We start from the raw sequence: 51,808 nt of genomic DNA, 5'->3' as shown, positions 1-51,808 counted from the left end.
GCCGAACAGACCAACCTGCTGGCCCTCAACGCCGCCATCGAAGCCGCCCGGGCCGGTGAGCAGGGGCGCGGTTTTGCCGTGGTCGCCGACGAGGTGCGGACCCTGGCCAAGCGCACTCAGCAATCCACCGAAGAGATCGAACAGATGATCGCCAAGCTCCACGGCGGGGTGAGCGCGGCGGTCAAGGCCATGGGCAGCAGCCATGAGATGGCCAGCGGCACGGTCGGGCAGTCGGAGAAGGTCCAGCAGGCGCTGGAAAACATCCTTGGCGCGGTGGGCATGATCGTCGACCAGAACCAGCAGATTGCCGCGGCCGTGGAGCAACAGACGGCGGTGGCCCACGACATCGATCAGAACATCGTCGAAATCAACCGTGCCGGCGAGCGCACGGCGGAAGGCGCCCACCAGACCGAGGACGCCAGTCGCCAGTTGTCGGTCCAGGTGTTGCAGTTGAAGCAGCTGATCGGCGCTTTTCGCGTCTGAGTTCAGGCCGTTGTGGCTGGCCAGCCGAACAGCGCGCAGGCATTCGCGGTGCTGGCGGCGGCCAATTGCTCGGGGGCGATGCCCATGAGGTCGGCCAGGGCGGCGCAGATGGCCGGCAGGTGCTGGGGGCTGTTGCGCAGCCCGGCGAACATGACGGGCGCCATGTCCGGCGAGTCGGTTTCCAGGACCACCGAATCCAGCGGCAGTTCGGCGATCACCTTGCGCAGGCGCAGGGCCTGGGGCCAGGTGGCGGCGCCGCCCAGGCCCAGCTTGAACCCCAGCTTGAGGTATTCCCGGGCTTCTTCACGGCTGCCGGCAAAGGCGTGGATGATCCCCGCACGTTTGAGCTTGAAGCGCTTGAGGGTGGCGATCACTGCCGCGTGGCTGCGCCGCACATGGAGCAGGGCGGGCAATTGAAAGTCTGCGGCCAGCTGTAATTGGGTCTCAAACAGCTGTTGCTGGCGCTCCCGGTCCAGGTGCGGCAGAAAGTAGTCCAGGCCGATTTCGCCCACCGCGCATAGCTGGCGATGGCCCGCCAACCGGGCCAGCCAGTCGCCCAGCGCCTTGATATCGGCCGGTTGGTGCTGGTCCAGATACACCGGGTGCAGGCCAAAGGCGGCGTATAACTGAGGATCGCTTTGCACCAGATCCCAGACCCGCTGCCAGTTGTCCTGATAGACCCCCAGCACCACCATTCGCCGCACCCCAAGGGCGCGGCTGTCCGCCAGAAGCGCGACGCGATCCTGATCGAAATCCGGGAAATCCAGGTGGGTATGGCTGTCGATCAGTTCCACGCGTCAGTCCTGCAGGATGCGCTGCTTGAAGGTCCGGGGAATGGCCTGCACGCCTGGCTGGTAATGGTTGTCTTCGATGGCTGCCAGGGCCAGTTGCAGCGCCTTGTCGGCCATCAAGGCATGTTGCTGGGCCATGGCGTTCACCGGCAGCGGCAGGAAGTCCAGCAACTGGGTGTCACCAAAGGTGCCCAGGCGCAGGGGCCGGGATTTGAGCGGGAAGTCCTGCAGGGCATCGAACACCCCCTGCAACAACACATAGGAAGTGGTGACCAGGGCGTCCGGCAGGTGGCCGAGGCGCTGCAGCAGTTCTTCCATCAGTTGCCGTCCGCATTCACGGCTGAAGGACTCGCCGTGTTCGACCAATACTTCGCCGTCGAAGCCTTCCAGGGCCAGGCGGAAACCGGCAGCCCGCTCCTGGCTGATGCTCAATTCGGGGCGGGCGCCGATCAGGGCAATCTGCTTGGGTTCGGGCTGCAACAGGCTGCGGGTCAGGTGCAGGCTGGCTTGCTGGTCGTCGCTGACAACCGAGCAGAACAGTTCAGGTTGCATCACCCGGTCGATGGCGATGATCGGCAAGCCTTGCTCTTGCAGCAGGCGATAACTGTCATCGTCGGCGGGCAGGCAACTGGCGACGAACAGCGCATCGCAGCGCCGGGCGCGGAACAGTTGCAGCAGTTGCCGCTCGCTTTCCGGGGCGTCGTCGGAGCTGGCGATCAGCAACTGGTAGCCGCGTGCCCGGGCACCTTGTTCCAAGAGTTTGGCGATGCGGGCGTAACTGGGGTTTTCCAGGTCCGGCAGGATGAAACCCAGGGTCCGGGTGCGCCGGCTGCGCAACCCGGCCGCCTGCGGGTTGGGGGTGAAGCCATGTTCTTCGACCACTGCGCGCACCCGTTCGACGGTGCTGCTGCTGATGCGTTGTTGTTCGGCTTTGCCGTTGATGACGTAGCTGGCAGTGGTAACAGACACACCGGCCAGCCGAGCGATATCACTGAGTTTCAACCCGGTTTTTCCTTGTTTTTTGACGCATGCGGCAGGATTTTGGCCGATCCTACTCCATCTGGGCAGACGACCATCGTCGGAACATGCATTCGACCGGAAGGGCTTCAAGGATGCGACATTATCGAGTAACGTGCCCAAGATTCTAGATTAAACGTTTCAGCAAGCGTATTTTCCAGGGTTATAAACAAACCGGAAGCCTGCCTGCCAAGCAATCAGTCCTGTTTGTGGCATTAAAGACACCTAAGCTGAATCATTCAAAACAATACCTAGCGCCCACCCCCGCGCTAAATAGGAGAAAGCATGCTCGAGCTCACCATAGAGCAGATATCCATGGGCCAAACGGCTGTGGATAAGTCCGCGGCACTGCACCTGCTGGCCGACAAACTGGTTGCCGATGGTTTGGTTGCCGAGGGTTATCTCGCCGGCCTCAAGGCCCGGGAAGCTCAGGGCTCGACCTTTCTCGGACAAGGTATTGCCATCCCCCACGGCACGCCGGAAACCCGTGACCAGGTGTTCGCCACCGGCGTGCGCCTGCTGCAATTTCCCGAGGGCGTGGATTGGGGCGACGGCCAGATCGTCTACCTGGCGATCGGCATTGCCGCCAAATCCGACGAACACCTGCGTTTGCTGCAACTGCTGACCCGGGCCCTGGGCGAGACCGACCTGGGCCAGGCTTTGCGTCGCGCCAGTTCGCCTGAAGCCTTGCTGAAGCTGTTGCAAGGGGCGCCGCAAGAGCTGGCCCTGGACGCGCAAATGATTGGCCTGGGCGTGGCCGCTGAAGATTTTGAAGAGCTGGTGTGGCGTGGCGCTCGCCTGCTGCGCCAGGCCGAGTGCGTGAGCAATGGCTTTGCCGCCGTGCTGCAACAGGTGGAAGCGCTGCCCCTGGGCGATGGCCTGTGGTGGCTGCACAGCGAGCAGACCGTGTTGCGCCCGGGCCTGGCCTTTGTCACCCCGGACAAACCGATTCGTTACCTGGGTCAGCCCCTGAGCGGGCTGTTCTGCCTGGCCAGCCTCGGCGAGGCCCACCAGGCCCTGCTGGAGCGCTTGTGTGCGCTGCTGATCGAAGGCCGTGGCCATGAGTTGGGCCGCGCCACCAGCAGCCGGGCGGTGCTCGAAGCGCTGGGTGGCGAATTGCCGGCGGACTGGCCCAGTGCCCGTATCGCCCTGGCCAACGCCCACGGCCTGCATGCGCGGCCGGCGAAGATCCTGGCGCAACTGGCCAAGAGTTTTGAAGGCGAGATCCGCGTTCGCATCGTCGACGGCAAGGATTCCGCCGTGTCGGTGAAGAGCCTGAGCAAGCTGCTCAGCCTCGGCGCCCGTCGCGGCCAGGTGCTGGAACTGATCGCCGAACCGAGCATTGCTGCCGATGCCTTGCCGGCGCTGTTGGCCGCCATCGAAGAAGGCCTGGGCGAAGAAGTCGAGCCGCTGCCGGCGGTGAGCGCACCTCGGGAAGTGGTTGAAGAGGTGGCTGTGCCCGTCAGCGCCCCGGCGTCCGGTAGCCTGGTCCAGGCGATTGCCGCCGCGCCGGGGATTGCCATCGGCCCGGCCCATATCCAGGTGCAACAGGCCATCGACTACCCGCTGCGCGGCGAGTCCACCGCCATCGAGCGCCAGCGCCTGCAGCAGGCCCTGGCCGATGTGCGTGGTGATATCGAAGGTCTGATCCAGCGCAGCAAGGCCAAGGCCATCCGCGAGATTTTCATCACCCACCAGGAAATGCTCGACGACCCGGAACTTACCGATGAAGTCGACACCCGCCTCAAGCAGGGTGAAAGTGCGGAAGCCGCGTGGATGACCGTGATCGAAGCCGCGGCCAAGCAGCAGGAATCCTTGCAGGACGCCTTGCTCGCTGAACGCGCCGCCGACTTGCGGGACATCGGTCGTCGGGTGCTGGCCCAATTGTGTGGCGTGGAAACCCCCGCCGAGCCTGAGCAGCCCTACATCCTGGTGATGGACGAAGTGGGCCCGTCGGACGTGGCGCGCCTCGACCCGGCCCGTGTGGCCGGCATCCTCACCGCCCGTGGCGGCGCCACCGCCCACAGCGCCATCGTCGCCCGGGCCCTGGGCATTCCGGCGCTGGTGGGCGCCGGCGCCGGCGTCTTGCTACTCAAGTCCGGCACGCCTCTGCTGCTCGATGGCCAGCGCGGTCGCCTGCATGTGGACGCCGACAGTGCCACCCTGCAACGGGCCGCCGAAGAACGTGACACCCGCGAGCAGCGCCTCAAGGCCGCCGCCGAGCAACGTCATCAGTTGGCCCACACCACCGACGGCCATCACGTCGAAGTCTTCGCCAACATCGGCGAAAGCTCCGGCGTCACCAGCGCTGTGGATAACGGTGCCGAAGGCATCGGCCTGCTGCGCACCGAGCTGATCTTCATGGCTCACCCGCAAGCCCCGGACGAAGCCACCCAGGAAGCCGAATACCGCCGTGTGCTGGATGGCCTGGCCGGTCGTCCGCTGGTGGTGCGCACCCTGGATGTCGGCGGCGACAAACCGCTGCCTTACTGGCCGATTGCCAAGGAAGAAAACCCCTTCCTCGGGGTGCGCGGCATCCGCCTGACCCTGCAACGCCCACAGATCATGGAAGCCCAGTTGCGCGCCTTGCTGCGTTCGGCCGACAACCGCCCGCTGCGCATCATGTTCCCCATGGTCGGTAGCGTGGATGAGTGGCGCCAGGCCCGGGACATGACCGAGCGCCTGCGCCAGGAAATCCCGGTAGCCGACTTGCAGCTGGGGATCATGATCGAAGTGCCGTCCGCTGCCTTGCTGGCGCCGGTGCTGGCCAAGGAAGTGGACTTCTTCAGCGTCGGCACCAATGACCTGACCCAATACACCCTGGCCATCGACCGCGGTCACCCGACCTTGTCGGCCCAGGCCGACGGCCTGCACCCGGCTGTGCTGCAACTGATCGACATCACCGTGCGCGCCGCCCATGCCCACGGCAAATGGGTCGGCGTTTGTGGCGAGCTGGCGGCCGATCCGCTGGCGGTGCCGGTGCTGGTCGGGCTGGGGGTGGATGAACTCAGCGTCTCCGGCCGCAGCATTGCCGAGGTCAAGGCGCGGATCCGCGAACTCAGCCTGGTCCAGGCGCAAACCCTTGCTCAACAGGCCCTGGCCGTCGGCAGCGCCGATGACGTGCGTGCCCTTGTGGAGGCCATGTAATGGCAACGATTCTTACCCTGACCCTGAACCCGGCGCTGGACCTCACCGTCCAGTTGGCGCGCCTGGAACCGGGCCAGGTCAACCGCAGCGAAGCCATGCTCACCCATGCCGCCGGCAAAGGCGTGAACGTGGCTCAGGTGCTGGCCGACCTCGGCCATCAACTGACGGTCAGCGGCTTTCTTGGCGAAGACAATCCCCAGGCGTTCGAGGCGTTATTTGCCCGCCGTGGTTTTGTCGACGCCTTTGTCCGCGTACCGGGTGACACCCGCAGCAACATCAAGCTGGCCGAGCATGACGGCCGTATCACCGACGTCAACGGCCCGGGCCCGCAGGTCAGCGAGGCGGCGCAGCAGGCACTGCTCGAACGCCTGGAGCAGATCGCCCCCGGGCACGACGCGGTGGTGGTGGCTGGCAGCCTGCCTCGGGGCGTCAGCCCGGAGTGGTTGCACGGGTTGCTACTGCGCCTGAAGAGCCTCGGTTTGAAAGTGGTCCTCGACACCAGCGGCGCCGCCTTGCGCGCCGGCCTGGCGGCGGGCCCCTGGCTGATCAAGCCGAACACCGAAGAACTGGCCGATGCCCTGGGCAGTCCGGTGCTGTCGTTGGCCGCCCAGGCCGAAGCTGCCCAGCGCTTGCACGCCCAGGGCGTCGAGCACGTGGTGATTTCCCATGGCGCCGACGGTGTGAACTGGTTCAGCACGGCACCGACATTGCAGGCGTTGCCGCCCAAGGTCACGGTGGCCAGCACCGTGGGCGCCGGCGACTCGTTGCTGGCCGGCATGCTCCACGGTTTGCTCAGTGGCCACAGCGCCGAACAGACCTTGCGCACCGCCACCGCCATCGCCGCCATGGCGGTGACCCAGATCGGTTTCGGCATCAGCGACGCCGCGCAACTGGCGCAGCTTGAGCAGGGGGTGCGTGTTCATCCCCTCACAGAACAATAAGAGGGTTGCTTATGAAGTTAGCCATTATTACCGCCTGCCCCAATGGCATGGTCACCAGCGTGCTTTGTGCCCGTTTGCTCGATGCTGCGGCCCAGCGCCAGGGCTGGAGCACCAGCGTTGAAGTGCATGACGATGCCCATCCCGAGCGCGAGTTGTCGGCAGGCACCATCGAAGCGGCCGAGTGGGTGCTGGTTGTCAGCACCGGGCCTGTGGATATGTCGCGGTTTGTCGGCAAGCGGGTCTATCAGAGCACGCCGTCCCAGGCCCTGCAGGATGTGGACGCGGTGCTGCGCCGTGGCGCCGAAGAAGCCCAGGTGTATGTCGCCGGTACAGCCGTTGCCGAACCCGTGACCGCGGCTGCGCAATCGGTACCGCGGTTGGTGGCGATCACCGCCTGCCCGACCGGGGTGGCCCACACCTTTATGGCCGCCGAAGCGTTGCAACAGGCGGCCAAACGCCTGGGTTACGACCTGCAGGTGGAAACCCAGGGCTCGGTGGGCGCCCGCAACCCCTTGAGCGCCGAGGCCATTGCCCAGGCGGACGTGGTGCTGCTGGCGGCGGACATTGAAGTCGCCACCGAGCGTTTTGCCGGCAAGAAGATTTACCGCTGTGGCACCGGGATCGCCCTCAAGCAAGCCGAGGCCACGCTGAACAAGGCCCTGGCTGAAGGTCAGCAGGAGTCGGCAGCCAGTGGCGGCCAGGCGCCGGCCAAGCAGGAAAAGACCGGGGCCTACAAGCATCTGCTCACCGGCGTGTCGTTCATGCTGCCGATGGTGGTGGCAGGCGGCCTGATGATTGCCTTGTCCTTCGTGTTCGGCATTACCGCGTTCAAGGAGCCGGGCACCTTGGCCGCGGCCCTGATGCAGATTGGTGGCGAAACCGCCTTCAAGCTGATGGTGCCGCTGTTGGCGGGCTACATCGCGTACTCCATCGCTGACCGTCCGGGCCTGGCGCCGGGGATGATTGGCGGCTTGCTGGCCAGCACCCTGGGTGCCGGTTTCATTGGCGGCATCGTGGCCGGGTTTATCGCCGGTTATGCGGCCAAGGCGATCAACAAATACGCACGCCTGCCGCAAAGCCTCGAGGCGCTGAAGCCGATTCTGATCATTCCGTTGTTGGCCAGCCTGTTCACCGGCCTGGTGATGATCTACGTGGTCGGCAAACCGGTGGCGGGCATGCTGGAAGCCTTGACCCACTTCCTCGACAGCATGGGCACCACCAACGCGATTCTGCTGGGCGTGCTGCTGGGCGGGATGATGTGCGTGGATTTGGGCGGGCCGATCAACAAGGCGGCCTATGCGTTCTCGGTAGGGCTGCTGGCCTCCCAGAGTTATGCACCGATGGCCGCGACCATGGCCGCGGGCATGGTGCCGCCCATTGGCCTGGGCATCGCCACCTTTATTGCCCGACGCAAATTTGCCCAGACCGAACGCGAAGCCGGTAAGGCCGCCCTGGTATTGGGCCTGTGCTTTATCTCCGAAGGCGCGATTCCGTTTGCCGCCAAAGACCCGTTGCGAGTGATCCCGGCGAGCATTGCCGGCGGCGCCCTGACCGGGGCTTTGTCGATGTACTTCGGCTGCAAACTGATGGCGCCCCATGGCGGCCTGTTTGTCATGCTGATCCCGAATGCCATCAACCATGCGTTGCTGTACCTGCTGGCGATTGTCGCGGGCAGCCTGCTCACTGCGGTGGTGTATGCGGTGGTGAAACGGCCTGAGGCGGTGGAGCTGGCCCTGCAACCCGCCTCTTCGTAGGAGCCGGCTTGCCGGCGCACAGGCCCTTGAGCCCTGCGCCGTTCCGGCCGACGCCTTCGCTGGCAAGCCAGCTCCTACGGAGGGTGCGGCACGATTGGGGTAGGAGCCGGCTTGCCGGCGAATAGGCCCTTGAGCCTTGTGCTGTTCAGGCGGGCGCCTTCGCTGGCAAGCCAGCTCCTACGGAGGGTGCAGCACGATTGGTGTAGGAGCCGGCTTGCCGGCGAATAGGCCCTTGAGGCTTGCGCTATTCAGGCAGGCGCCTTCGCTGGCAAGCCAGCTCCTACGGAGGGTGCCGCACGATTGGTGTAGGAGCCGGCTTGCCGGCGAAGCGTCTGACGCCTCAGTACACGTCCCGACGGTAGCGACCTTGTTCGATCAGGTGTTCCACCTGCGCGGCGCCCAGCACTTCGTTGAGCACTTGATCCACCCCTGACGCCATTCCCTGCAAACTGCCGCAGATGTAGATCGACGCGCCGTCTGCCAGCCAGGCTCGCAGCTCGTCGGCGGCGTCTCGCAGGCGGTCCTGCACGTAGATTTTCTCCGCCTGATCCCGGGAAAAGGCCAGGTCCAGGCGCTCCAGGTCGCCAGTTGTGCGCCATTCCTGCAGCTCGTCCCGGCAGTGGAAGTCATGCTCGGCATGGCGCTCGCCAAACAACAGCCAGTTGCGCTGCTGGCCCTCGGCGATACGGGCCTTGAGCAAGCTGCGCAAGCCTGCCAGCCCGGTGCCGTTGCCCAACAGGATCAGCGGGCAAGGTTCGGCCGGCAGATGGAAGCCGCTGTTGCGGCGAACCCGCAAGCTGATGGCCGAGCCCACAGGCGCGTGCTCGGTCAGCCAGCCGGAGCCGATGCCCAGGCTGCCGTCGGGATGACGTTCCTGCCGCACCAGCAACTCCAGTTGGCCGTCGCTGGCAATCGAGGCGATGGAGTATTCACGCAGGCTCAGAGGCACCAGGGCATCCACCAGGGCCTGGGCATGCAGGCCCACCAAGTGGCTGCGGTTTTCCGGGAGTTGGCGGCTGGTCAGGGCCTGGCTCAGGGTCTCCTGCAGGCCGTCGAGTTGCACTTTGCTGTCGCCGTCCAGGCCCAGGCCATTGAGGAAGAATTCCACCGCCCAGTCGCTGTTGCGCGGCATGACTTCCACCAAATCCCCGGCCAGCCAACTGGTGGGGGCGGGCGCGCTCAGGCCCAGCAGGTACACGCCGGAACCCTCGCTCTCGGGGTTGAGCAGTTCACGCCGGTCCAAGGTCCAGTTGGCGAAGGTCGGTGCCTGCCACAGGTCCACCGGCGCTTGCCCGGTCAGTTGCCCGAGCTGTTGCTGCCAATGGCGCAGGGCGTAAGTGTCGCCGCTGTCCACTTCGATGGGGGCGAACAGGGTGGTGCCGCCGTGGGCTGTCAGCCAGGCATGCAAGCGTTTGGCAAAGCCGCAGAAGTGCGGGTACTGGCGGTCGCCCAGGCCGAGCACGGCGTAATTGAGGCCGTCCAGGGGCAGTTCGCGGCCGAGGATCTTGCGCTCAAAGCCCCGGGCGCTGTCCGGTGCCTCGCCGTCGCCAAAAGTACTGACCACAAACAGGGCGTTTTTCGAGGTGCGCAGGTCGTCCTCGCTGAGGCTGGCCAGGGCTTGGACCTTGGTCGGCAGCCCCGCCGCCTGCAATTGCCCGGCGGTCTGCCAGGCCAGTTGTTCGGCAAAACCGCTCTGGCTGGCGAAGCCGATCAGCCACGCCGGAGCGTCGCCGGTGTGGGTTTCCAGGCCCTGGCGCGCGGCCTTGATCTGCTGCTTCTTGCGGCGTCGGTCGAGGTACAGCAACCAGCCAGTGATAAAGAACAGCGGCATGCACACCGAGGCCAGGGCCATGAGGATGCGTCCCACCAGGCCGAAGTAGCTGCCCACGTGCAGGGCATAGATGCTGGTGAGCAACTGCGCTTTGAAACTCTTGTCGGCGTAGCGGTCATGCTGCTTGATGACCCCGGTCGCCGGGTCCATCTGGATCTGGTTCAGGGCTCGCTCATGGGGCGAGGTCTTGAGCAGGTAGTAGACCGTGGCCGGCTGCCCGGCCACGGGTGGCATGCGGAAGTTGTAGGCGTTGAGGTCCTTGCCGGCGTTGCTGTAGAGGCTGCTCCACATGGCGTTGTAGTCGGCGACCGGGGCCGGCCCCTTGGGCGGTGGCGCGCCGCGTCCGCCGCGCTTGCGTTCGATCTGCGACGAGTCGGACAGCAGCTTGGTGACGCCGTTGCTGTACCACTCGTAGGACCAGGTCAGGCCGGTCAGCGCCGCCAGCAGGTAGAACACCAGGCACCAGGTGCCGGCCACGGCATGCAGGTCCCAGTTGAAGCCACGGCCTTTTTTCGCCGAGTCCAGGGTCAGCCAGGCGCGCCAACTGGCCACTTGGCGCGGCCAGCGCAGGTACAGCCCGGACAGGCAGAAAAAGATCAGGATCAGGGTGCAGGCGCCGGTGATCTGCCGGCCGCTGTCACCCATGGCCAGGAAACGGTGCAACTGCATCATCAGGCCGAAGAAGTCCTGGCCCACGGCATCGCCGAGGAATTCGCCGGTGTAGGGGTCGAAGTAACGCATCTGTCCACGGCGCTCGCCGGGCGGCGGGGTGAAGAACACCCGCGCGGCATGGCCGCTGTCGGTTTCCACCCAGAGCATGGACACGGTCTTGCCCTCGGCGGCCTCGACCTTGGCCACCAGTTCGGCCGGCGGCAATACTCCGGCGGGCTGCTTCTCGACTTGCAGCACCGAAGGGTTGATGACCCGCAGGATCTCGTCCTGGAAGGACATCATGGCCCCGGTGACGCCCATCAGCGCCAGCACCAGGCCGGCGCTGATACCGAAGAACCAGTGCAGCTGGAACAGGGTTTTTTTCAACACAAGAACCGCCTTGTACGTTCAAAAATAATCGGCACGGCGCGCATTATGCCGTGTGTGGTCGAGACTCATTCGTTTTTACGCAAAAACCCCACGCACCGAAGTGCGTGGGGCTTTGGCAGCGCCACTGAGCGTGTCTGCGCCTGCTTGAATGGCCAGGCGCAGCGGTTCGCGATCAGAAGTGGAAGTTGGCGCTCATCAGTGCAGTACGGCCCGCGGCAACGTGTGCGTAGTGGGTCTGGAACACCTGGTCGAAGTAACGCTTGTCGGTCAGGTTCTGCACGTTGAGTTGCAGGTCGACGTTCTTGCTCAGCTTGTAGGACGCCATGGCGTCGTAGCGCCAGTAGGACGGAATCTCCACCGAGTTGGCGATGTTGCCGAACTGCGAATCGACGAAGGTGGCGCCGGCACCGATGGTCAGCTTCTCGGGCACCACGTCATAGGTGGACCAGAAGGTGAAGTTGTTCCGTGGTGTGCTCGGCGTATGGTTGCCCTCGTCCGCCGCCAGGGTGGTCTTGACCACTTCGCTTTCCATGTAGGTGTAGCCGCCGTAGACCTTCCAGTTGCGGGTCAGCTTGCCGCTGTAGGTCAGTTCCACGCCGTTGACTTGCTGCTCGCCGTCCAGCACCTGGGTGGTGCCGCCGTCCGGGTCGTCGATCCGCGCGTTGGTTTTCTCGGTGCGGAACAGCGCTGCGGTCAAGGACAGGTCATCGCCGAAGAAGTCCCATTTGGTGCCCACTTCGTAGTTGCGGTTCTTTTCCGGTTCCAGGCTGGTGTTGGCGGCGGTCAACTCAAGGCTGCCGTTACCGCTGGTTTCGCCGGCCGGGTTGCTGGAGGTCGAATAGGCGGCATACACACTGCCGTTGGGCAGCGGTTTATAGACCAGGCCAATCTGGTAGTTCCACAGCTGCGAGCTGTTCTCCCGGGAGAAGTCGCCGATCGGTGCGCGGGTGGCATAGCCGCTGGAGCGGGTCTGGTAATCGTCGAAACGCAGGCCGAGGTTCAACGACCATTGTTCGTCGAATTTCAGGGTGTCGAAGACGTACGCCGCGGCGGTCTTGGTGTCGGTGTCGGTGAACGCACGGCTGTCCTTGATGGTGCCGTTCCAGGCATCGCCCGGCGACGGGTTGTTCAGGCTGGTGCAGTCGCCGTTGGCAATCAATGCGGCGTTACAGGTGCTACCGCTGACCGCCGACGTGACGTCGTAGGCGCGGTTGTGAGTGTCCTGGTAGGAGAACTCGATGCCGGTCACCAGGCTGTGCTCGATGAAGCCGGTGTCGAACTTGGCGCTCAGGTCGGTCTGGTTGGACCAGCCCTTGGAGGTCGAGTTACGGCTTTTCGGGCTGCGGTACACGGTGCCATTGGCCACGTTGCCACGGCTGTCGTCAGGGTTGGTGACGATGTAGTCCAGGGTCGAACGGGACAGGCGGAAGCTGTTGGACAGGGTCAGGCTGTCATTCAGGTCGTGTTCGATCTTGAAGGTGCCGCTGTCGCTGGTGGTCTTGCGGTAGTCGCGGCTGGTCAAACCGTAGAAGTTGTCTTTATCGACGTTGGCCGGCTTGTCGACGTTGTACTTGCTGCGGTTGGTGCTGCGGGTCAGCGGGATGCCGTAGTCGGGCAGGTCGTCGGTGCTCAGGTGGTAGTAACCCACAGTGACCCGGGTGTCGGTGCCCAGGCCGAAGGCGAACGAGGGTGCGACGCCCCAGCGGCTGACTTCCACGGCATCGCGACCGGCGACATTGGCTTCGTGCTTCATCAGGTTCAAGCGCACGGCCGAGGTGTCGGTCATTTGCTGGTTCAGGTCCAGGGTGGTGCGCTTGGTCTGATCGGAGCCCCAAGTGAACCCGCCGTTGTACGAGTTGCCCAGCTTGGCGGTCTTGGAGATCAGGTTCAGGCTGCCACCGGTGGAGCCAGCACCGGTAAAGGCCGAGCCTGGGCCCTTGCTGACTTCGATGGATTCGACGTTGAAGATTTCCCGGCCTTGGGACGCGGGGTCGCGCATGCCGTCGATGAACACATCGCTTTCGGCGTTGAAGCCGCGAATGATCGGTCGGTCGCCGGCGGGGTTACCGCCTTCGCCGGCACCAAAGGTGATGCCCGGGGTGGTGCGCAAGGCGTCGACCAGGTTGGTGGCACCAGTGTCGCGCATGACTTGCTGAGGAATGACCGTGACGCTTTTCGGCGTTTCACGCAGGGGCGCGGTGTATTTCTTGGAGGCGGAGTTGTCGCTCTTGTAGGACGTCTCGTCCTGTTCGCCCACCACGCTGGTGGCGTCCAGGGAAATGGCATTGCTCGACGGCTTCTGATCCGTCTCTTCAGCGGCCTGGGCCAAGTGGGCCGCGGAGCCTGCCGTCAGTGCCACGCCAATTGCAGACGCAAGCAAGCGCGGTGAACTGACGGCAGAAAGTGGTGTTTGGCGTGACATGTGATTCCCCTCCCCAAGGATTTGAGGCCGCGGAATATAGGAGAAACAAGTATCGGTATCAATTGAGAAATGTTTACATTCGCATTGAATTTACATTCTTTACACTTTTCCTTTACGGTTTTTACGAACTCGTTCGTCTGGTGGGTTTTACAGCGTCAATAAGAATCAATATCATCGGCGATCCTTTGTCTTCAGGTACCTTGCCATGCTGCTGCACATCCCTGGCGTGTTCACTCGAGAGGAGGTGCTGCGCATTCGCGAAGCCCTGGAGCAGGCGGACTGGGCGGACGGCAAGATCACCGCCGGCTATCAGTCGGCCAAGGCCAAGCACAACCTGCAATTGCCCGAGGGGCATCCGCTGGCCGTTGAAATCGGCACGGCGATGCTTGAGCGTTTGTGGAAGCACCCGCTGTTCATGTCCGCGGCGTTGCCGCACAAGGTGTTTCCGCCGCTGCTCAACTGCTACACCGCCGGTGGCAGCTTTGACTTTCATATCGACAACGCCGTGCGCCAGCCTAAGGGCAGCGCGGAGCGGGTACGCACCGACCTGTCCTCGACCCTGTTCTTCAGTGACCCAGAGGACTACGACGGCGGTGAACTGGAGATCCAGGACACCTTCGGCCTGCAGCGGGTCAAGCTGCCGGCGGGGGACTTGGTGCTGTACCCGGGTACCAGCCTGCACAAGGTCAACCCGGTCACCCGGGGCGCCCGTTATGCCTCGTTCTTCTGGACCCAGAGCCTGGTGCGCGAAGACAGCCAGCGCGCCTTGCTGTTCGAGATGGACGGTGCGATCCAGGCCTTGACCCAGGACATGCCTGACCATCCTTCGCTGATTCGCCTGACCGGCACCTACCACAACCTGCTGCGTCGCTGGGCCGAGGTGTAACCGTGAGCTATCAACTGCGCCGCGAGGAAGTCCTCGACGGCGAGCAACTGCGCGCCATGCTCGAACACAGTCCGGCCCGTGCCGCCCAGGCGGTGCTCGCTGCCGCCAAGCAAGGCGTGCTGGAAGCCCAGGCCCTGCTCGGGCAGATCCTTCTCGACGGCCACGGTATTCAGCAGGACCAGGCCCTGGCGCGGGTCTGGTTCGAGATTGCCGCCCGGCGCGGGCACCTGATGGCGCGCAACATGCTGGGCCGCTGCTTGGAGCATGGCTGGGGCGGCGCTGCCGATGCTGTTGCGGCCGCCGAAGCGTATCGCCAAGCGGCCGACGCCGACCTGGATTGGGGGCTGTACAACTACGCCAACCTGCTGGCCACCGGTCGTGGTGTGGCCGAAAACCACGCCTTGGCCTTGGTTTGCTACCGTCGCGCGGCGGAGTTGGGGCATGCCAAGTCCATGAACCTGTTGGGGCGTTATCTGGAGGAGGGGCTGGTGTGCCAGGCCGACCCGCTGGCGGCTCGGGATTGGTACCGGCGCTCGGCCGAAGGCGGCGACTTTCGCGGGCAGTTCAGCTACGCCGCGGTGCTGGCTGCCAACGGGCGCATCGAAGACGCCCTCCACTGGCTGCACCAGGCCCTGGCCGGTGGCAACCTGAACTTCCTCCGCGTGGCCCGAGGTGCCTTGTTGCAGGCACAGCAGCCGCAGATCCGCGCCTTGGCCCTGGCCTATCACCAGCGAGCCGCAGCCCTGGGAGACGAACGGGACGCCGAGTGCCTGGCTGCGTTGGCTTAAATCACCCGGATTCAAACCCCATCGTTTTCAATCATCGACGCCACACCCGGCCAGAAACGAAAAAGCCCATGACCGGTCATGGGCTTTCTCTTGCAGCTTGCCGCTTAACGCTTGCCGCTGCGTTTAAACATAAAACGATTTCAGCGGCGGGAAGCCGTTGAACTCAACTGCGCTGTAGCTGGTGGTGTAGGCACCGGTGGACAGCCAGTACAGGCGGTCGCCGATGGCCAGGTTCAGGGGCAGGCCGTACTTGTAGTTCTCGTACATGATGTCGGCGCTGTCGCAGGTTGGGCCGGCGATCACCACTTCTTCCATCTCGCCTTTCTTCTCGGTCCAGATCGGGAACTTGATGGCTTCGTCCATGGTTTCGATCAGGCCGGAGAACTTGCCCACATCCGTGTACACCCAGCGCTCGACGGCGGTACGGGATTTACGCGCCACCAGCACCACTTCGCTGACCAGGATGCCGGCGTTGGCGATCAACGAACGGCCCGGCTCCAGGATGATTTCCGGCAGTTCGTCGCCGAAGTCTTCCTTGAGGAAGCGGATGATTTCTTCCGCGTAGGTTTCCAGGCTGTTGGTGCGGGTGATGTAGTTGGCCGGGAAGCCGCCACCCATGTTGATCAGCTTGAGGTGGATGCCGTCTTCTTCCTTCAGGCGTTCGAAGATCACTTTGACCTTGGCGATCGCGGCGTCCCATACGCTGATGTCGCGCTGTTGCGAACCGACGTGGAAGGAGATGCCGTAAGGCACCAGGCCCAGGTCGCGAGCGAGGATCAGCAGGTCCATGGCCATGTCGGTCTGGCAGCCGAATTTACGCGACAGAGGCCAGTCAGCCGTGGTCGAGCCTTCGGTGAGGATACGCACGTAGATTTTCGAGCCCGGTGCGGCCTTGGCGATGTTGCGCAGGTCGGCTTCGGAGTCGGTGGAGAACAGGCGCACGCCCTTCTCGTAGAAGTAGCGGATGTCCTTGGACTTCTTGATGGTGTTGCCGTAGCTGATGCGGTCGGCGCTGACGCCGCGGTCCAGGACCTTGTCCAGCTCGTAGATCGAGGCGATGTCGAAACTCGACCCCTTGTCCTTGAGCAGGTCAATGATCTCGACGGCCGGGTTGGCCTTGACGGCGTAGTAGACCTTAGCGAATTCGAAGCCTGCACGCAGGTCATCGTAGGCCTGGCTGATCATCGCGGTGTCGATCACCACAAATGGGGTTTCTTGCTTGTCGGCGAAAGCCTTCATTTTTTGAAAGGTTTCGCGCGCGAAATAATCTTCGACGTTAATCGACATGCTTGGGAGCTCCTACTGGCAAACGTTAGTAATCAATGGGTGCGAGGGTGTGTCATCAATGAGTTCGCTGCCGTGAACTCATTGATGACACACCCTTCTGAACGTCCTCCGTATCCCCACTTTGGTTCGCCTACTTCCCAAGGCATGTCGCCGAAAGCAAAAAGGTCAACCTGGCGCTGCGCCGCGGGTGACCTTGCTGTCTCGTCGTCAGTACTTGAGCCGGATGGATCGTTTCCAGCATGGACGTTCGGCGCGAACTTTAGGGCGTGAGGGGTTTGAGATCAACAAAAAATGTCGCGTTTTTGCACGCTTCCGTCGTGTGGTCCCAGTCAGCTACTTATGTAACCGACAGGTGTGACGAATTGATGTTCCCCAGATGAGAGCATTGAGGGGAAATGGCGTCAGGCTGATCGCCGGCAAGCCGGCTCCTACATAGGCCTGTAGGAGCGGCTTGCCGGCGATTGGGTCTATCAGGCCAGCGCCGTCTCGGCCGGCGAGACGATGCTGGTCTTGGCCCCGCGAGAGCGGCCCGAACTCAGGTACGCCGCGATCGATTCCTGGGTCACCTCGCCAAGGAATACCCGCTCCGCATCCATCACTGGCAACCACGAACGGTTGAACTCGTACATGCGCGACAGAAGAATCCGCAGGTGTTCGTCGTAGGCGGCCGTGGCGTTGAACTCTCGCAGGTACTGGGCGCAGGTCCCGGTCTGACGGTGCAGGTCGCGACGACGCACGTAGCCCAGGGCCTTGTTCTCGGCACAGGTCACCACCACGTAGCGGCGGTCGTGTTCGTCCATCAGTTCCAGGGCATCGGCCACTGGGGTTTCCGGGCTCACCGACGGTGCGTTGTCTGCAGCGTCTTCGGCCTTCACCAGCAGCAAGCGTTTGAGGGTGCTGTCCTGGCCGACGAAGTTGCTGACGAAATCATCCGCCGGGTGGGCGAGCAAGGTGTCCGGGTGGTCGATCTGCAGCAGCTTGCCGGCGCGGAAGATGGCGATCTTGTCGCCGAGCTTGATGGCTTCGTCGATGTCGTGGCTGACCATGATCACGGTCTTGTTCAGGGCCCGTTGCATCTCGAAGAATTCGTTCTGGATCATCTCGCGGTTGATCGGGTCGACCGCACCAAAGGGTTCATCCATCAGCAGCAGCGGCGCATCTGCCGCCAGGGCGCGAATCACCCCGATCCGTTGCTGCTGGCCACCGGACAGTTCCCGCGGGTAACGGTGCAGGTACTGCTTGGGCTCCAGCTTGATCATGCTCATCAGCTCGCGGGCGCGGTCGTGGCATTTCTGCTTGTCCCAGCCGAGCAGCTTGGGCACCACCACGATGTTTTCCTCGATGGTCATGTTCGGGAACAGACCGATCTGCTGGATCACATAGCCGATGTTGCGGCGCAGGGTCACTTCGTCGAGGTCGGTGGTGTCTTCGCCGTTGATCAGGATCTTGCCCGAGGTGGGCTTGATCAGGCGGTTGATCATTTTCAGCGTGGTGCTTTTGCCACAGCCCGAGGGGCCGAGGAATACGCAAATTTCGCCTTCATTGACGGTCAGGCTTACGGAATCAACGGCGGTGATGGTCTTGCCGTTGCTTTGGAAGGTCTTGGTCAGGTTTTGAAGTTCGATCATTTGAGCAGTCCTTTTGGAGTCAGCGTGCGTTGCAGCCATTGCAGAAGCAGGTCGGCGAAGATGGCCAGGAGACTGACCAGCACGGCGCCGACAATCAGCATCGACATGTCGCTGCGGCTGATGGAAGCAAGAATAAGTACGCCCAGGCCGCCGGCGCCGATGGTGGCGGCGATGGTCATTACGCCGATGTTCATCACCACGGCGGTGCGCACCCCGGCCAGGATCACCGGCACGGCGATCGGCAGTTCGACCATGCGCAGGCGCTGGCCAAAGGTCATGCCAATGCCCCGGGCAGCTTCACGAATGCCCGGTTCCACACCGGTGAGCGCCAGGTAGGTGTTGCGCATGATCGGCAGCAGGGAATAGAGAAACACCGCGGTGATCGCCGGCAGTGGGCCCAGGCCCTGGCCGAACTTGGAGTAGAACGGCAGCAGCAGGCCGAACAGGGCAATGGACGGGATGGTCAGCAGCACCGTGGCGCTGGCTTGCAGGGGGCCGGCCAGGGTGGGGAAGCGGGTCATCAGGATGCCCAGGGGCACGCCGAAGACAATCGCCAGGGTCACGGCGATGCCCACCAGGGTGATGTGTTGCCAGGTCAGTTGCAGCACTTGCTGCCAATCGAGATGGGAAAAGGCATTCAAGAATTCCATGACGTTTCCTCCCTCAGTTCAGTGGATGCTGGCGCAGAAAATCCGCGGCCACGGCGGACGGGCTTTGGTGGTCGACATCGACCCGGGCATTGAGCTGGCGCATTGTCTCGTCGTCGAACAATTCGGCCAGGGGCTTGAGGTCGGCGGCCAGTTGCGGGTGGGCGTCGAGGAAGGCCTGGCGGATCACCGGCGCAGCGGTGTAGTCCGGGAAGTAGTGCAAGTCGTCTTCCAGCAGCTTCAGCTTGAAGGCGTTGAGGCGCCCGTCGGTGGTGTAGACCAGGCCGGCGAACACCTGGCCATTACGCAGGGCGGTGTAGACCAGGCCGGCATCCATCTGGCGGATGTTGTTGCGGGTTAGGTTCATGCCATACAGCTTGACCATGCCCTCCAGGCCGTCGGAGCGGTTGGCGAACTCGGTGTCCAGGGCCACCAAGTGGTTGTCCTTGGATTCGGCGTCCAGGACTTTTTTCAGGTCGCTGACGCTGTTGATCTGCGGGTACGCCTGGGCGACTTTTTCCGGCAGGGCCAGGGCGTAGGTGTTGCTGAATTTCGACGGCGTCAGCCAGACCAGCCCTTGCTTGGCATCGAGCTCTTTGACCCGGGCATAGGATTGCTCGCTGTCGAGCTTTTCGGTGACGTGGTTATAGGCCACCAGGGACACCCCGGTGTATTCCCAGAGCAGGTCCAGCTGCCCGCTTTCATGGGCGCTGCGGGCCAGGTTGCTGCCCAGGCCGCCGGTGATGCGGGTGTCGTAGCCTTTGCTGCGCAGGTATTGGGAGGTGATTTCAGCCAGTAGGGTCTGTTCGGTGAATACCCGGGCGCCAATGCGCACCAGGGGTTTTTCAGCGGCTTGGGCGGCTCCGGCCAGCAGCAGGACGCAGCCCATGATCATCGCTAATGTCTTCATATCGATTCCTTTGCTCAGTCCAGGCTCAAGAGGCGCGCAGGCCACGTTCCAGCCAGAGGCGGCTGGCCAGGGTCACCAGGCCATCCAGGAGCAAGGCCAGCAGGGCGGTGCAGGCCGCGCCGAGCAGCAGTTGCGGCTGATTGTTCAGGGCGATGCCGGGGAAGATCAGGCTGCCCAGGCTGTTGGCGCCGATCAGGAACGCCAGGGGCGCGGTGCCGACGTTGATCGCCAGGGCGACGCGGACCCCACCGATGATGATCGGCACGGCGTTGGGCAACTCGACTTTCCACAGCACTTGGCGCGGGGTCATGCCGATGCCGACGGCGGCTTCCTTGAGGGAGCCCTGGACGTTTTTCAGGCCTTCGTAGGTGTTGCGCACGATGGGCAACAAGGAGGCGAGGAACAGGGCGAAGATGGCCGGGCCAGCGCCGATGCCGAGAATCCCCAGGGCGATGGCCAGCACGGCCAGGGGGGGAATGGTGTTGCCGATGTTGAAGATCTGCATGAAGCGCTCGGCCCGCCCGACCATGTTCGGTCGGCTGAGGAAGATGCCGGCGGGGACCCCCACCACCAGGGCGGCGAACATTGAAGCGAGTACCAGGTACAGATGGGCTTGCAGGTAGAACAACAGATCGTCGCGGTAGTGTTCGATCGTATTGATGCCGATCCAATGGACCAGCAGGGCCAGGAGGGCGATTACCGCCACGCCTCCTATCAGCCCTTTGCCATAGCGAATAGCCACAGGCGGACTCCTTTATATCGGTCGGCGCGCACTTTTCCGTGTGACAAGGCCATGCCTGGCTGCCGGAAAAATGAGCGCGAGAAGCAGCTCGTGGAGGCCGGCTAAGCGGCGTGTACACGGGCCATAAGCGCGGCTCGACGAGGCTAAGTGGCTGATATTTCAGCCGCCTGGCGCCGAGCCGTAACAGGGGAGTGGACGCCCCGGCGTTTCAAAAGGTTCCCTCAATGACAGTATTTAGCCATCGTCCGAGTGCTCAACGGTTCGGTTCTGGGTTCAATTTGGGCTATAATCTGCGCCCTTTTTTTGAATCACCTGCCAGGCGATTTCCCATGACCAAACAGGCCGCCGAAGTCGCGAAACGCCGCACTTTCGCCATTATTTCCCACCCGGATGCGGGTAAGACCACCATCACCGAGAAGCTCTTGCTGATGGGTAAGGCTATTTCTGTGGCGGGTACGGTGAAGTCCCGTAAATCCGATCGCCATGCCACCTCCGACTGGATGGAGATGGAGAAGCAGCGGGGTATCTCGATTACCACGTCGGTCATGCAGTTCCCCTATCGCGAACACATGATCAACCTGCTGGACACTCCGGGCCACGAAGACTTCTCGGAAGACACCTATCGCACCCTGACCGCCGTGGACTCGGCGCTGATGGTGCTCGACGGCGGTAAGGGCGTTGAGCCACGGACCATCGCCCTGATGGACGTTTGCCGTCTGCGGGACACGCCGATCGTCAGCTTCATCAACAAACTCGACCGCGATATCCGCGACCCGATCGAACTGCTCGACGAAATCGAAGCGGTATTGAAGATCAAGGCGGCGCCGATCACCTGGCCGATCGGCTGCTACCGCGACTTCAAAGGGGTCTACCACCTCTCGGGCGACTACATCATTGTCTACACCGCCGGTCATGGTCATGAGCGGACCGAGGTGAAGATCATCGAGAAGCTCGACTCCGACGAAGCCCGCGCCCACCTGGGTGACGAGTACGAGCGTTTTATCGAACAGCTGGAACTGGTGCAGGGCGCCTGTCACGAATTCAATCAACAGGAATTCATGGACGGCCAACTGACCCCGGTGTTCTTCGGTACTGCCCTGGGCAACTTCGGTGTGGACCACGTGCTGGATGCCGTTGTGGACTGGGCGCCGCTGCCGCTGCCCCGCGTGGCCAACGAGCGCACCGTGGAGCCCGAGGAAGAGAAGTTCTCGGGTTTTGTGTTCAAGATCCAGGCGAACATGGACCCCAAGCACCGCGACCGTATCGCCTTTATGCGCATCTGTTCGGGCAAGTACGACAAGGGCATGAAAATGCGCCACGTACGTACCGGCAAGGACGTGCGCATCGGTGACGCCCTGACGTTCTTCTCTTCCGAGCGTGAACAGCTGGAAGAGGCGTACGCCGGCGACATCATCGGCCTGCACAACCACGGCACCATCCAGATCGGCGACACCTTCACCGAAGGTGAAGTGCTGGGCTTCACCGGTATTCCGCACTTCGCCCCGGAACTGTTCCGCCGCGTGCGCCTGAAGGACCCGCTGAAATCCAAGCAACTGCGCCAGGGCCTGCAACAGCTGGCCGAAGAGGGGGCGACCCAGGTGTTCTTCCCCGAGCGCAGCAACGACATCATTCTCGGCGCCGTCGGTGTGCTGCAGTTCGATGTGGTGGCCAGCCGCTTGAAAGAGGAATACAAGGTCGAGTGCTCCTACGAGCCGATCACCGTGTACTCCGCCCGCTGGATCGAGTGCAGCGATAAGAAGAAGCTGGAAGAGTTTTCCAACAAGGCTGTGGAAAACCTCGCGTTGGACGGCGGCGGTCACCTGACCTACCTGGCCCCGACCCGGGTCAACCTGGCACTGATGGAAGAGCGCTGGCCGGACGTGAAATTCCGTGCCACCCGCGAACACCACTAAGCGGTCCCGCAACACCCAAAACCCCGCCGTGCGAACGGCGGGGTTTTTTATTGCCCATCGCCGGCAAGCCGAACCGCGCCCTGTGTAGGCGCTGGCTTGCCAGTGGTCACGCCAGATCACGCTCCACAAAAACCGAGCCCCAGCCCGGATTTTGCAGCGCGCCCATCGCCGGCAAGCCGGCTCCTAAAGGGCGTCGCGAGGTTAGGCGACGAATTGCTCGGCGTAATGGCAGGCCACTTGGCGGTGGTCCAGGGAACGCAAGGCCGGTTCTTCGGTGCTGCAACGTTCTGTCGCATAGGGGCAGCGTTTGTGGAAGGCGCAGCCGGACGGCGGGTTCAGCGGGTTGGGCAGTTCGCCGACGATCTTGATCTTCGGCTTGTCCGGGTCTGGGTGGATGGTCGGCGTGGCCGACAGCAGCGCCTGGGTATAGGGATGCAGCGGACGGCTGTAGATGTCTTCCTTGGGCCCCATTTCCACCGGGCGCCCGAGGTACATCACCATCACGTGGTCGGCCACGTGACGCACCACTGCCAGGTTGTGGGAGATGAACACGTAGGCGGTGTTGAACTCCTGCTGCAGGTCCATGAACAGGTTGAGCACCTGGGCCTGGATCGACACGTCCAGGGCCGAGGTCGGCTCATCCGCCACCAGCACTTTGGGTTGCAGCATCATGGCCCGGGCCAGGGCGATGCGCTGGCGCTGCCCGCCGGAAAACATGTGCGGGTAGCGCTGGTAATGCTCAGGGCGCAGGCCCACCTGTTTCATCATCGCCTGGACCCTTTCCCGGCGTTCAGCCGCCGACAACGAGGTGTTGATCAGCAGCGGCTCGGCCAACTGGTCGCCAATCTTCTGCCGGGGATTGAGGGAGGCATAGGGGCTCTGGAACACCATCTGCACGTCTTTGCGCAGTTGCTTGCGCTGGGCCTTGTTGGCCCCGGCCACTTCCTGGCCGGCAATTTTCAGGGAGCCGGAAGACGGCTCCTCGATCAGCGTCAGGGCCCGGGCCAGGGTGGATTTGCCGCAGCCGGACTCGCCGACCACGGCCAGGGTCTTGCCGGCCTCCAGTTCGAACGACACACCGTTGAGGGCGCGCACCAGGGCGGTGCCCTTGAACAGGCCACGGGAGACTTCGTAATGCCGGGTCAGGTCGCGGGCAGTAAGAACGACGGCCATTACGCCACCTCCTGGTTCAGCGGGTAGAAGCAGCGCACCAGGCTGGCGGCTTGCGGGTCGAGGCTTGGGCGTTGGCTGCGGCAGTTGTCCTGCACATAGGGGCAGCGGGGTGATAGCAGGCAACCCTGGGGCCGGTCGTAACGGCCGGGAACGATGCCCGGCAGTGTGGACAGGCGCGCCGCGCCCAGGCTGTGTTCTGGAATCGCCGCCAGCAGCGCTTCGCTGTAGGGGTGGGCGGGAATTTCGAACAGCTGCGGCACCTGGCCGACTTCCACGGCTTGACCGGCGTACATCACGCAGACCCGCTGGGCGGTTTCCGCCACGACGGCGAGGTCGTGGGTGATCAGCACCAGGCCCATGTTCTGCTCTCGCTGCAGGTTGAGCAGCAGCTCCATGATCTGCGCCTGGATGGTCACGTCCAGGGCGGTGGTGGGTTCATCGGCGATCAGCAGTTTCGGCTCGCCGGCAATCGCCATGGCAATCGCCACGCGCTGGCTCATGCCGCCGGACAGTTGGTGCGGGTAGGCGTCCATGCGGCTGGCGGCGCCAGGGATCTCGACTTTTTCCAGCAGTTCGATGGCGCGCTTGCGGGCGGCCTTGCTCGACATCTTCAGGTGCAGGCGCAGCACCTCCTCGATCTGGAAGCCCACGGTGTAGCTCGGGTTCAGTGCGGTCATCGGGTCCTGGAAAACCATCGCCAGGTCCTTGCCGATGATCTGCCGACGCTGCCGGGCACTGAGCTTGAGCATGTCCTTGCCGTCGAAGTTGAGGGCGTCGGCGGTGACGATGCCGGGGTGCTCGATCAGGCCCATCAGCGCCATCATGGTCACGGATTTACCGGAGCCGGACTCGCCGACGATCGCCAGCACTTCACCCTTGTCCACCTTCAGGTCCAGGCCATCGACCACAGGCACGGCCTTGGCATCCCCGAAGCGCACATTGAGATTCTTGATTTCTAGCAGTGACATGGGAATCTCCTCAGGCGGCGTTCTTGAGTTTCGGGTCCAGCGCATCGCGCAGGCCGTCGCCCATCAGGTTGATTGCCAGCACGCTGAGCAAAATGGTGAGTCCGGGCAGGCTCACGACCCACCAGGCGCGTTCGATGTAGTCCCGGGCCGAGGCCAGCATGGTGCCCCACTCGGGCGTGGGCGGTTGCACGCCCAGGCCGAGGAAGCCCAGGGCCGCGGCGTCGAGAATCGCCGAGGAGAAACTCAGGGTGGCCTGGACGATCAGCGGCGCCATGCAGTTGGGCAGCACAGTGATGAACATCAGGCGTGGCAGGCTGGCACCGGCCAGGCGGGCGGCCGTCACGTAGTCGCGGTTGATCTCGCCCATCACTGCGGCGCGGGTCAGGCGCACGTAGGACGGCAAAGACACCACGGCAATGGCGATCACGGTGTTGATCAGGCCTGGGCCGAGGATGGCGACAATCGCCACGGCCAGCAGCAGGGACGGCAGGGCCAGCATGATGTCCATCAAGCGCATGATGGTCGGGCCCAGCAGCCGCGGGAAGAACCCGGCGAACAGGCCGAGGAGGATCCCCGGGATCAGTGACATGACTACCGACGACAAGCCGATCAGCAGCGACAGGCGTGAACCCTGGATCAGCCGTGACAGCAGGTCGCGGCCCAGTTCATCGGTGCCTAGCAGGAACTGCATCTGCCCGCCTTCGAGCCAGGCCGGCGGCGTCAGCAGGAAGTCGCGGTATTGCTCGCTGGGGTCATGGGGCGATACCCATGGCGCGAAAATCGCGCAAAAAATCACCAGCAACATAAACAGCAGGCCGGCCACGGCGCCCTTGTTACGGGAAAACGCATGCCAGAATTCTTTGTAAACCGAGGGGTAGAGCAGGCTTTGATCGACTGCTACCGAAGGCGTGGGTGTGCTCATGGTCTTGATCTCAGCGCTGATGACGGATGCGTGGGTTGGCAAAGCCGTAGAGGATGTCCACCACGAAGTTGACCAGGATCACCAGGCAGGCGATCAGCAGGATGCCGTTCTGTACCACCGGGTAATCCCGGGCGCCGATGGCTTCGATCAGCCATTTGCCGATGCCGGGCCAGGAGAAGATGGTTTCGGTCAGCACGGCGCCGGCCAGCAGGGTGCCGACTTGCAGGCCGACCACCGTCAGCACCGGAATCAGCGCGTTGCGCAGGCCGTGGACGAACACCACCCGGGCCGGCGACATGCCTTTGGCGCGGGCGGTGCGGATGTAGTCTTCACGCAGCACTTCGAGCATCGACGAGCGGGTCATGCGGGCGATCACCGCCAGGGGAATGGTGCCCAGGACGATGGCCGGCAGGATCAGGTGATGCAGGGCGTCGAGGAAGGCGCCGGGCTCGTCGGCGAGCAGGGTGTCGATCAGCATGAAACCGGTCTTGGGCTCGATGTCATAAAGCAGGTCGATGCGACCGGAGACGGGGGTCCAGCCCAGGCTGACGGAGAAGAACATGATCAGGATCAGGCCCCACCAGAAGATCGGCATCGAGTACCCGGTCAGGGAGATGCCCATCACCCCATGGTCGAACAGCGACCCGCGCTTCAAGGCGGCGATGACCCCGGCCAGCAGCCCGAGGATCCCGGCAAACAGCAGGGCGGCCATGGACAGTTCCAGGGTCGCGGGGAACAGCGAGGTGAACTCGCTCCACACACTGGTGCGGGTACGCAGGGATTCCCCCAGGTCGCCCTGGGCCAGCTTGCCGATATAGTCCAGGTACTGGGCGTACAACGGCTTGTTCAGGCCAAGACGCTCCATGGCCTGGGCGTGCATCTCGGGGTCGACCCGACGCTCGCCCATCATGACTTCCACGGGGTCGCCGGGAATCATGCGAATCAGGGCAAAGGTCAGCAAAGTGATGCCGAAGAATGTGGGGATCAGCAACCCCACACGGCGGGCAATAAAACTAAACATCGTTGGGTGTACCTCATCAGCCGGTTAGGCGTGCCCGTGGTCGTTGGGGTCAACGGCAACGGGCGTTTCTTATCACTTCACTTGTGTGGTCGCGAAGTTGTTCGTGGTCAGGGGGCTCATGTGGTAGCCCTCGACGTTCTTGCGCATGGCCGTGAATAACTTCGGGTAGGCCATGGGAATCCAGGGTTGATCCTGGTCAAAAACCACCTGGGCTTGTTCATAGAGCGCAGCCCGTGCGGCCGGTTCAGTGCCCGTGCGGGCTTTGTCGATCAAGTCCTGGAACGCCTGATTGCACCAGCGGGCGTAGTTTTCGCCGTTTTTCGCCGCTTCACAACTCAGGTTAGGCGTGAGGAAGTTGTCTGGGTCGCCGTTGTCGCCGGCCCAACCGGCGGACACCATATCGTGCTCGCCATTTTTTGCACGCTTGAGCATCTCGCCCCACTCCATGACCCGGATGTCCAGCTTGAGGCCGATCTTCGCCAGGTCGGCCTGCATCATCTGTGCCCCCAGCAACGGATTGGGGTTGGTCGGCCCGCCGCCGTTACGGGTAAACAGGGTCAAGACCGTGCCGGGTGGCACCTGGGCTTGCTTGAGCAGGGCGCGGGCCTTGTCCAGGTCCCGGGGCGGGTTCTTCAGGGCATTGTTGAAGCCTAGCAGGGTCGGCGGGTAAGGCCCGGTGCCGATCACTGCGGAGTCCGGGCCATACAGGCTGCTGATGTAGGCCTCTTTGTCGAAGGCGATGTTGATCGCCTTGCGCACCCGCACGTCACTCATGAACGGCCGGGTGGTGTTCATGGCGATGTAGCCGGTGGTCATGGCCGCCATTTCATCGACCTTGAGGTTGGGGTCGGCCTTGATGCCGGCAATGTCATCGGGCTTGGGGTAGAGGGCGATCTGGCATTCGTTGGCCTTGAGTTTCTGCATGCGCACGTTGTTGTCGGTGGTGATGGCAAAAATCAATGGGTCGGCGGGGGGCTTGCCGAGGAAATAGTCCGGGTTGGCCTTGAAGCGCACCTGGGCGTCCTTGGCGTAGCGGTTGAAGACGAAGGGGCCGGTGCCGATGGGTTTGCTGTTGAGTTCGGCGGTCTTGCCAGCCTTGAGTAACTGGTCGGCGTATTCGGCCGGGTAGATCGAGGCAAAGGCCATGGCAATGTCGGCCAGGAACGGTGCTTCGCGGCGGGTCAGGGTAAAGGCCACGGTGTGTTCGTCGACTTTTTCGACGCTTTTGAGCAGCGCCTTGAAACCCATGCTTTCGAAATACGGGTAACCCACGCTGGATTTGTCGTGCCAGGGGTGTTTGGGGTCCAGTTGGCGCTGGAAGCTCCAGACCACGTCGTCGGCATTCAGGGGGCGGCTGGGGGTGAAGTAGTCCGTGCGGTGGAACTTGACGTCCTGGCGCAGGTGGAAGGTGTAGGTCAGGCCGTCCGGGCTGATGTCCCAGGATTCGGCCAGGGATGGTTCGATGTCCGTGGTGCCGGGCTTGAAGCCCACCAGGCGGTTGAAGATGGTTTCCGACACGGCGTCGCCGGTGACGGCGGTGCTGTACTGGACCATATCGAAGCCTTCCGGGCTGGCTTCGCTGCAGACCACCAGGGGCTTGGCCGACACACCGGCGGCGATGCTCAGCAATGCGGCGGCAATTGCCGTTTTCAAGGGATGCACGTTCATGGAAAACCCTCTGCCATCAATGGAAGCAGATTAGCTGCAATGGCGGGCCCGTCATGGGCCCGCCAGGCCACTGCCGCGTTAGAGAATGTTGAATGGAATGGTGGTCACCATGCGGAACTCGTTGATGCTGCCGTCAGCCTGGTTTTCGCTGGCCCGGTGGGTGGTGTAGGTGGCGCGGATCGCGGTGTCCTTCAGCGGCCCGCTCTGCACCGCGTAGGAGGCGCCGATGCCGTATTCGTAGTGGCTTTCGCCGTCCATGGTGCGCACGCCAAACACCGTGCCGTCTGCCTTGACCCCGCTGTAGGCGGTGCCGTTGTAGTGGGTCCCGTCGATGCCCCAGCCGCGAGCCTGGTAGAGGTTGAATTTCAGGCCGGGTATTCCGTATTCGGCCATGTTCAGGCCGTAGGCGATCTGCAAGGATTTCTCGTTCGGGCCGTTGAAGTCCGACAGCAGGGAGTTGGCCAGGTAGATGCCGTTGGTTTCGTGCAGGTAGTCGAAGTACTCGTTACCGGCCACTTCCTGGTAGGAGAAGGTCAGGCTGTGGGCCTGATGGGTCAGCCCCAGTGAAAGCGAGAAGGTGTCGTTGTCGATCTCGCCCATGGCTTTTTTGCCGGTGTCGACGGTCTTGTAGTAGTTCAGGCCGGTGGTCAGGCTCAGCACCGAGCTGTCGCCCAATTGGTGAGTGGCGCCGACGTAGTACTGGTTCCAGAAGTCTTCGACCTGGGTGGCGTAGAGGCTGGTTTTCAGGCTCTTGAGCGGCTGGTAGTTAAGGCCGGCGATGTTGACGTGGTCGGTTTCGATCTTGCTGTTGACGCTGTATTCGCTGCGGAACTTCGACAGGCTCTGCTCGCTGCGTGGTGACACGCGATCGAAGGTGCCGAGGTCGAACGACAGGTTGTTGAACTCTTCGCTGTGCAGGCTCACCCCTTCAAAACTCGACGGCAGCGGACGGTTGCCAATGACGTCGACAATCGGCGTGCTGAAGTTCTGGCGCCCGGCGGTCAGGGTGGTGTTGGAGATCCGCGCCTTGACGTTGGCCAGGCCCAGCTTGCTCCACTGGTCCACGGCATCGCCGTTGGTGTGGGCCAGGGTGCGGTTGGAACCGCCGGCAATGTCCTTGCGGCTGCGGTCCAGGGCAACGGCGTTGTAGGCCGCGACTTCGGTGCTCAGGCCCACGGTGCCCTGGGTAAACCCTGAGCTGTAGTTGAGGATGGTGCCCTGGACCCAGTTGATCCGCCGCGACGAGGTGCGGGTCTCGCCGTGTTTTTTATATTCGTAGCGGGCACCGCGCTGGAGAACCTCGTTGGAGTACCAGTTGCGCGTGCTGCCCGACAGGCTCTGGCCGTCGATAAAACCCTGGGCCTCGGCCTGGGCATTGCTGCTGTTCAACTGGGTCGGAACGAATACCTGGCTGACGCTTTCGGCATGGGCGGCGGCGCTGAGGCTGCTGATCGCCAGGACGAGTAGCGTGCTGTGATTCGGTTTCATGCTGTAGCTCCTTGGGTTTCTTTTTTTATCTGCCGGCCTTTTTTGCTTGAACCGGCTATGGGTGTGGAACTCATTCAGGTTGGTGCAAACGTTTGCCTATGGCGCCAAGGCCAAATCCAGGCAAAGCGCCAGCGTGAGGGCGACAAGCGCCCCCAGGGTTTTGCTTCAGGGGTTATGGGGCCAGGCTGACGCCGGAGAAGACGTTGCGGCCGAAGGGGCTGACTTTGAAACCTTCGACTTTGGCGCTCAATGGCTGGCTGACCGTGGAGTGGGCAATCGGCGTGATCGGCACTTGCTGCTTGAGCAATTGCTGGGCCTGTTGGTAAAGCAGGCTGCGTTGCTCGCGGTCGGTGATCACCTTGGCCCGTTTGATCAGTGCGTCGTAGGCCGGGTTGCACCACATCGAATAGTTGTTGCCGCCAATGGCGTCGCAGCTGTAGAGGGTGCCGAGCCAGTTATCCGGATCGCCGTTGTCACCGGTCCAGCCGATCAGGCTGATGTCGTGCTCGCCATTCTTGGTGCGCTTGATGTACTCGCCCCATTCATAGCTGACGATTTTTACCTTGAGGCCGATTTTCCCCCAGTCCGACTGCAGCATCTCGGCCATCAGCTTGGCGTTGGGGTTGTACGGACGCTGCACGGGCATGGCCCAGAGGGTGATTTCGGTGCCTTCCTTGACCCCGGCGCCTTGAGCAGCTCACGGGCTTTTTCCGGGTTGTAGGCGGCGTCCTTGATGCTTGGATCGTAGGACCATTGGGTGGGCGGCATGGCGTTCGTCGCCAGTTGCCCGGCCCCCTGGTACACGGCGTTGAGGATGCTCGGTTTGTTCACCGCCATGTCCAGGGCCTGGCGTACTTCGAGTTGATCGAAGGGTTTGTGCCGCACGTTGTAGGCGATGTAGCCGAGGTTGAACCCGGGCTTTTCGATCAGTTGCAGTTTCGGGTCGTTTTTCAGCGCCTCGATGTCGGCGGGGCGCGGGTGCAGGGTGACCTGGCACTCGCCGGCCTTGAGCTTTTGCACGCGCACCGAGGGGTCGGTGTTGATGGCGAAGATCAGGTTGTCGAGCTTGACCCGGCTTGGGTCCCAGTAGTGTTTGTTGGCGGTGTAACGGATTTGCGCGTCTTTCTGGTAACGCTGGAACACGAACGGCCCGGTGCCGATGGGCTTCTGGTTGATCTCACTGGGCTTACCGGCCTTGAGCAGTTGCTCGGCGTACTCGGCGGAGAGGATGGCGGCGAAACTCATGGCGATGTTCTGGATAAAGGCGGCGTCCACCGAGTTCAGGGTCATGACCACGGTCATGGGCCCGGTCTTCTCGACCTTGGCGATGTTCTTGTTCAGGCTCATGCCGTTGAAGTAGGGAAACTCGGTCGGGTAGGCCCGGCGGAAGGGCTGCTCGGGGTCGAGCATGCGGTTGAAGGTGAACAGCACGTCATCGGCGTTGAAGTCGCGGCTGGGGGTGAAATACGCGGTGCTGTGGAACTTCACTCCTTCGCGCAGGTGAAAGGTGTAGGTCAGGCCGTCATCGGAAATATCCCAGCGTGTGGCGAGGCCGGGGACCACCTGGGTGGCGCCTTTTTCAAATTCGGCCAGGCGGTTGTACAGCGGCTCGGCCGCGTCGTTGTCGGTGGCGGTGGTGTATTGCGCGGTGTCGAAGCCGGCCGGGCTACCTTCGGAACAAAACACCAGGCTCTTGGGCGCGGCCTGGGCGGCGCCGGCGAGCAGGCTGCTGCCCAGCACTGCGGATAAAACCAAGAAATGACGCATCACGGTCCTGCTCCTTTCTCGTGTGTTGAGCCATGGGGGTTCGCTCCCTCCAGGGAGCGACAACTGCCCATGGCTTCCAAGCCATTGATTGCCGCAAGTGCTAGACCGCGGATGCAGGACTGCCAGGCCATGACGGTAGAGACCGTAAAGCGCGGAGTAAATGCATGGAGCCTGAAAGGCTTGTAGGAAACGCCTGAATATTCAGCTGCAACCCCGTTGCCGGAGATGCGCTGATGTCGGTCGTGCCCTTGAGCCTGGCGGATAGCACCGCGACGACGTCAGATGACGCCGTCGCGGCCGGATCCTACTTGCTGACGCTGACGCCGTAGAAGGAATTCAAGCCAAAGGGGCTGATCTTGAAGTCCTGTACGGTGTTGCGCATGGGTTGATACACCGTCGAGTGAGCGATGGGGGTCAGGGGGACCTGTTCCTTGAGGAGGTGTTGCGCCTGCTTGTACAACTCGGTGCGCTTGGCCTGGTCCGGCGTGGCCTTGGCGGCCTTGATCAACTTGTCGTAGTCGGCGTTGCACCACTTGGAGAAGTTGTTGCCGTTCATGGCGTCGCAACCGAACAGGGTGCCCAGCCAGTTGTCGGGGTCACCGTTGTCGCCGCTCCAGCCAATCAGCATGGCGCCGTTTTCACCGGCCTTGGAACGCTTGATGTACTCGCCCCATTCGTAGCTGACGATCTTGGCCTTGATGCCGATCTTGGCCCAGTCGGACTGGATCATTTCGGCCATCAGCTTGGCGTTGGGGTTGTAGGGGCGCTGGACCGGCATGGCCCACAGGGTAATTTCGGTGCCTTCCTTGATGCCGGCTTCCTTGAGCAGGGCCTTGGCTTTTTCGGGGTCGTAGGGCACGTCCTTGATGCTGGTGTCGTAGGACCATTGGGTCGGCGGCATGGCGTTGACCGCCAGTTGCCCGGCGCCCTGGTAAACGGCCTCGATGATCTGCGGCTTGTTCACCGCCATGTCCAGGGCCTGGCGGACTTTGAGCTGGGCCATGGGGTTGGGCTGGTCGCTGCCCTTGATCTTGTCCATCACGTTGTAGGCGATGTAGCCGAGGTTGAAACCGGCCTGGTCAGGCATCTTCAGGTTGCTGTCTTCCTTGAGCGGCTTGATGTCCGCCGGGCGTGGATAGACGGTGACCTGGCATTCGTTTTTCTTCAGCTTCTGCATGCGCACCGAGGCGTCGGTGGTGATGGCGAAGATCAGGTTGTCGATCTTCACGTCATCAGGCTTCCAGTAGTCCTTGTTGCCGCTGAAGCGGATGTTGGAGTCTTTCTGGTAGCTCTTGAACACGAACGGGCCGGTGCCGATCGGCTTCTGGTTGAGGTCGGCAGGTTTGCCTTCCTTGAGCAGTTGCGCGGCGTATTCGGCGGACTGGATCGAGGCGAAGCTCATGGCGATGTTCTGGATAAAGGCCGCGTCCACGGTTTTCAGGTGGAACTTGACGGTCTTGTCGTCGATTTTCTCGACCTGGGTGATGTTGCTGTCCATGCCCATGTCGGTGAAGTACGGGAACTCGGTGGGGTAGGCCTTACGGAACGGCATGTCTTTGTCGAGCATGCGGTTGAAGGTGAACAGCACGTCGTCGGCGTTGAATTCACGGCTCGGCTTGAAGTACGGGGTGGTGTGGAATTTCACGCCGTCGCGCAGGTGGAAGGTGTAGGTCAGGCCGTCATCGGAGATGTCCCAACTGGTCGCCAGACCGGGGATGACGTTGGTGGCGCCGCGCTGGAATTCCGCCAGCCGGTTGTAGACCGTTTCAGCGGCCGCGTCGAAGTCAGTGCCGGTGGTGTACTGGCCAGGGTCGAAACCGGCGGGGCTGCCCTCGGAGCAGTACACCAGGTTGCCCGCTGCGTGGGCGAAGGGTGCGCTGGCAAGCAAGCCGGCGCCGACTAGGAACGGAATGACCGCGTGTTTAAGCATGTTGGCCTCATGATTTGTTGTCATTTTTGGAATGAGAGTGCGACCTCGTGAGTCGACCCTGAAGATACTTATGCAGGGCCCGTACCCATTGCAAGACGTGCTATGACCGCAAGTCTTAAAGAATGGTACGAACGTACAGGAATGTCGCATATGTGTAACTTCTGACGCATTTGATCGTTTGCGAGCGGGTTTTTCGATGCAATTGCTGCACTGGGGTGGGACAACCGGGTGCATTTGGCGCACCCGGTTGGGGCTTGAGTGTTACTTTTTCAGGCTGACGCCGTAGAAGGGCGTGAGGCCGAACGGGCTGATCTTGAAGTCCTGAACCTCTTTGCGCAGAGGCTGGAATACCGTGGAGTTGGCAATCGGCGTGATTGGCACTTGCTGCTTGAGAATCTGCTGAGCCTGCTGGTAGAGCTTGGTTCGCTCATCACGGTCGTTGCTGACTTTGGCCTTCTGTATCAGTTGATCGTAGGCCGGGTCACACCATTTGGCGTAGTTGCTGCCTTTGACCGCGCCGCAGCTGTAGAGCACGCCCAGCCAGTTGTCTGGGTCACCGTTGTCACCGGTCCAGCCGTAGATCATCACGTCGTGCTCGCCGTTCTTGGCGCGCTTGATGTACTCGCCCCATTCATAGCTGACGATGTTGGCCTTGATCCCGATCTTGGCCCAGTCCTGCTGGATCATCTGGGCCGACATGCGCGCGTTGGGGTTGGAGGCGCGCTGCACGGTCATGGCCCACAGGTTGAGGGTGGTGCCGGGCGCTACACCGGCTTCCTTGAGCAGGGCCTTGGCCTTTTCCGGATCGTGGGGCGCGTCCTTGATGCTCGGGTCGAATGACCACTGGCCCGGTGGCAGGGCGTTCTGTGCCAACTGCCCGGCGCTCTGGTACACCGCCTTGATAATGGCCGGCTTGTCGATGGCCATGTCCAGGGCCTGGCGCACCTTGAGCTGATCCAGCGGCGCGTGGGTCACGTTGTAGGCGAGAAAACCCAGGTTGAAGCCCGGCTGCTTGAGCACCGTCAGGTTGGGGTCTTTTTCCATCACTTCAATGTCGGCCGGGCGTGGGTAGCCACTGACCTGGCATTCGCCGGCCTTGAGCTTCTGCAAGCGCGCGGCGGCATCTGGGGTGATGGCGAAGATCAGGTTGTCGATCTTCACGTCCTCGGGTTTCCAGTAGTCCGGGTTGGCGCTGTAGCGGATCTGCGCGTCCTTCTGGTAACGCTTGAACACAAAGGGGCCGGTGCCGATCGGCTTCTGGTTGATGTCTGCGGCCTTGCCCTGCTTGAGCAACTGGGCAGCGTATTCGGCGGACTGGATCGAGGCGAAGCTCATGGCCAGGTTCTGGATAAACGCGGCATCGACGTTGTTCAGGCTGAAACGCACGCTGTGTTCGTCGACTTTATCGACGCTCTTGATCGTGGTGTTCAGGCCCATGTCGGTGAAGTACGGCGACTCGGACGGGTACGCCTGGCGGAACGGGCTTTGCGGGTCCAGCAGACGCTGGAACGTGAACACCACGTCGTCGGCGTTGAATTCGCGGCTGGGCTTGAAGTAGTCGGTGCTGTGAAACTTCACACCCTGGCGCAGGTGGAAGGTGTAGCTCAGGCCGTCCTTGGACACGTCCCAGGAGGTGGCCAGGCCGGGCTCGACTTCGCTGCCACCACGCTTGAACTGGGTCAGGCGGTTGAACACGGTTTCGGCCGAGGCATCGAAGTCGGTGCCGCTGGTGTACTGGCTGGGGTCGAAGCCGGCCGGGCTGGCTTCCGAGCAATAGACCAGGGTCGATGCGGCCTGCGCCATGGGCGCACAGGCCAGCAGGCCGGCGGCGAGCAGCCAGGGTTTGAACGTGATTCTTTCCATGGATTCCCCTTAGAGGGCCGCACTAGACGGCCGAAACAAAAACGGCGGTGACCGAGGTTACCGCCGTTTCGGGGGGACTTGGAACCTTTACGGCATCAGCACTTCAATCGAACCATCTGCGCTCATGCTGACCTGGCTGGTGCCGGCCTCGACATCCGGGGTCACCGGCGCGGAGTCCATGCTGGCGGCCTTCATCATCATCGGAGCCCGCTCGTAAGGCTGTGGATAACCGTTGCTGTTGAAGTTCAGGTTGACGATCTTGTAGCCCTTGCCGCCCAGCGCTTCGGTGGCCAGTTGAGCACGGGCCTTGAAGGCGTTGACCGCGTCCTTGAGCAAGGCGTCTTCGCTGGCCTTGCGGGTCGGGTCGGCGATGGCGAAGTTCATGCCGGACATTTTCAGGTCGCCCAGCAGTTCACCGGTCAGCTTCGACAGGGCGGCGAAGTCCGAACTTTCCAGGCGCAGTTCGGCACGCTCGCGCCAGCCGGTGATTTTCTGGCCTTTGCCGTCGTAGATCGGGTAGCTGTTGCGGCTGCCCTGGCGCAGGGCGATGTCCTTGACCTGGCGCGCCTGGCCCAGGGCCTTGTTCATGGTGGTGCTGATTTCTGCCGCCAGCTTGGCCGGGTCGGCATTTTGCGACTCGGTGTACAGGGTGACGATCATCAGGTCGCGCGCCACTTCCTGGCTGACTTCGGCGCGCAGGGCAATCTGGTTGTAGTGAAGTTCATCGGCGGCCACGGCCGGCAGGCTGGCGAGGGCGCTGAGGCTGAGGGCGAGAAGGGCGGCGCTGCGACTGGAATGGTGCATTGAAACTCCTTGAGTGCGGTCCGCAGGATAAGGGCAGAGCCTGCGTGAATCCTTCAGACAATGGGGGGCAGCGGCAAGTTTCAAGCGGCCGGCTGCACGTTGAGAACACTTACGCTTTTAGCTCAATGCGTGCAGCTTGCAACTGTTTTTCTGTGACGCTTTGCCGCAGTTCTGCCTGTGCAAGGTGCGCCTTGGTTATACTTGCGCGGATTCGCCTGGAGCGCTCATCAGGAGAGCTCATGCTCGCCCCCGTACAGTTGTTGTCCGCCACCCGTCAGAACCTCTGGCGCCTGACGTTTATCCGAACCTTGGTCCTGGCCGCTCAAGCCGGTTCGGTGGGGCTCGCCTACTGGTTCGACCTGCTGCCGTTACCCTGGCTGCAACTGGCGGTGACCCTGGTGTTTTCCATGGTCCTGTGTGCCTTCACGGCCATTCGCCTGCGCACCTCGTGGCCGGTGACAGAGCTGGAGTATGCCCTGCAACTGGCCTGTGACCTGTTTATCCACAGCGCCTTGCTGTATTTCTCCGGCGGTTCGACCAACCCCTTCGTCTCCTATTACCTGGTGCCGCTGACCATCGCCGCCGTGACCTTGCCCTGGCGTTTTTCAGTGGTGCTGTCGGGCATCGCCCTGACCCTCTACACCTTGTTGCTGATGCAGTTCTACCCGTTGGAGACCTTCCCCGTGGCCCGGGAGAAGATGCAGATCTACGGCATGTGGCTGAGCTTTGCCCTGGCCGCCGCCGTGATCACCTTCTTTGCCGCGCGCATGGCCGAGGAGTTGCGTCGCCAGGAAGAGCTGCGCGCCATCCGCCGCGAAGAGGGCCTGCGCGATCAGCAATTGCTGGCCGTGGCCACCCAGGCCGCCGGTGCCGCCCACGAACTGGGTACGCCCCTGGCGACCATGAGTGTGCTGCTCAATGAAATGAGCCAGGACCACCTCGACCCATTGCTGCAGGACGATCTGAAGGTGCTTCAGGACCAGGTCAAACTGTGCAAGCAAACCCTCCAGCAACTGGTGCGCGCCGCCGAGGCCAATCGCCGTTTGGCGGTGGAGGTGCAGGACGTCACTGTGTGGCTGGATGAAGCGCTGAACCGCTGGCACCTGATGCGCCCGGAAGCCAGTTATCGCTTCCTGCTGCTGGGCCAGGGCACGGTGCCACGCCTGGCGCCACCGCCGGACCTGACCCAGGCCCTGCTCAACCTGCTGAACAATGCCGCCGATGCCTGCCCCGAAGGGCTGGAGGTGCAGTTGGGCTGGGATGAAGAAAACCTCACCATCAGTATTCGTGACCACGGTCCCGGCGTACCCTTGGCCATCGCCGAGCAGATTGGCAAACCGTTTTTTACCACCAAGGGCAAAGGTTTCGGCCTCGGCCTGTTTTTGAGCAAAGCCAGCGTGACCCGCGCCGGCGGCTCAGTGAAACTCTACAGTCATGAGGAAGGCGGTACGCTCACCGAGCTGCGTCTGCCCCGTGTCGCCCCAGGAGAGCAACATGAGTGACGAGATCCAAGTCGAAGGCGAAGAACTGCCGCATTTGCTGCTGGTGGACGACGACGCCACCTTCACCCGTGTGATGGCAAGGGCCATGAGTCGCCGGGGGTTTCGTGTCAGCACCGCCGGCTCCGCCGAGGAAGGCCTGCTTATCGCCCAGCAGGACCTGCCGGACTACGCGGCCCTGGACCTGAAAATGGACGGCGATTCCGGCCTGGTGCTGCTGCCCAAGCTGTTGGAACTCGACCCGGAAATGCGCGTGCTGATCCTCACCGGTTATTCGAGCATCGCCACCGCCGTGGAGGCGATCAAACGCGGTGCCTGCAACTACCTGTGCAAGCCGGCGGACGCGGACGATGTGCTGGCCGCGCTGCTTTCCGAGCACGCCGACCTCGACACCCTGGTGCCGGAAAACCCCATGTCGGTGGACCGCCTGCAGTGGGAGCACATCCAGCGCGTGCTGACTGAACACGAAGGCAATATCTCCGCCACTGCCCGGGCCCTGGGCATGCATCGCCGCACCTTGCAGCGCAAATTGCAGAAGCGGCCGGTTCGTCGCTGAACCGCAACTGAACGAAAGTCTGCCGGGCATCGTGAAGAAGTGGGCCGATCTACTATGATCGGCCTCATACTTTTCCCCATCCCAACCGAGCCTGAACGATGAATCAGAACGCTGAATACTCTGCGGTCAACGATACGGTGCGCGGCGCTTTTTTCCGCCGGGTCTGGGCAATGACCACGCCTTACTGGCGCAGCGAAGAGAAGGGCAAGGCCTGGTTGCTGTTGATTGCCGTGATCGGCCTGTCGCTGTTCAGCGTGGCCATCTCGGTGTGGATCAACAGTTGGTACAAGGACTTCTACAACGCCTTGCAGAAGAAGGACGAAGCGGCGTTCTGGCAGCTGATTTTGTACTTCTGCGGTATCGCCGCCGTGGCGATCCTCGGCGCGGTCTATCGCTTGTACCTGACCCAGATGCTGACCATTCGCTGGCGGGCCTGGCTCACGGAGAATCACTTTGCCCGTTGGCTGGGGCACAAGAATTACTACCAGTTGGAGCAGGGCGGTTACACCGATAACCCGGACCAACGGATTTCCGAAGACCTCAACAGCTTTACCAGCAGCACCCTGTCACTGGGCCTTGGCCTGATTCGCACCGTGGTCAGCCTGGTGTCGTTCTCGATCATTCTGTGGGGCGTGTCCGGCAGCATCGAAGTGTTCGGCTACACCATTCCCGGCTACATGTTCTGGTGCGCCCTGGTGTACGCGGTGGTGGGCAGTTGGCTGACGCACCTGATTGGCCGGCGCTTGATCGGTCTCAACAACCAACAACAACGCTTTGAAGCCGACCTGCGGTTCTCCATGGTGCGTATCCGCGAAAACGCCGAGAGCATCGCCCTGTACAACGGCGAGAAGAATGAGAACCAGCGCCTGAGCAGCCGCTTCGGCAAGGTCTGGCACAACTTCTGGGACATCATGAAGGTCTCCAAGCGCCTGACCTTCTTCACCGCCGGTTACGGCCAGATTGCGATCATCTTCCCGTTTATCGTCGCCGCGCCCCGTTACTTCGCTGGCAAGATCGAACTGGGCGAGCTGATGCAAATCAACTCGGCGTTCGGCAACGTGCAAGAGAACTTCAGCTGGTTCATCAGTGCTTACTCGGAACTGGCAGCCTGGCGCGCCACCTGCGACCGTCTGCTGAGTTTCCGCCAGGCCATGAACGACAACGAGGAACGCCTGCCGGCAATTGACGTGCAGAACCAAGGCGAGGCCCTGCAGGTGCACGACCTGGGTCTGGACCTGGCGGACGGCCGGCACCTGTTGGCCGGTGCCGAGATGACCGTGGCCCAGGGCGAGCGACTGATGCTCAGCGGGCGCTCCGGCAGCGGCAAGAGCACCTTGCTGCGGGCGATGGGACGGCTGTGGCCTGCCGGCCATGGCGCGATTCGCATGCCCGACCAGCGTTATCTGTTCCTGCCGCAAAAGCCCTATCTACCCATTGGCAGCCTGCGTGAGGCGTTGAGTTATCCACAGGCGGGCGACACCTATGCCCATGAGCGTTATGTGCAAGTCCTGGAGACCTGCCGCTTGCCGCACCTGGTCGCGCGCCTGGACGAAAGCAATCACTGGCAGCGCATGTTGTCGCCGGGCGAGCAGCAGCGTCTGGCTTTTGCCCGGGCCCTGCTCTATGCACCGCAGTGGCTGTACATGGACGAGGCCACTTCAGCCATGGATGAGGAGGACGAGGCGACGCTGTACCAGGCCTTGATCGATCAACTGCCGGGCTTGAGCGTGGTCAGTGTCGGCCACCGCAGCAGCCTCAAGTGTTTCCACCCTCGGCATATCCGCATTGAACAAGGGCATTTGATCGAGCAGTCGCTGCCTGCTTGAGGCCTGAGTCATTGCCAGCGGCGCCTTGAGGGCGCCGCTTTTCGTTCGTCTTGAATTCGGCGGCGGGGGCCGGTTGTTCAACCACAATCGCAAACGCTGGCTGAGCTATGATGCGCCCTCAGTTGCCGATGAAGATGCCCACTATGGAAAACCAGAACGCCGCGTCCCGACTTCCCCGCAAGCGCCGCAGCCTCGCGCAGGAACTGGTGACGGTGTTGTCCGAACAGATCCGCGACGGCGAACTCAAGCGTGGCGACAAGTTGCCCACGGAGTCGGCGATCATGGAGGCCCATGGCATCAGCCGCACGGTGGTGCGTGAGGCGATCTCGCGCTTGCAGGCGGCGGGGCAAGTGGAAACCCGCCACGGCATCGGCACCTTTGTCCTCGATACCCCCAGCCCCAGCGGTTTTCGCATCGACCCCGCGACCGTAGTGACCCTGGGCGATGTGCTGGCAATTCTCGAGTTGCGCATCAGCCTTGAAGTGGAGTCCGCCGGCTTGGCGGCCCAGCGCCGCAGTGACGAACAACTGGCGGCTATGCGTGCGGCACTGGATGAATTGGAGGCGCTGAACGCCATCGGCTCCGATGCGGCCGCCGCGGATTTTCAGTTCCACCTGCAGATTGCCCTGGCCACCGGCAACCGCTATTTCACCGACATCATGAGCCACCTGGGCACCAGCATCATTCCCCGCGCCCGGCTGAATTCCGCGCGCATCGTACGTGACGATCAGCAGCAGTACCTGCAACGCCTGGGGCGCGAACACGAAGACATCTACGCCGCGATTGCCCGTCAGGACGGGGAGTCGGCCCGCGCCGCCATGCGTCTGCACCTGACCAACAGCCGCGAGCGCCTGCGCCAGGCCCACGAAGAGGCTCAAGCCCAGCAGGGCTAGCCACCACACCTGCTGCACCCTCCCTCTAACGGGCCGACCAGCGCCGGTGGCAGACATTGATCTGTCGCCGGTGCTGGCCGGCCCGTTGTTCGTTCTGCGTTTTGTTTCAGATTACTCGCTTACATTGTAGGACAACGTACCTCAATGCGACTTTAGTGTGCCTGGGATGAATCGGCATCCGGGATGCGGGTGCCGGTGGCGCGCTATGTCACGGATTTAAAGGCTTTTCGTCTTTCTTCAGGCATCACTGGTCACGCGTCAGGCTCGGCTTTTTCCTCCGCACAGATGAAATGCGGTTGACGATTGTATTTTTAGTTGTACGATGACCTACAACTTCAGCCAGCCTGAGGTAATTTTTCATCACATACGTGTTTTCCAGGGTGTTCGCATAATGAATCCACAAGAACTGAAGTCCATCCTCTCCACCGGCCTGCTGTCGTTCCCGGTGACCGATTTCAATGCCCAAGGCGATTTCCATCGCGAGGGTTACATCAAGCGCCTTGAGTGGCTGGCCCCCTACGGCGCTTCGGCCCTGTTCGCCGCCGGCGGCACCGGTGAGTTCTTCTCCCTGGCCGCCAGTGAGTACTCGGCTGTGATCAAGACGGCCGTCGACACCTGCGCCACCAGCGTGCCTATCCTCGCCGGTGTCGGTGGTTCCACCCGCCAGGCTATCGAATACGCTCAAGAAGCCGAGCGCCTGGGCGCCAAAGGCTTGCTGCTGCTGCCTCACTACCTGACCGAAGCCAGCCAGGACGGGGTGGCCGCGCACGTAGAAGCCGTGTGCAAATCGGTGAAAATCGGCGTGGTGGTCTACAACCGCAACGTCTGCCGCCTGAACGCGCCGTTGCTGGAGCGCCTGGCTGAGCGTTGCCCGAACCTGATCGGCTACAAGGATGGCCTGGGTGACATCGAGTTGATGGTGTCGATCCGCCGTCGCCTGGGCGATCGCTTCACCTACCTCGGCGGCCTGCCGACCGCTGAAGTCTATGCCGCGGCCTACAAGGCCCTGGGCGTGCCGGTTTACTCATCGGCGGTGTTCAACTTCATCCCGAAAACCGCGATGGATTTCTACCACGCCATTGCCCGCGAAGATCACGCCACCGTTGGCAAGATCATCGACGACTTCTTCCTGCCGTACCTGGACATCCGCAACCGCAAAGCCGGTTACGCGGTGAGCATCGTCAAGGCCGGTGCCAAGATCGTCGGCCACGACGCAGGTCCGGTGCGTGCCCCGCTGACCGACCTGTTGCCAGAAGAATATGAAGCGCTGGCGGCGTTGATCGACGCCCAGGGCGCCCAGTAATTCACCCAAGGCCGCTGAGCAATCAGCGGCTTTTTGCGTAAGGAGCTAGTCGTGGCAGAAGTAAAACGTTTCGATAACTACATTGGCGGCCAGTGGGTCGCAGGCGCCGACTATTCGAGCAACGTCAACCCGTCCGATCTGTCGGATGTGATCGGTGACTACGCCAAGGCCGACCTGGCCCAGGTGAATGCCGCCATCGACACCGCTCGCGCCGCGTTCCCGGCCTGGTCGACGTCGGGTATCCAGGCGCGCAGCGACGCCCTGGACAAGGTCGGCAGCGAAATCCTCGCCCGGCGTGAAGAGCTCGGCAACCTGCTGGCTCGGGAAGAGGGCAAGACCCTGCCCGAGGCCATCGGCGAAGTCAGCCGCGCCGGCAACATCTTCAAGTTCTTCGCCGGCGAATGCCTGCGCCTGTCGGGTGACTACCTGCCGTCGGTGCGCCCGGGCGTCAACGTTGAAGTGACCCGTGAAGCCCTGGGCGTGGTCGGCCTGATCACGCCGTGGAACTTCCCGATTGCCATCCCGGCCTGGAAGATCGCCCCGGCCCTGGCTTACGGCAACTGCGTGGTGCTCAAGCCGGCGGACCTGGTGCCGGGTTCGGCCTGGGCCCTGGCAGAAATCATTTCCCGCGCTGGCTTCCCGGCCGGGGTGTTCAACCTGGTGATGGGCAGCGGCCGAGTGATCGGCGACGCCATGGTCAACAGCCCGAAAGTCGACGGCATCAGCTTCACCGGTTCCGTGGGTGTGGGTCGGCAGATCGCCGCCAACTGCGTGGCCCGTCAGGCCAAGGTGCAGTTGGAGATGGGCGGCAAAAACCCGCAAATCATCCTCGATGACGCGGACCTGGCCCAGGCCGTGGAACTGTCGGTGCAAAGCGCCTACTACTCCACCGGCCAGCGCTGCACGGCGTCGAGCCGACTGATCGTCACGGCCGGCATCCACGACAAGTTCGTCGCGGCCATGGCCGAGCGCATGCAGTCGATCAAGGTCGGCCATGCCTTGAAGAGCGGTACCGACATCGGCCCAGTGGTGTCCCAGGCGCAGTTGGAGCAAGACCTCAAGTACATCGATATCGGTCAGTCCGAAGGGGCTCGTCTGGTCAGCGGTGGTGGTTTGGTGACTTGCGATACCGAAGGTTACTTCCTGGCGCCCACGCTGTTTGCCGACAGTGAGGCCTCGATGCGTATCAGCCGTGAAGAGATCTTCGGTCCCGTGGCCAACGTGGTCCGCGTCGCGGATTACGAAGCGGCCCTGGCCATGGCCAACGACACCGAATTCGGTCTGTCGGCGGGCATCGCCACCACCTCCTTGAAGTACGCCAACCACTTCAAGCGCCACTCTCAGGCAGGGATGGTGATGGTCAACCTGCCGACCGCCGGCGTCGATTACCACGTGCCGTTCGGTGGTCGCAAAGGTTCGTCTTACGGTTCGCGCGAGCAAGGTCGCTATGCGCAGGAGTTCTACACCGTGGTGAAGACCTCCTACATCGGATCCTGAGTCCGTTGTCTCCCCGGAAGCCTTGGCCTGAGGTCTTTCGGGGCGTTTCAAAAAGAATGTTGACCCGCATAAAAATAATTCGTGGGAGTGCATCGTATGCAATCGACCAAGCCGACCCGTGTCCGCTATTTGATCTTGCTCATGCTGTTTCTGGTGACGACGATCAACTACGCCGACCGCGCCACCATCGCTATCGCGGGCTCCAGCCTGCAAAAAGACCTCGGCATTGATGCCGTCACCCTGGGCTACATCTTCTCCGCATTCGGCTGGGCCTACGTGGCCGGGCAGATCCCCGGCGGCTGGCTGCTGGACCGTTTCGGTTCGAAGAAAGTCTATGCCCTGAGCATTTTTACCTGGTCGCTGTTCACCGTGCTGCAAGGCTATGTCGGTGAGTTCGGTGTCTCCACGGCCGTCGTTGCGCTGTTTATGCTGCGCTTCCTGGTTGGCCTGGCCGAGGCGCCGTCCTTCCCTGGCAACGCGCGCATCGTCGCGGCCTGGTTCCCCACGTCCGAGCGCGGCACCGCCTCGGCGATCTTCAACTCGGCGCAGTACTTCGCCACGGTGTTGTTTGCCCCGTTGATGGGCTGGATTGTCTACCGCTTCGGCTGGCAGCACGTGTTTATCGTCATGGGCGTGATCGGCATCGTGTTCTCGCTGATCTGGCTGAAAGTCATCTACGGCCCGCGCCAGCACCCGCTGATCAACGAAGCCGAGTTCCAGCACATCGCTGACAGCGGCGGCCTGGTGGACATGGATCAGGACAAGGTCAAAGGCAAGCGCAACGACGGTCCGAAGTGGGACTACCTGCGGCAGCTGCTGACCAACCGCATGATGCTTGGCGTCTACCTGGGCCAGTACTGCATCAACGGCATCACCTATTTCTTCCTCACCTGGTTCCCGGTGTACCTGGTGCAGGACCGCGGCATGACGATTCTCAAAGCAGGTTTCATTGCGTCCTTGCCGGCCATCTGCGGGTTTATCGGTGGGGTACTGGGTGGGGTTATTTCCGACTACCTGTTGCGCAAAGGCCACTCCCTGACCTTCGCCCGCAAGGCGCCGATCATCGCCGGCTTGCTGGTCTCCAGCAGCATCGTGGCCTGCAACTATGTCGAGATCGAATGGATGGTGGTGGGCTTCATGGCCCTGGCGTTCTTCGGCAAGGGCGTGGGTGCTCTGGGCTGGGCAGTGGTTTCCGACACTTCGCCGAAACAGATCGCCGGCCTCAGCGGCGGCCTGTTCAACACCTTCGGCAACCTGGCCTCGATCACCACGCCGATCGTCATCGGCTACATCATCACGGCCACCGGTTCGTTCAAATGGGCCTTGGTGTTCGTCGGCTGCAACGCCCTGGTGGCTGTGTTCAGCTACCTGGTCATCGTTGGCCCGATCAAGCGCGTGGTGCTCAAGGAACCGCCAAGCAGCGGTTCGCCAGTGACCCAGCTTTCTCATGCTAATTCCTGAAGGGGCGGCATCATGCAGTTGATTGAACATGCCGACTCGCCGCGTTACATCCGCCTGCACGAGCGCGATAACGTGGTGGTCGTGGTTAACGACCAAGGGGTGCCGGCCGGCACTGAATTCGATAACGGACTGGTCACCGTGGACTTCGTGCCGCAAAGCCACAAAGTCACCCTGGTGGACATTCCCCAGGGCGGTGAAGTGATCCGCTACGGCCAGACGATCGGCTACGCCTTGCAGCCGATCCCGCGTGGCAGTTGGGTCAAGGAAGACCAGTTGCGCATGCCCACCGCGCCGCCCCTGGACAGCCTGCCGCTGTCCACCGAGGTGCCCGAGGCCCAGGCGCCGCTGGAAGGCTTTACCTTCGAGGGTTATCGCAATGCCGACGGTACTGTGGGCACGCGCAATATCCTCGGCATCACCACCACGGTGCAGTGCGTCACCGGGGTTCTGGACCACGCGGTCAAGCGCATCAAAGACGAGTTGCTGCCCAAGTACCCCCACGTCGATGACGTGGTGGCCCTGACCCACAGCTACGGCTGCGGCGTGGCCATCACCGCCACCGACGCCTACATCCCGATTCGCACCGTGCGCAACCTGGCACGCAACCCTAACCTTGGCGGCGAAGCCCTGGTCATCAGCCTGGGCTGTGAAAAGCTGCAGGCCGGGCAGGTGATGCACGACAACGACAGTTCCGTGGACCTCAGCGAGCCCTGGCTGTATCGCCTGCAGGACGCCAGCCACGGTTTTGGCGAAATGATCGAGCAGATCATGGCCCTGGCTGAAGTGCGCTTGAAGAAGCTCGACCAGCGTCGCCGGGAAACCGTGCCTGCGTCGGAACTGATCCTCGGCATGCAATGCGGTGGCAGCGATGCCTTCTCCGGGATCACCGCCAACCCGGCGCTGGGCTTTGCCTCCGACCTGCTGTTGCGGGCCGGGGCCACGGTGATGTTTTCCGAAGTCACCGAGGTGCGCGATGCCATCTACCTGCTGACCTCGCGTGCCCAGGACCAGGACGTGGCCCGGGAGTTGGTGCGGGAGATGGACTGGTACGACCGTTACCTGGCCAAGGGTGAAGCGGACCGCAGTGCCAACACCACGCCCGGCAACAAGAAGGGCGGGCTGTCGAACATTGTCGAGAAGTCCCTGGGCTCCATTGTCAAATCCGGCAGCAGCGCGATCAATGGGGTGCTGGGCCCGGGCGAGCGCTTCAAGCGCAAGGGGCTGATCTTCTGCGCCACGCCGGCCAGTGATTTTGTCTGCGGCACCTTGCAGTTGGCGGCTGGGATGAACCTGCATGTGTTCACCACGGGGCGCGGCACGCCCTATGGCCTGGCCATGGCGCCGGTGGTCAAGGTGTCGACCCGCACTGAGCTGGCTCAGCGCTGGCCGGACTTGATCGATATCGACGCCGGGCGCATCGCCACCGGGCGTGCCACGATCGAGGAGTTGGGCTGGGAGCTGTTCCACTTCTACCTGGACGTGGCCAGTGGCAAGAAGCAAACCTGGGCCGAGCAGCAGAAACTGCACAACGACATCACCCTGTTCAATCCGGCGCCCATCACCTGAGGCTGGGTATCCGGGCTGACCGACCTGCGTCCACAGGCCTATTAGCCCGGATGATGGATCTGCGACGTAAATCCATGAGGTTCAACCGCCGACGCTGGCTTATCATTAGCGTCCTAACGACACTCCTCAAGGTTCACCTTCCATGTTGGCCATTTTCCTCGCCACCCTGAGCATTACCGCACCGGTCTTTGCCATGTTGTTTCTCGGTGTGCTGCTCAAGCGCGTGGGCTGGATCAACGACAACTTTATCCACACCGCGTCGGCCCTGGTGTTCAACGTCACCATGCCGGCGTTGTTGTTTCTGGGCATCCTCCATGCCGACCTGCACTCGGCACTCAAGCCGGGCTTGTTGATCTATTTTGCCGTGGCCACCCTGGTGAGCTTTGCCGGCGCCTGGCTGTGGGCCATCTGGCGTTGCCCCAGGGAAGACCGCGGGATCTACACCCAGGGGGCGTTTCGCGGCAATAACGGGGTCATCGGCCTGGCGCTGGCGGCCAGCATGTACGGCGACTACGGGATTTCCCTGGGGGCAATCCTCGCGGCCCTGGTGATCCTTTTCTACAACACCCTGTCGACCATCGTCCTGGCGGTGTACAGCCCGGTGATCAAGTCTGATCCGTGGAGCATCTTCAAGAGCGTGGTCAGCAACCCCTTGATCATCAGCGTGCTGTCAGCGGCGCCCTTCGCCTATTGGCAAATCAGCCTGCCCGGCTGGCTGGACAGCGCCGGCCAGGACCTGGCGGCCATGACCCTGCCCCTGGCGTTGATCTGCATCGGCGGCACCTTGTCCATGGCGGCGCTGCGCAAAAGCGGCAGCCTGGCCCTGAGTTCGAGCCTGGTGAAGATGGTCGGCTTGCCGGTGCTGGCGACCTTGGGCGCCTGGTGGTGCGGGTTTCGCGGGGCCGAGTTGGGGATTCTGTTTCTGTACTTCGGCAGCCCGACGGCAGCGGCCAGCTTTGTCATGGCCCGGGCGGCGAATGGCAATCACGAGCTGGCGGCGGCGATCATCGTCATCACCACGCTGATGGCGGCGCTGACCACCAACATCGGGATCTTCGTGCTGCAGTGGGGCGGGTGGATATAACGCTGTTCGCCGGCAAGCCGGCGAAGAACGGGGTCACTGCGGTTGCTGGTAGGCGTCGATCACTTCTTGGGCCGCGCGGAAGGCATCAATGGCCGCTGGCACGCCTGCGTAGACCGCGCAATGCAGCAGCGCTTCACGGATTTCCTCGACGGTGCAGCCATTGTTCAGCGCGCCGCGCACGTGGCCTTTCAGCTCTTGCGGGCATTTCAGCGCGGTGAGTGCCGCGAGGGTGATCAGGCTGCGGGTTTTCAGCGGCAAGCCTTCACGGTTCCAGACGCTGCCCCAGGCATGTTCGTTGACGAAGTCCTGCAGCGGCTGGGTGAACTCGGTGGCGTTACCCAAGGCGCGATCGACGAAGGCGTCGCCCATCACTTGGCGGCGCATTTCCACGCCGGGCTTTTTCTCTGCGGTCATTGGTTTTCCCTCTAGTGTTGGCGGCGCCAGGCTCGCAGCGAACTGAGCAGCAGAAACGCCACCAGCGCCGGCAGGACGAAAAACAGCATCAGGTGTTCCAGCTTGCCGGCCAGGGGCATGCCGGTGGTGAACGACACCACATGCAGCCCGTACGCCAGGTACAGGGCGAGAAACAGCAGACCCTCGGCCCGGGTCACGCGGTAGCCAGAATAGAACACCGGCAGGCACAACAGCGTCACGCCGAGCATCACGGGCAAGTCGAAATCCAGGGCGTTGGGCGAGACCGACAGCGGTGTCGGCGCCACCAGGGCGGTGATCCCTAGTACCCCCAGCAGGTTGAACAGGTTGCTGCCGATCACGTTGCCCACGGCGATGTCCCGCTGCCCGCGCACGGCGGCGATCAGCGAGGTGGCCAGCGCCGGCAGCGAGGTGCTGACGGCGATGATGGTCAGGCCGATGATGCGTTCCGACAGCCCCAGGTCAGAGGCCACGGTCACCGCCGCCTGCAGCAGCCAGTGGCCGGCGAGGGCCAGCAGTGCCAGGCCCAGCAGCATCAGCAGCAGGCTGCTCAGCCACGGAGCGGGCGGCGTCTGCGTCAGGTGTGGTGGGCGGTGGGCATGACGCGACTGGTACAGCAGCAGGCCCAGGTAGATGACCAGGGCCGTCAGCAGGATCAGGCCGTCCACGGGCGTCAGTTCTTCGTTGTAGGCCAGCACGAACACCAACAGGCTGGCGCCGATCATCAGCGGGATGTCCAGGCGCACCAGCTGCCGGGAAACCCTCAGGGGAATGATCAGGGCCGATAAGCCCAGGGTGACCAGGATGTTGAAGATGCTGCTGCCGATCACGCTGCCCACGGCGATGTCGGTGTTTTCCGCCAGGGTGGCTTGCAGGCTGACCGCCATCTGCGGCGCGCTGCTGCCGAAGGCGAGGATGGTCAGGCCGATGATCAGCGGGCGCACTTGCAGGCGAGCGGCCAGGCGCACCGCGGCCCGGACCAGGAGTTCGGCGCCGGCAATCAGCATCAACAGGCCGCTGAAAAGCTGGAGTACGCTGAGCAGGGGCAAATCGGCTAGTGCGAAAATGGGCAGGGCTCCGTCGATCAGTCGCTGAGGGCTTGCACGCGCACCCGTGCGGTGCCGCTGCGCAGCATACCCAGTTGTTCGGCGGCGCCCCGTGACAGGTCGATCAAGCGGCCACGGGTGTGGGGGCCGCGATCGTTGATGCGAACCACGACGCTTTTGTCGTTGCCCAGGTTGGTGACCATCACCCGTGTGCCGAAGGGCAGTTCGCGATGGGCGGCGGTCATGCCGTGCTGGTCGAAGGGTTCGCCGCTGGCGGTGCGTTTGCCGTGATGCCGGGCACCGTAATAAGAGGCGGTGCCGGTCTGGTCATAACCGCGCGGGTCGACTACGTGGCTGGTGGCGCAGCCGGCGAGCAGGGAGAGCAGGGCACAGGCACTAAGCAGACGCTTCATGGGTGAACCGCTCTCTTTGAGGGGAATTCGAGTGAATCGGTGTGTCGCGGGTGAGCGGCGCGGGCTGACCGGCCAAAACGAGGTGTCAGGCACCCTGTTTTCTCCGACCAGCCGCGCGTTCACTGGATCGTCAGCCTTCGAGCTTGCTTTTCAGCAACTCGTTGACCTGTTGCGGGTTGGCCTTGCCTTTGGACGCCTTCATCGCCTGGCCGACGAAGAAGCCGAACATCTTGCCGCGCTTGGCCTCATCGGCGGCACGGTATTGTTCGACCTGCTCGGCGTTGGCCGCGAGCATTTCGTCCAGCACCGCCGAGATCGCGCCGCTGTCGGTGACTTGCTTGAGGCCACGCTTGTCGATGATCTCGTCAGCGCTGCCTTCGCCATTGGCCATGGCTTCAAACACGGTCTTGGCGATTTTGCCGGAGATGGTGTTGTCTTTGATGCGCAGCAGCATGCCGCCCAGTTGCTCGGCGGAGACCGGCGCCGCGTCGATTTCCAGGCCTTGCTTGTTCAACAGGCTGCCCAGTTCGACCATGACCCAGTTGGCCGCCAGTTTGGCGTCGCCGGCAATCTTCACCACGTGCTCGAAGTAGTCCGCCTGCTCGCGGCTCGAGGCCAGGACGCTGGCGTCGTATACCGAGAGGCCGAACTGCTCCTGGAAGCGCTCGCGCTTCTGCGGTGGCAGTTCCGGCAAGGTGGCGCGAACGTCATCGATGAACGAGTCTTCGATGACCACCGGCAGCAGGTCCGGGTCGGGGAAGTAACGGTAGTCGTTGGCTTCCTCTTTGCTGCGCATCGGACGGGTTTCGTCCTTGTTCGGGTCGTAGAGGCGGGTCTGCTGGATGACTTTGCCACCGTCTTCGATCAGCTCGATCTGGCGCCGCACTTCGGTGTTGATGGCCTTCTCGATGAAGCGGAACGAGTTGACGTTCTTGATCTCGCAGCGGGTGCCGAACTCGACCTGGCCCTTGGGCCGGATCGACACGTTGCAGTCGCAACGCAGGGAGCCTTCGGCCATGTTGCCGTCGCAGATGCCCAGGTAGCGCACCATGGCGTGGATCGCCTTGACGTAAGCCACGGCTTCCTTGGCGTTGCGCATGTCCGGCTCGGAAACGATTTCCAGCAGCGGTGTGCCGGCGCGGTTCAGGTCGATGCCGCTGGCACCGTTGAATTCTTCATGCAGGCTCTTGCCGGCGTCTTCTTCCAGGTGCGCGCGGGTGATGCCGACGCGCTTCATGGTGCCGTCTTCCAGGGGGATGTCCAGGTGGCCCTTGCCAACGATCGGCAACTCCATCTGGCTGATCTGGTAGCCCTTGGGCAGGTCCGGGTAGAAGTAGTTCTTGCGGGCAAACACGTTGTGCTGGCCAATCTCGGCATCCACGGCCAGGCCGAACATCACCGCCATGCGCACCGCTTCCTGGTTCAGCACCGGCAGCACGCCGGGCATGCCCAGGTCTACCAGGCTGGCCTGGGTGTTGGGCTCGGCGCCGAAGGCGGTGGAGCTACCGGAGAAAATCTTCGATTTGGTGGTGAGCTGGGTATGAATCTCCAGCCCGATCACGACTTCCCATTGCATGTGTTTCTCCTCAGAAGCCGGTTGGGGTGCGGGTGTGCCAGTCAGTGTTGAGCTGATACTGGTGAGCGACGTTCAACAAGCGGCCTTCCTGGAAATACGGGGCGAGCAACTGCACGCCGACCGGCAAGCCATCGACAAAACCTGCTGGCATGGACAAGCCCGGCAGACCCGCGAGGTTGGCGGTGATGGTGTAGACGTCTTCCAGGTAGGCGGCGACCGGGTCGCTGCTCTTGGCGCCGATTTTCCAGGCCGGGTTGGGCGTGGTTGGGCCGAGGATGACGTCGACTTCATTAAAGGCAGCCATGAAGTCGTTCTTGATCAGGCGACGGATTTTCTGCGCCTTGAGGTAGTAGGCGTCGTAGTAGCCGGCCGACAGGGCGTAGGCACCGACCATGATCCGGCGCTGGACTTCAGTGCCGAAGCCTTCGCCACGGGAGCGTTTGTACAGGTCGCTGAGGTTGACCGGGTTCTCGCAGCGGTAGCCGAAGCGCACGCCGTCGAAGCGCGACAGGTTGGAGGAGGCTTCCGCCGGGGCGATCACGTAGTACGCAGGAATCGCGTGCTGCATGTTCGGCAGGCTGATTTCCTTGATCACCGCGCCGAGCTTTTCCAGCTCCTTGACGCTGTTGTGAATCAGCTCGGCAATGCGCGGGTCGAGGCCGGCGCTGAAGTATTCCTTCGGCACACCGATGCGCAGGCCCTGCAGCGAACCGTTGAGGCTGGCGCTGTAGTCCGGCACAGGTTCGTCGATGCTGGTGGAGTCGTTCGGGTCGAAGCCGGCCATGCCTTGCAGCAGGATCGCGCAGTCTTCAGCGGTACGCGCC

At 62.7% G+C, this 51,808-nt stretch carries 38 protein-coding genes and 2 pseudogenes (1 of these 40 only partly in view); 16 read left to right on the top strand and 24 right to left on the bottom strand.

What is annotated here, in order from left to right:
- A partial coding sequence (locus M1B34_RS04005) for a methyl-accepting chemotaxis protein (RefSeq protein ID WP_268264485.1) occupies positions 1-483 on the top strand: 483 nt, incomplete at its 5' end.
- A gap of 2 nt (positions 484-485) precedes the next feature.
- Here M1B34_RS04005 and M1B34_RS04000 read toward each other — a convergent pair.
- A complete protein-coding gene (locus M1B34_RS04000; RefSeq protein ID WP_268264484.1) occupies positions 486-1,277 on the bottom strand; it encodes a TatD family hydrolase in 792 nt (263 codons plus the stop codon).
- Between the two features lie 3 nt (positions 1,278-1,280).
- Positions 1,281-2,276, bottom strand: coding sequence for a catabolite repressor/activator (gene cra / locus M1B34_RS03995; RefSeq protein ID WP_123337280.1), 996 nt, complete (start codon positions 2,274-2,276; stop codon positions 1,281-1,283).
- Between the two features lie 300 nt (positions 2,277-2,576).
- Here cra and ptsP point away from each other — a divergent pair, with 300 nt between their 5' ends.
- The 3 genes from ptsP to M1B34_RS03980 are packed head-to-tail and all read left to right on the top strand — an operon-like array spanning position 2,577 to position 8,133.
- A complete protein-coding gene (gene ptsP, locus M1B34_RS03990) occupies positions 2,577-5,438 on the top strand; it encodes a phosphoenolpyruvate--protein phosphotransferase (protein WP_268264483.1) in 2,862 nt (953 codons plus the stop codon).
- The gene (gene pfkB / locus M1B34_RS03985) at positions 5,438-6,379 is read left to right on the top strand and encodes a 1-phosphofructokinase (RefSeq protein WP_268264482.1); all 942 of its coding nucleotides are present in this window, start codon (positions 5,438-5,440) and stop codon (positions 6,377-6,379) included. Before ptsP ends, pfkB begins: the two co-directional genes overlap by 1 nt.
- Positions 6,380-6,390: 11 nt before the next feature.
- Positions 6,391-8,133 carry a PTS fructose-like transporter subunit IIB gene (locus tag M1B34_RS03980; protein ID WP_123337275.1) on the top strand — a complete coding sequence of 581 codons (1,743 nt, stop codon included), beginning with the start codon at positions 6,391-6,393 and terminating at the stop codon, positions 8,131-8,133.
- 340 nt (positions 8,134-8,473) lie between these two features.
- Here M1B34_RS03980 and M1B34_RS03975 read toward each other — a convergent pair whose 3' ends face one another.
- Positions 8,474-11,005, bottom strand: coding sequence for a sulfite reductase flavoprotein subunit alpha (locus M1B34_RS03975; RefSeq protein WP_268264481.1), 2,532 nt, complete (start codon positions 11,003-11,005; stop codon positions 8,474-8,476).
- A 172-nt stretch (positions 11,006-11,177) separates the two neighbouring features.
- On the bottom strand, positions 11,178-13,427 hold the full coding sequence (locus tag M1B34_RS03970; protein WP_268264480.1) for a TonB-dependent receptor: 2,250 nt from the start codon (positions 13,425-13,427) through the stop codon (positions 11,178-11,180).
- Between the two features lie 205 nt (positions 13,428-13,632).
- Here M1B34_RS03970 and M1B34_RS03965 point away from each other — a divergent pair, with 205 nt between their 5' ends.
- Both M1B34_RS03965 and M1B34_RS03960 read left to right on the top strand, forming a co-directional pair.
- Positions 13,633-14,313, top strand: coding sequence for a Fe2+-dependent dioxygenase (locus M1B34_RS03965; protein WP_123337269.1), 681 nt, complete (start codon positions 13,633-13,635; stop codon positions 14,311-14,313).
- A 2-nt stretch (positions 14,314-14,315) separates the two neighbouring features.
- Complete coding sequence (locus M1B34_RS03960; RefSeq protein ID WP_268264479.1) at positions 14,316-15,101, top strand: tetratricopeptide repeat protein; 786 nt, start codon at positions 14,316-14,318, stop codon at positions 15,099-15,101.
- Positions 15,102-15,224: 123 nt separating this feature from the next.
- On the opposite strand, the gene M1B34_RS03955 is transcribed toward M1B34_RS03960, so the two are convergent.
- From M1B34_RS03955 to M1B34_RS03935, 5 genes are all read right to left on the bottom strand, one after another.
- Positions 15,225-16,388: a type III PLP-dependent enzyme gene (locus tag M1B34_RS03955; protein ID WP_123337265.1), complete on the bottom strand. Its 1,164-nt coding sequence runs from the start codon at positions 16,386-16,388 to the stop codon at positions 15,225-15,227.
- Positions 16,389-16,858: 470 nt separating this feature from the next.
- On the bottom strand, positions 16,859-18,016 hold the full coding sequence (locus M1B34_RS03950) for an osmoprotectant ABC transporter ATP-binding protein OsmV (protein ID WP_123337263.1): 1,158 nt from the start codon (positions 18,014-18,016) through the stop codon (positions 16,859-16,861).
- The gene (locus M1B34_RS03945; RefSeq protein ID WP_123337261.1) at positions 18,013-18,666 is read right to left on the bottom strand and encodes an ABC transporter permease; all 654 of its coding nucleotides are present in this window, start codon (positions 18,664-18,666) and stop codon (positions 18,013-18,015) included. Before M1B34_RS03945 ends, M1B34_RS03950 begins: the two co-directional genes overlap by 4 nt.
- A gap of 13 nt (positions 18,667-18,679) precedes the next feature.
- Positions 18,680-19,573 carry a glycine betaine ABC transporter substrate-binding protein gene (locus tag M1B34_RS03940; RefSeq protein ID WP_123337259.1) on the bottom strand — a complete coding sequence of 298 codons (894 nt, stop codon included), beginning with the start codon at positions 19,571-19,573 and terminating at the stop codon, positions 18,680-18,682.
- 25 nt (positions 19,574-19,598) lie between these two features.
- Positions 19,599-20,315, bottom strand: coding sequence for an ABC transporter permease (locus tag M1B34_RS03935; protein WP_268264478.1), 717 nt, complete (start codon positions 20,313-20,315; stop codon positions 19,599-19,601).
- Between the two features lie 329 nt (positions 20,316-20,644).
- On the opposite strand from M1B34_RS03935, the gene M1B34_RS03930 reads away from it, so the two are divergent.
- Positions 20,645-22,228 (top strand): peptide chain release factor 3, encoded by a 1,584-nt coding sequence (locus M1B34_RS03930; protein WP_123337255.1) that lies wholly within the window; start codon positions 20,645-20,647, stop codon positions 22,226-22,228.
- A gap of 201 nt (positions 22,229-22,429) precedes the next feature.
- Here the strand turns inward: M1B34_RS03930 and M1B34_RS03925 are convergent, their stop codons facing one another.
- The 10 genes and pseudogenes from M1B34_RS03925 to M1B34_RS03880 form a co-directional block, all read right to left on the bottom strand.
- Positions 22,430-23,401 (bottom strand): peptide ABC transporter ATP-binding protein, encoded by a 972-nt coding sequence (locus M1B34_RS03925; RefSeq protein ID WP_123337253.1) that lies wholly within the window; start codon positions 23,399-23,401, stop codon positions 22,430-22,432.
- On the bottom strand, positions 23,401-24,369 hold the full coding sequence (locus tag M1B34_RS03920; protein WP_268264477.1) for an ABC transporter ATP-binding protein: 969 nt from the start codon (positions 24,367-24,369) through the stop codon (positions 23,401-23,403). Before M1B34_RS03920 ends, M1B34_RS03925 begins: the two co-directional genes overlap by 1 nt.
- A gap of 10 nt (positions 24,370-24,379) precedes the next feature.
- Positions 24,380-25,291, bottom strand: a complete 912-nt coding sequence (locus tag M1B34_RS03915) for an ABC transporter permease subunit (RefSeq protein WP_268263895.1) — start codon at positions 25,289-25,291, stop codon at positions 24,380-24,382.
- A 10-nt stretch (positions 25,292-25,301) separates the two neighbouring features.
- Complete coding sequence (locus M1B34_RS03910; protein WP_123337247.1) at positions 25,302-26,312, bottom strand: ABC transporter permease subunit; 1,011 nt, start codon at positions 26,310-26,312, stop codon at positions 25,302-25,304.
- A 72-nt stretch (positions 26,313-26,384) separates the two neighbouring features.
- Complete coding sequence (locus M1B34_RS03905; RefSeq protein ID WP_268264476.1) at positions 26,385-27,980, bottom strand: ABC transporter substrate-binding protein; 1,596 nt, start codon at positions 27,978-27,980, stop codon at positions 26,385-26,387.
- Between the two features lie 78 nt (positions 27,981-28,058).
- A complete protein-coding gene (locus tag M1B34_RS03900) occupies positions 28,059-29,468 on the bottom strand; it encodes an OprD family porin (protein ID WP_268264475.1) in 1,410 nt (469 codons plus the stop codon).
- 172 nt (positions 29,469-29,640) lie between these two features.
- Positions 29,641-31,235 (bottom strand): annotated as a pseudogene (locus M1B34_RS03895) (ABC transporter substrate-binding protein).
- Between the two features lie 304 nt (positions 31,236-31,539).
- Entirely contained in the window at positions 31,540-33,165 is a 1,626-nt protein-coding gene (locus M1B34_RS03890) for an ABC transporter substrate-binding protein (protein ID WP_268264474.1), read from the bottom strand.
- Positions 33,166-33,426: 261 nt separating this feature from the next.
- Complete coding sequence (locus tag M1B34_RS03885; RefSeq protein WP_268264473.1) at positions 33,427-35,028, bottom strand: ABC transporter substrate-binding protein; 1,602 nt, start codon at positions 35,026-35,028, stop codon at positions 33,427-33,429.
- A gap of 87 nt (positions 35,029-35,115) precedes the next feature.
- On the bottom strand, positions 35,116-35,832 hold the full coding sequence (locus M1B34_RS03880; RefSeq protein WP_123337236.1) for an SIMPL domain-containing protein: 717 nt from the start codon (positions 35,830-35,832) through the stop codon (positions 35,116-35,118).
- 239 nt (positions 35,833-36,071) lie between these two features.
- Here M1B34_RS03880 and M1B34_RS03875 point away from each other — a divergent pair, with 239 nt between their 5' ends.
- From M1B34_RS03875 to M1B34_RS03835, 9 genes are all read left to right on the top strand, one after another.
- Positions 36,072-37,334, top strand: coding sequence for an ATP-binding protein (locus tag M1B34_RS03875; protein WP_123337234.1), 1,263 nt, complete (start codon positions 36,072-36,074; stop codon positions 37,332-37,334).
- Positions 37,327-37,887: a response regulator transcription factor gene (locus M1B34_RS03870; RefSeq protein ID WP_123337232.1), complete on the top strand. Its 561-nt coding sequence runs from the start codon at positions 37,327-37,329 to the stop codon at positions 37,885-37,887. The genes M1B34_RS03875 and M1B34_RS03870 overlap by 8 nt, the downstream gene beginning before the upstream one ends.
- Before the next feature lie 98 nt (positions 37,888-37,985).
- The gene (locus M1B34_RS03865; RefSeq protein WP_268264472.1) at positions 37,986-39,713 is read left to right on the top strand and encodes an ABC transporter ATP-binding protein/permease; all 1,728 of its coding nucleotides are present in this window, start codon (positions 37,986-37,988) and stop codon (positions 39,711-39,713) included.
- Between the two features lie 143 nt (positions 39,714-39,856).
- On the top strand, positions 39,857-40,606 hold the full coding sequence (locus M1B34_RS03860; protein WP_123337228.1) for a FadR/GntR family transcriptional regulator: 750 nt from the start codon (positions 39,857-39,859) through the stop codon (positions 40,604-40,606).
- Positions 40,607-40,997: 391 nt separating this feature from the next.
- Positions 40,998-41,909, top strand: a complete 912-nt coding sequence (kdgD, locus tag M1B34_RS03855; protein ID WP_123337226.1) for a 5-dehydro-4-deoxyglucarate dehydratase — start codon at positions 40,998-41,000, stop codon at positions 41,907-41,909.
- Between the two features lie 51 nt (positions 41,910-41,960).
- A complete protein-coding gene (locus tag M1B34_RS03850) occupies positions 41,961-43,406 on the top strand; it encodes an aldehyde dehydrogenase family protein (RefSeq protein ID WP_268264471.1) in 1,446 nt (481 codons plus the stop codon).
- A gap of 96 nt (positions 43,407-43,502) precedes the next feature.
- Complete coding sequence (locus M1B34_RS03845; RefSeq protein WP_268264470.1) at positions 43,503-44,867, top strand: MFS transporter; 1,365 nt, start codon at positions 43,503-43,505, stop codon at positions 44,865-44,867.
- A 12-nt stretch (positions 44,868-44,879) separates the two neighbouring features.
- The gene (gene garD, locus M1B34_RS03840) at positions 44,880-46,433 is read left to right on the top strand and encodes a galactarate dehydratase (RefSeq protein WP_123337221.1); all 1,554 of its coding nucleotides are present in this window, start codon (positions 44,880-44,882) and stop codon (positions 46,431-46,433) included.
- 142 nt (positions 46,434-46,575) lie between these two features.
- The gene (locus M1B34_RS03835; RefSeq protein ID WP_123337219.1) at positions 46,576-47,517 is read left to right on the top strand and encodes an AEC family transporter; all 942 of its coding nucleotides are present in this window, start codon (positions 46,576-46,578) and stop codon (positions 47,515-47,517) included.
- Between the two features lie 33 nt (positions 47,518-47,550).
- On the opposite strand, the gene M1B34_RS03830 is transcribed toward M1B34_RS03835, so the two are convergent.
- From M1B34_RS03830 to gatA, 5 genes and pseudogenes are all read right to left on the bottom strand, one after another.
- A complete protein-coding gene (locus M1B34_RS03830) occupies positions 47,551-47,931 on the bottom strand; it encodes a carboxymuconolactone decarboxylase family protein (RefSeq protein WP_123337217.1) in 381 nt (126 codons plus the stop codon).
- An 11-nt stretch (positions 47,932-47,942) separates the two neighbouring features.
- Positions 47,943-48,992, bottom strand: coding sequence for a calcium/sodium antiporter (locus M1B34_RS03825; protein WP_268264487.1), 1,050 nt, complete (start codon positions 48,990-48,992; stop codon positions 47,943-47,945).
- Between the two features lie 41 nt (positions 48,993-49,033).
- Positions 49,034-49,408, bottom strand: a complete 375-nt coding sequence (locus M1B34_RS03820; protein ID WP_268262875.1) for a septal ring lytic transglycosylase RlpA family protein — start codon at positions 49,406-49,408, stop codon at positions 49,034-49,036.
- 130 nt (positions 49,409-49,538) lie between these two features.
- Positions 49,539-50,984 (bottom strand): Asp-tRNA(Asn)/Glu-tRNA(Gln) amidotransferase subunit GatB, encoded by a 1,446-nt coding sequence (gene gatB, locus M1B34_RS03815; protein ID WP_268262874.1) that lies wholly within the window; start codon positions 50,982-50,984, stop codon positions 49,539-49,541.
- Positions 50,985-50,994: 10 nt separating this feature from the next.
- Positions 50,995-51,808 (bottom strand): annotated as a pseudogene (gene gatA, locus M1B34_RS03810) (Asp-tRNA(Asn)/Glu-tRNA(Gln) amidotransferase subunit GatA) (it continues 637 nt past the right edge of the window).

Source organism: Pseudomonas morbosilactucae (assembly GCF_023241715.1).
GTDB classification, from domain to species: Bacteria; Pseudomonadota; Gammaproteobacteria; order Pseudomonadales; family Pseudomonadaceae; genus Aquipseudomonas; species Aquipseudomonas morbosilactucae.
Note: the sequence above shows the minus strand (reverse complement) of the source record. Positions and strands in the feature narration are given on the sequence as shown.

Coding starts and splice junctions, on each gene's coding strand:
- ptsP (WP_268264483.1), top strand. CDS start 2,577: ATGCTCGAGCTCACCATAGAGCAGATATCCATGGGCCAAACGGCTGTG.
- pfkB (WP_268264482.1), top strand. CDS start 5,438: ATGGCAACGATTCTTACCCTGACCCTGAACCCGGCGCTGGACCTCACC.
- M1B34_RS03980 (WP_123337275.1), top strand. CDS start 6,391: ATGAAGTTAGCCATTATTACCGCCTGCCCCAATGGCATGGTCACCAGC.
- M1B34_RS03970 (WP_268264480.1), bottom strand. CDS start 13,427: ATGTCACGCCAAACACCACTTTCTGCCGTCAGTTCACCGCGCTTGCTT.
- M1B34_RS03965 (WP_123337269.1), top strand. CDS start 13,633: ATGCTGCTGCACATCCCTGGCGTGTTCACTCGAGAGGAGGTGCTGCGC.
- M1B34_RS03955 (WP_123337265.1), bottom strand. CDS start 16,388: ATGTCGATTAACGTCGAAGATTATTTCGCGCGCGAAACCTTTCAAAAA.
- M1B34_RS03950 (WP_123337263.1), bottom strand. CDS start 18,016: ATGATCGAACTTCAAAACCTGACCAAGACCTTCCAAAGCAACGGCAAG.
- M1B34_RS03945 (WP_123337261.1), bottom strand. CDS start 18,666: ATGGAATTCTTGAATGCCTTTTCCCATCTCGATTGGCAGCAAGTGCTG.
- M1B34_RS03940 (WP_123337259.1), bottom strand. CDS start 19,573: ATGAAGACATTAGCGATGATCATGGGCTGCGTCCTGCTGCTGGCCGGA.
- M1B34_RS03930 (WP_123337255.1), top strand. CDS start 20,645: ATGACCAAACAGGCCGCCGAAGTCGCGAAACGCCGCACTTTCGCCATT.
- M1B34_RS03925 (WP_123337253.1), bottom strand. CDS start 23,401: ATGGCCGTCGTTCTTACTGCCCGCGACCTGACCCGGCATTACGAAGTC.
- M1B34_RS03920 (WP_268264477.1), bottom strand. CDS start 24,369: ATGTCACTGCTAGAAATCAAGAATCTCAATGTGCGCTTCGGGGATGCC.
- M1B34_RS03915 (WP_268263895.1), bottom strand. CDS start 25,291: ATGAGCACACCCACGCCTTCGGTAGCAGTCGATCAAAGCCTGCTCTAC.
- M1B34_RS03910 (WP_123337247.1), bottom strand. CDS start 26,312: ATGTTTAGTTTTATTGCCCGCCGTGTGGGGTTGCTGATCCCCACATTC.
- M1B34_RS03905 (WP_268264476.1), bottom strand. CDS start 27,980: ATGAACGTGCATCCCTTGAAAACGGCAATTGCCGCCGCATTGCTGAGC.
- M1B34_RS03900 (WP_268264475.1), bottom strand. CDS start 29,468: ATGAAACCGAATCACAGCACGCTACTCGTCCTGGCGATCAGCAGCCTC.
- M1B34_RS03890 (WP_268264474.1), bottom strand. CDS start 33,165: ATGCTTAAACACGCGGTCATTCCGTTCCTAGTCGGCGCCGGCTTGCTT.
- M1B34_RS03885 (WP_268264473.1), bottom strand. CDS start 35,028: ATGGAAAGAATCACGTTCAAACCCTGGCTGCTCGCCGCCGGCCTGCTG.
- M1B34_RS03880 (WP_123337236.1), bottom strand. CDS start 35,832: ATGCACCATTCCAGTCGCAGCGCCGCCCTTCTCGCCCTCAGCCTCAGC.
- M1B34_RS03875 (WP_123337234.1), top strand. CDS start 36,072: ATGCTCGCCCCCGTACAGTTGTTGTCCGCCACCCGTCAGAACCTCTGG.
- M1B34_RS03870 (WP_123337232.1), top strand. CDS start 37,327: ATGAGTGACGAGATCCAAGTCGAAGGCGAAGAACTGCCGCATTTGCTG.
- M1B34_RS03865 (WP_268264472.1), top strand. CDS start 37,986: ATGAATCAGAACGCTGAATACTCTGCGGTCAACGATACGGTGCGCGGC.
- M1B34_RS03860 (WP_123337228.1), top strand. CDS start 39,857: ATGGAAAACCAGAACGCCGCGTCCCGACTTCCCCGCAAGCGCCGCAGC.
- kdgD (WP_123337226.1), top strand. CDS start 40,998: ATGAATCCACAAGAACTGAAGTCCATCCTCTCCACCGGCCTGCTGTCG.
- M1B34_RS03845 (WP_268264470.1), top strand. CDS start 43,503: ATGCAATCGACCAAGCCGACCCGTGTCCGCTATTTGATCTTGCTCATG.
- garD (WP_123337221.1), top strand. CDS start 44,880: ATGCAGTTGATTGAACATGCCGACTCGCCGCGTTACATCCGCCTGCAC.
- M1B34_RS03835 (WP_123337219.1), top strand. CDS start 46,576: ATGTTGGCCATTTTCCTCGCCACCCTGAGCATTACCGCACCGGTCTTT.
- M1B34_RS03830 (WP_123337217.1), bottom strand. CDS start 47,931: ATGACCGCAGAGAAAAAGCCCGGCGTGGAAATGCGCCGCCAAGTGATG.
- M1B34_RS03820 (WP_268262875.1), bottom strand. CDS start 49,408: ATGAAGCGTCTGCTTAGTGCCTGTGCCCTGCTCTCCCTGCTCGCCGGC.
- gatB (WP_268262874.1), bottom strand. CDS start 50,984: ATGCAATGGGAAGTCGTGATCGGGCTGGAGATTCATACCCAGCTCACC.